At 52.4% G+C, this 57,671-nt stretch carries 48 protein-coding genes, 3 tRNA genes and 1 riboswitch; of the genes, 18 read left to right on the top strand and 33 right to left on the bottom strand.

All coding sequences use genetic code 11. The annotated features are described in order from the left end of the window. On the top strand, positions 1 to 219 hold a 219-nt coding region (locus F457_RS14115), incomplete at its 5' end, for a hypothetical protein (RefSeq protein WP_211209043.1). Between the two features lie 213 nt (positions 220 to 432). On the opposite strand, the gene atpC is transcribed toward F457_RS14115, so the two are convergent. Genes atpC through atpH form a run of 5 tightly spaced genes read right to left on the bottom strand, consistent with a single transcriptional unit; the run spans position 433 to position 5,359 of the window. Further along, complete coding sequence (gene atpC / locus F457_RS0108315) at positions 433 to 855, bottom strand: ATP synthase F1 subunit epsilon (protein ID WP_018980677.1); 423 nt, start codon at positions 853 to 855, stop codon at positions 433 to 435. Positions 856 to 859: 4 nt separating this feature from the next. Then, entirely contained in the window at positions 860 to 2,323 is a 1,464-nt protein-coding gene (gene atpD / locus F457_RS0108320; RefSeq protein WP_018980678.1) for a F0F1 ATP synthase subunit beta, read from the bottom strand. Positions 2,324 to 2,345: 22 nt separating this feature from the next. After that, complete coding sequence (locus F457_RS0108325) at positions 2,346 to 3,236, bottom strand: F0F1 ATP synthase subunit gamma (protein WP_018980679.1); 891 nt, start codon at positions 3,234 to 3,236, stop codon at positions 2,346 to 2,348. A gap of 12 nt (positions 3,237 to 3,248) precedes the next feature. Beyond that, positions 3,249 to 4,787 carry a F0F1 ATP synthase subunit alpha gene (gene atpA / locus F457_RS0108330; protein WP_018980680.1) on the bottom strand — a complete coding sequence of 513 codons (1,539 nt, stop codon included), beginning with the start codon at positions 4,785 to 4,787 and terminating at the stop codon, positions 3,249 to 3,251. Next, positions 4,787 to 5,359 (bottom strand): ATP synthase F1 subunit delta, encoded by a 573-nt coding sequence (atpH, locus tag F457_RS0108335; RefSeq protein WP_018980681.1) that lies wholly within the window; start codon positions 5,357 to 5,359, stop codon positions 4,787 to 4,789. Before atpH ends, atpA begins: the two co-directional genes overlap by 1 nt. 295 nt (positions 5,360 to 5,654) lie before the next feature. Here atpH and F457_RS12650 point away from each other — a divergent pair, with 295 nt between their 5' ends. Continuing rightward, positions 5,655 to 6,278, top strand: coding sequence for a cupin domain-containing protein (locus F457_RS12650; RefSeq protein ID WP_018980682.1), 624 nt, complete (start codon positions 5,655 to 5,657; stop codon positions 6,276 to 6,278). 25 nt (positions 6,279 to 6,303) lie between these two features. Here the strand turns inward: F457_RS12650 and F457_RS0108345 are convergent. Next, positions 6,304 to 6,378 (bottom strand) — tRNA-Gly (locus tag F457_RS0108345). A 194-nt stretch (positions 6,379 to 6,572) separates the two neighbouring features. On the opposite strand from F457_RS0108345, the gene F457_RS0108350 reads away from it, so the two are divergent. From F457_RS0108350 to nusG, 3 genes are all read left to right on the top strand, one after another. Beyond that, positions 6,573 to 6,649 (top strand) — tRNA-Trp (locus tag F457_RS0108350). A 152-nt stretch (positions 6,650 to 6,801) separates the two neighbouring features. Continuing rightward, positions 6,802 to 6,969, top strand: a complete 168-nt coding sequence (gene secE / locus F457_RS0108355) for a preprotein translocase subunit SecE (RefSeq protein WP_026294301.1) — start codon at positions 6,802 to 6,804, stop codon at positions 6,967 to 6,969. Positions 6,970 to 6,979: 10 nt separating this feature from the next. Further along, positions 6,980 to 7,510: a transcription termination/antitermination protein NusG gene (nusG, locus tag F457_RS0108360; protein ID WP_018980684.1), complete on the top strand. Its 531-nt coding sequence runs from the start codon at positions 6,980 to 6,982 to the stop codon at positions 7,508 to 7,510. 300 nt (positions 7,511 to 7,810) lie between these two features. Here nusG and F457_RS12655 read toward each other — a convergent pair whose 3' ends face one another. From F457_RS12655 to F457_RS0108375, 3 genes are read right to left on the bottom strand one after another with little or no spacing between them, the layout of a single operon-like run. After that, positions 7,811 to 8,458 (bottom strand): PqiC family protein, encoded by a 648-nt coding sequence (locus F457_RS12655; protein WP_018980685.1) that lies wholly within the window; start codon positions 8,456 to 8,458, stop codon positions 7,811 to 7,813. Positions 8,459 to 8,460: 2 nt separating this feature from the next. Continuing rightward, complete coding sequence (locus F457_RS0108370) at positions 8,461 to 10,128, bottom strand: PqiB family protein (protein WP_018980686.1); 1,668 nt, start codon at positions 10,126 to 10,128, stop codon at positions 8,461 to 8,463. Then, complete coding sequence (locus tag F457_RS0108375) at positions 10,125 to 11,507, bottom strand: paraquat-inducible protein A (protein ID WP_245539133.1); 1,383 nt, start codon at positions 11,505 to 11,507, stop codon at positions 10,125 to 10,127. The genes F457_RS0108370 and F457_RS0108375 overlap by 4 nt, the downstream gene beginning before the upstream one ends. Positions 11,508 to 11,683: 176 nt before the next feature. Between F457_RS0108375 and F457_RS0108380 the strand changes: the two genes are divergently transcribed. The 3 genes from F457_RS0108380 (at position 11,684) to F457_RS0108390 (ending at position 13,744) form a co-directional block, all read left to right on the top strand. Continuing rightward, a tRNA-Thr gene (locus F457_RS0108380) sits at positions 11,684 to 11,758 on the top strand. A gap of 121 nt (positions 11,759 to 11,879) precedes the next feature. Then, complete coding sequence (locus tag F457_RS13350; RefSeq protein ID WP_169584120.1) at positions 11,880 to 13,001, top strand: restriction endonuclease; 1,122 nt, start codon at positions 11,880 to 11,882, stop codon at positions 12,999 to 13,001. An 80-nt stretch (positions 13,002 to 13,081) separates the two neighbouring features. Then, the gene (locus tag F457_RS0108390; protein ID WP_018980689.1) at positions 13,082 to 13,744 is read left to right on the top strand and encodes a DUF2726 domain-containing protein; all 663 of its coding nucleotides are present in this window, start codon (positions 13,082 to 13,084) and stop codon (positions 13,742 to 13,744) included. Positions 13,745 to 13,757: 13 nt separating this feature from the next. Here the strand turns inward: F457_RS0108390 and F457_RS0108395 are convergent, their stop codons facing one another. From F457_RS0108395 to ahpC, 3 genes are all read right to left on the bottom strand, one after another. Beyond that, entirely contained in the window at positions 13,758 to 14,270 is a 513-nt protein-coding gene (locus F457_RS0108395; protein ID WP_018980690.1) for a GNAT family N-acetyltransferase, read from the bottom strand. 124 nt (positions 14,271 to 14,394) lie between these two features. After that, entirely contained in the window at positions 14,395 to 15,960 is a 1,566-nt protein-coding gene (gene ahpF / locus F457_RS0108400; protein WP_018980691.1) for an alkyl hydroperoxide reductase subunit F, read from the bottom strand. 152 nt (positions 15,961 to 16,112) lie between these two features. Further along, the gene (gene ahpC, locus F457_RS0108405; RefSeq protein WP_018980692.1) at positions 16,113 to 16,688 is read right to left on the bottom strand and encodes an alkyl hydroperoxide reductase subunit C; all 576 of its coding nucleotides are present in this window, start codon (positions 16,686 to 16,688) and stop codon (positions 16,113 to 16,115) included. Positions 16,689 to 16,884: 196 nt separating this feature from the next. Here ahpC and F457_RS0108410 point away from each other — a divergent pair, with 196 nt between their 5' ends. Continuing rightward, positions 16,885 to 17,820 (top strand): hydrogen peroxide-inducible genes activator, encoded by a 936-nt coding sequence (locus F457_RS0108410; RefSeq protein ID WP_018980693.1) that lies wholly within the window; start codon positions 16,885 to 16,887, stop codon positions 17,818 to 17,820. Between the two features lie 51 nt (positions 17,821 to 17,871). Here F457_RS0108410 and F457_RS0108415 read toward each other — a convergent pair whose 3' ends face one another. From F457_RS0108415 to F457_RS0108445, 7 genes are all read right to left on the bottom strand, one after another. Then, complete coding sequence (locus F457_RS0108415) at positions 17,872 to 20,409, bottom strand: excinuclease ABC subunit UvrA (protein ID WP_018980694.1); 2,538 nt, start codon at positions 20,407 to 20,409, stop codon at positions 17,872 to 17,874. 107 nt (positions 20,410 to 20,516) lie between these two features. Then, complete coding sequence (putA, locus tag F457_RS0108420) at positions 20,517 to 24,149, bottom strand: bifunctional proline dehydrogenase/L-glutamate gamma-semialdehyde dehydrogenase PutA (protein ID WP_018980695.1); 3,633 nt, start codon at positions 24,147 to 24,149, stop codon at positions 20,517 to 20,519. Positions 24,150 to 24,368: 219 nt separating this feature from the next. After that, positions 24,369 to 25,037 carry a glutathione S-transferase family protein gene (locus tag F457_RS0108425; RefSeq protein ID WP_018980696.1) on the bottom strand — a complete coding sequence of 223 codons (669 nt, stop codon included), beginning with the start codon at positions 25,035 to 25,037 and terminating at the stop codon, positions 24,369 to 24,371. A gap of 6 nt (positions 25,038 to 25,043) precedes the next feature. Continuing rightward, positions 25,044 to 26,129 (bottom strand): tRNA 2-thiouridine(34) synthase MnmA, encoded by a 1,086-nt coding sequence (gene mnmA / locus F457_RS0108430; RefSeq protein WP_018980697.1) that lies wholly within the window; start codon positions 26,127 to 26,129, stop codon positions 25,044 to 25,046. 9 nt (positions 26,130 to 26,138) lie between these two features. Beyond that, positions 26,139 to 26,453, bottom strand: coding sequence for a ferredoxin family 2Fe-2S iron-sulfur cluster binding protein (locus F457_RS0108435; RefSeq protein ID WP_018980698.1), 315 nt, complete (start codon positions 26,451 to 26,453; stop codon positions 26,139 to 26,141). Positions 26,454 to 26,487: 34 nt separating this feature from the next. Next, positions 26,488 to 27,627 carry a cysteine desulfurase family protein gene (locus tag F457_RS12665; RefSeq protein WP_018980699.1) on the bottom strand — a complete coding sequence of 380 codons (1,140 nt, stop codon included), beginning with the start codon at positions 27,625 to 27,627 and terminating at the stop codon, positions 26,488 to 26,490. Between the two features lie 324 nt (positions 27,628 to 27,951). Continuing rightward, complete coding sequence (locus tag F457_RS0108445) at positions 27,952 to 29,058, bottom strand: cysteine desulfurase family protein (RefSeq protein ID WP_018980701.1); 1,107 nt, start codon at positions 29,056 to 29,058, stop codon at positions 27,952 to 27,954. A gap of 301 nt (positions 29,059 to 29,359) precedes the next feature. Here F457_RS0108445 and F457_RS0108450 point away from each other — a divergent pair, with 301 nt between their 5' ends. After that, positions 29,360 to 30,031, top strand: a complete 672-nt coding sequence (locus tag F457_RS0108450) for an alpha/beta hydrolase (RefSeq protein WP_018980702.1) — start codon at positions 29,360 to 29,362, stop codon at positions 30,029 to 30,031. 24 nt (positions 30,032 to 30,055) lie between these two features. Beyond that, complete coding sequence (tyrS, locus tag F457_RS0108455) at positions 30,056 to 31,312, top strand: tyrosine--tRNA ligase (protein ID WP_018980703.1); 1,257 nt, start codon at positions 30,056 to 30,058, stop codon at positions 31,310 to 31,312. A 180-nt stretch (positions 31,313 to 31,492) separates the two neighbouring features. On the opposite strand, the gene F457_RS0108460 is transcribed toward tyrS, so the two are convergent. The 3 genes from F457_RS0108460 to rpe are packed head-to-tail and all read right to left on the bottom strand — an operon-like array spanning position 31,493 to position 34,871. Next, entirely contained in the window at positions 31,493 to 32,605 is a 1,113-nt protein-coding gene (locus tag F457_RS0108460; protein ID WP_018980704.1) for a glycosyltransferase family 4 protein, read from the bottom strand. Continuing rightward, positions 32,602 to 34,212, bottom strand: a complete 1,611-nt coding sequence (locus F457_RS0108465; protein WP_018980705.1) for a heparinase II/III family protein — start codon at positions 34,210 to 34,212, stop codon at positions 32,602 to 32,604. Before F457_RS0108465 ends, F457_RS0108460 begins: the two co-directional genes overlap by 4 nt. Continuing rightward, positions 34,212 to 34,871 carry a ribulose-phosphate 3-epimerase gene (gene rpe, locus F457_RS0108470; RefSeq protein WP_018980706.1) on the bottom strand — a complete coding sequence of 220 codons (660 nt, stop codon included), beginning with the start codon at positions 34,869 to 34,871 and terminating at the stop codon, positions 34,212 to 34,214. Before rpe ends, F457_RS0108465 begins: the two co-directional genes overlap by 1 nt. Before the next feature lie 207 nt (positions 34,872 to 35,078). Next, positions 35,079 to 35,186, top strand: a riboswitch (TPP riboswitch). 88 nt (positions 35,187 to 35,274) lie between these two features. Here rpe and F457_RS0108475 point away from each other — a divergent pair. The 3 genes from F457_RS0108475 to pnuC are packed head-to-tail and all read left to right on the top strand — an operon-like array spanning position 35,275 to position 39,314. Beyond that, a complete protein-coding gene (locus tag F457_RS0108475; protein WP_018980707.1) occupies positions 35,275 to 37,617 on the top strand; it encodes a TonB-dependent receptor in 2,343 nt (780 codons plus the stop codon). Between the two features lie 4 nt (positions 37,618 to 37,621). Then, the gene (locus tag F457_RS0108480; protein WP_018980708.1) at positions 37,622 to 38,734 is read left to right on the top strand and encodes a phosphotransferase enzyme family protein; all 1,113 of its coding nucleotides are present in this window, start codon (positions 37,622 to 37,624) and stop codon (positions 38,732 to 38,734) included. Further along, positions 38,727 to 39,314, top strand: a complete 588-nt coding sequence (gene pnuC / locus F457_RS0108485) for a nicotinamide riboside transporter PnuC (protein WP_018980709.1) — start codon at positions 38,727 to 38,729, stop codon at positions 39,312 to 39,314. The genes F457_RS0108480 and pnuC overlap by 8 nt, the downstream gene beginning before the upstream one ends. 8 nt (positions 39,315 to 39,322) lie before the next feature. On the opposite strand, the gene F457_RS0108490 is transcribed toward pnuC, so the two are convergent. From F457_RS0108490 to F457_RS0108505, 4 genes are read right to left on the bottom strand one after another with little or no spacing between them, the layout of a single operon-like run. Continuing rightward, the gene (locus F457_RS0108490; protein ID WP_245539134.1) at positions 39,323 to 39,676 is read right to left on the bottom strand and encodes a hypothetical protein; all 354 of its coding nucleotides are present in this window, start codon (positions 39,674 to 39,676) and stop codon (positions 39,323 to 39,325) included. A 14-nt stretch (positions 39,677 to 39,690) separates the two neighbouring features. Further along, positions 39,691 to 41,154 (bottom strand): efflux transporter outer membrane subunit, encoded by a 1,464-nt coding sequence (locus tag F457_RS0108495; protein WP_018980711.1) that lies wholly within the window; start codon positions 41,152 to 41,154, stop codon positions 39,691 to 39,693. Then, positions 41,154 to 44,324, bottom strand: a complete 3,171-nt coding sequence (locus F457_RS0108500) for an efflux RND transporter permease subunit (RefSeq protein WP_018980712.1) — start codon at positions 44,322 to 44,324, stop codon at positions 41,154 to 41,156. The genes F457_RS0108495 and F457_RS0108500 overlap by 1 nt, the downstream gene beginning before the upstream one ends. Before the next feature lie 6 nt (positions 44,325 to 44,330). Next, complete coding sequence (locus tag F457_RS0108505; protein ID WP_051081322.1) at positions 44,331 to 45,491, bottom strand: efflux RND transporter periplasmic adaptor subunit; 1,161 nt, start codon at positions 45,489 to 45,491, stop codon at positions 44,331 to 44,333. Positions 45,492 to 45,654: 163 nt separating this feature from the next. Here F457_RS0108505 and F457_RS12670 point away from each other — a divergent pair, with 163 nt between their 5' ends. Together F457_RS12670 and F457_RS0108515 are read left to right on the top strand one after the other, a co-directional pair. Then, positions 45,655 to 46,338, top strand: coding sequence for a TetR/AcrR family transcriptional regulator (locus F457_RS12670; protein WP_156809411.1), 684 nt, complete (start codon positions 45,655 to 45,657; stop codon positions 46,336 to 46,338). A 203-nt stretch (positions 46,339 to 46,541) separates the two neighbouring features. Continuing rightward, positions 46,542 to 47,996, top strand: a complete 1,455-nt coding sequence (locus F457_RS0108515) for an amino acid permease (RefSeq protein WP_018980715.1) — start codon at positions 46,542 to 46,544, stop codon at positions 47,994 to 47,996. Between the two features lie 74 nt (positions 47,997 to 48,070). On the opposite strand, the gene phoU is transcribed toward F457_RS0108515, so the two are convergent. From phoU to pstC, 4 genes are read right to left on the bottom strand one after another with little or no spacing between them, the layout of a single operon-like run. Further along, positions 48,071 to 48,790 carry a phosphate signaling complex protein PhoU gene (phoU, locus tag F457_RS0108520; RefSeq protein WP_018980716.1) on the bottom strand — a complete coding sequence of 240 codons (720 nt, stop codon included), beginning with the start codon at positions 48,788 to 48,790 and terminating at the stop codon, positions 48,071 to 48,073. Positions 48,791 to 48,795: 5 nt separating this feature from the next. Continuing rightward, positions 48,796 to 49,599, bottom strand: a complete 804-nt coding sequence (pstB, locus tag F457_RS0108525) for a phosphate ABC transporter ATP-binding protein PstB (protein WP_018980717.1) — start codon at positions 49,597 to 49,599, stop codon at positions 48,796 to 48,798. A gap of 18 nt (positions 49,600 to 49,617) precedes the next feature. Continuing rightward, complete coding sequence (gene pstA, locus F457_RS0108530; RefSeq protein WP_026294304.1) at positions 49,618 to 50,481, bottom strand: phosphate ABC transporter permease PstA; 864 nt, start codon at positions 50,479 to 50,481, stop codon at positions 49,618 to 49,620. Between the two features lie 17 nt (positions 50,482 to 50,498). After that, entirely contained in the window at positions 50,499 to 51,443 is a 945-nt protein-coding gene (gene pstC / locus F457_RS0108535) for a phosphate ABC transporter permease subunit PstC (protein WP_018980719.1), read from the bottom strand. Between the two features lie 247 nt (positions 51,444 to 51,690). Here pstC and F457_RS0108540 point away from each other — a divergent pair, with 247 nt between their 5' ends. Together F457_RS0108540 and dps are read left to right on the top strand one after the other, a co-directional pair. Then, positions 51,691 to 54,207 carry a glycosyltransferase family 2 protein gene (locus F457_RS0108540; protein ID WP_018980720.1) on the top strand — a complete coding sequence of 839 codons (2,517 nt, stop codon included), beginning with the start codon at positions 51,691 to 51,693 and terminating at the stop codon, positions 54,205 to 54,207. Positions 54,208 to 54,260: 53 nt separating this feature from the next. Next, on the top strand, positions 54,261 to 54,770 hold the full coding sequence (gene dps / locus F457_RS0108545) for a DNA starvation/stationary phase protection protein Dps (protein WP_018980721.1): 510 nt from the start codon (positions 54,261 to 54,263) through the stop codon (positions 54,768 to 54,770). A 78-nt stretch (positions 54,771 to 54,848) separates the two neighbouring features. Here the strand turns inward: dps and F457_RS0108550 are convergent, their stop codons facing one another. The 3 genes from F457_RS0108550 to F457_RS0108560 are packed head-to-tail and all read right to left on the bottom strand — an operon-like array spanning position 54,849 to position 57,524. Continuing rightward, positions 54,849 to 55,331 carry a hypothetical protein gene (locus tag F457_RS0108550; RefSeq protein ID WP_018980722.1) on the bottom strand — a complete coding sequence of 161 codons (483 nt, stop codon included), beginning with the start codon at positions 55,329 to 55,331 and terminating at the stop codon, positions 54,849 to 54,851. A gap of 31 nt (positions 55,332 to 55,362) precedes the next feature. Beyond that, the gene (locus F457_RS0108555; RefSeq protein WP_018980723.1) at positions 55,363 to 56,604 is read right to left on the bottom strand and encodes a glycosyltransferase family 4 protein; all 1,242 of its coding nucleotides are present in this window, start codon (positions 56,602 to 56,604) and stop codon (positions 55,363 to 55,365) included. Positions 56,605 to 56,609: 5 nt separating this feature from the next. Then, on the bottom strand, positions 56,610 to 57,524 hold the full coding sequence (locus tag F457_RS0108560) for a hypothetical protein (protein WP_018980724.1): 915 nt from the start codon (positions 57,522 to 57,524) through the stop codon (positions 56,610 to 56,612). Positions 57,525 to 57,671: the final 147 nt, after the last annotated feature.

A 57,671-nucleotide genomic window follows, 5' to 3' on the forward strand; every position in this document is an offset into this window, starting at 1 on the left:
AACACTAAAACGCCGCCAATATATCCCTTCCAGTCTCTTCCTAATTCAACTTTCAAAGATCATCTCAACCGGCTAACTCCGCTGCGTCTCCGCTCCAGCGCCGCCGGTGAATGGGCTTATACACCATCAGAAAAACTCAACAACCCCCTAAATGCATTTTTCTTCAAAAAACTGTCATCTTTTCCATATCCAATGGGAAAGTCGCTCGCCATAGCCTGAAAAATCCTAGATTTCAGCCAATTAACCACCACCCCCAACATCACACCTTAAAAAGACATCACACAAACTCATAGGAGAATCGCATCATCAGGACGAATCTGCACATTATCTCGTAGAAACGATTCCTTTGCTGCCTCACAGTTCCATAGGGCATAAAAAAAGCCAGCCCGGTTTCCCGAACTGGCTTCCTCCACACATCAAATATGCGAACTTTTAAAAAGCGTTCTGTTGAAACTGCTCAGCTGCTTCAATTTCCGCTCTTACGGCTTGCATCTCACGTGCAAGCTTTTCACGTTTTTTATCTTCGTGGGTGCCCAGACTGGTCCACTGCGCTTCAAGCTCGGCAAGACTCTCACGAGCGTCATCAACCGAAAGATCCTCCAACGCTCGTACCGAATCCGCAAGAATCGTGCAGTGATCCGCTGTCATATCCACGAAACCACCGTTGACAAAGCTACGCTGCAGCACTTTGCCATTCAGATATAGTGTAACAACACCCCCACGGAGCTGAAGCATGACTGGGGCGCGGCCTGGCATAGCCGCAATATCCCCTTCACTGCCCGGCACCACAGCCATATCGACCTCTTGATCAAGATGGCGCTTTTGCGGGCTTACAATCTCGGCACGAAGCGGCATTGGATTAGCCCTCCTGCTTCATCTTCTCTGCCTTCTCGACCGCTTCTTCGATCGAGCCGACCATGTAGAAGGCCCCTTCTGGCAAGTGGTCACATTCACCAGCCACAACAGCCTTAAAGGAACGCACTGTATCTTCCAGCGAGACCAGCTTACCTGGAGAGCCCGTAAAGACCTCTGCCACATGAAATGGCTGAGACAGGAAGCGTTGAATACGACGGGCACGCCCAACGACCAACTTATCTTCTTCAGAAAGCTCATCCATCCCCAAAATGGCGATGATATCTTGCAATTCTTTATAACTCTGCAAGGTGCTCTGAACTGTACGTGCTGTTTGATAATGATCGTCACCAACCAGCTTTGGATCCAGCGAACGAGATGTTGAGTCCAGCGGATCAACAGCTGGATAAATCCCCATTTCCGCGATGGAACGGTTCAGAACGGTCGTTGCATCCAAATGGGCAAAGGTCGCTGCTGGTGCAGGGTCGGTCAAGTCATCGGCAGGGACATACACAGCCTGAACGGAGGTAATAGATCCCTTCTTCGTGGATGTAATACGCTCCTGCAATGCACCCATTTCCGTCGCCAATGTTGGCTGATAGCCCACAGCGGAAGGAATACGGCCCAACAGAGCGGACACTTCAGAACCAGCCTGCGTAAAGCGGAAGATGTTATCAACGAAGAACAACACATCTTGCCCTTCGACATCACGGAAATATTCCGCAACAGACAGACCCGTCAGCGCCACACGTGAACGTGCGCCCGGTGGCTCATTCATCTGGCCATAAACCAGCGCCACTTTAGAGCCTTCTGTGCTGCCATTATCATTAAGCTTAATAACGCCAGCGCCCTGCATTTCGTAGTATAGGTCGTTCCCTTCACGAGTACGTTCACCCACACCAGCAAACACAGACACACCACCATGTGCCTTAGCGATGTTGTTGATCAGCTCTTGAATAATAACAGTCTTACCAACACCGGCACCACCGAAGAGACCAATCTTACCGCCCTTTAAATATGGGCAAAGCAGATCAATGACCTTAATCCCAGTAACCAGGATTTCGGAGTTAGCAGCCTGCTCTTCAAATGTTGGAGCAGGGCGGTGAATCGGGAAGCGCTCTTTCGTGGTGATTGGACCGCGATCGTCAACAGGTTCCCCCACGACGTTCAAAATACGACCAAGCGTTTCAGGCCCCACAGGAACAGTAATCTGCTCTCCTGTATCAGTAACCTCAGCACCACGAACCAGACCATCGGTCGTGTCCATAGCAATACAGCGGACTTGGCGCTCACCAATTTCCTGTGCCACTTCAAGCACGAGGGTTTGGTCACCATTCTTCACATGAAGTGCGTTCAGAATATGTGGGAGTTTCTCCCCAAATTGAACGTCCACAACAGGACCACGTATCTCAGTGATACGCCCGACAGCAGCGCCGGCTTGGTCAGCAGAGCGGTTGAGTTCCTCAGACATCAGTTTCGTCTCCTGCGTGATCTCAGACGGCTTCTGCGCCGGAAATAATTTCGATCAACTCGTTGGTAATATTAGTCTGTCGTGTACGGTTATATCTCAACGACAGATTATCAATGGCCTTACTAGCATTACGGCTGGCATTATCCATAGCCGTCATACGGGCCCCTTGCTCGCCTGCGGCACTCTCAAGAAGTGCTGCATAAATCTGCACCTCAAGATTGCGCGGTAAAAGCTGTGCCAACAACTCTTCGTCGTTAGGCTCAAACTCATACTGCGCTGTATCCGCATTAGCCTGCTGATTGTCATTTTCAGCAACTGGCAAAGGCACAAGGCCAATACGCTCTGGCGTCTGGGTCATGGCGTTTACAAACAAATTGCGCATCAATGTGCAGCAATCAATTTCGCCCTTATCCAGCATCTTACTCACGTGCTGTGCGATCGAAGCCGCCTGGCCAAATGAATCACCCTGCCCTGTATCGCTCGACAAAATGTCCACGATTGCATCCGGGTAGTAGCGTTTCAAAACATCTCCGCCCTTGCGCCCTACAGGCAACAAACGAACGGTTTTACCCTGACTGTGAAGCTCATTGATATACTGACGTGCCTGCCGTACGATGTTGGCGTTAAACCCGCCAGCCAAACCACGGTCGGACGTCATTACAATAAGCAAATGCGTCTGGTCCTTCCCTGTCCCGGCCATAAGCCGGGGCAAAGAGGATGGATCAGCCCCTTGTACGGTCGATGCCAATTCACCCATCATCCGATACATCGTATCAGCATAGGGCTTGGCAGATTCGGCCTGAACTTGGGCGCGCCTCAGCTTTGAGGCAGCGACCATTTTCATCGCGTTCGTAATTTTGCGCGTCGATTTGACGCCTCCAATACGTGCGCGGAGTTCCTTCATCGAAGCCATGTTACACCGTCCTTAGGCAGAAAAGCGTTTACCGAAGGCTTCCAGAAGCGCCTTAAGCTTTTCCTCAATCTCTGACGTTAACTGGCGTTCCTTACGGAGTGCATCTAACACACCGTTGCCTTCACCGTGACGCACTTCAGAAAGCAGGCCCTGCTCATAAGCCACGACCTTATCCACTGGAACCTTATCCAGATAGCCACGTGTCCCAGCAAACAGCACTACAACCTGCTCTTCCCAGCTCAGCGGGGATGTTTCAGGCTGTTTCAGCAGCTCAACGAGACGCGCACCACGATCCAGCTGACGACGTGTTGCTGGGTCAAGGTCAGACGCGAACTGTGCGAAGGATGCCATCTCACGATACTGTGCCAGCTCCAGCTTAATCGTCCCAGCTACCTGTTTCATAGCTTTGACCTGAGCGGAAGACCCCACACGAGACACAGAGCCACCCACGTTCACAGCAGGGCGAATACCCTTATAGAACAAGTCAGTTTCGAGGAAGATCTGACCGTCGGTAATCGAAATCACGTTTGTTGGAATATACGCAGAGGTATCACCAGCTTGTGTTTCAATCACTGGCAGAGCTGTCATTGAACCGCCACCATTGGCATCGGACATCTTTGCAGAACGTTCCAGCAAGCGAGAATGCAAATAGAACACATCCCCTGGGAACGCTTCACGGCCTGGCGGACGACGAAGCAGCAAAGACAGCTGACGATAGGCTACAGCCTGCTTGGATAAGTCATCGTAACAGAGCAAGGAATGCATGCCATTGTCACGGAAATACTCACCCATAGAGGATGCGGCATACGGTGCCAGATACTGCATTGGCGCTGATTCAGAGGCCGTTGCCGCCACAACGATGGAGTATTCCATCGCACCGGTATCAACCAGCTTGCGCACCAAGTTCGCCACTGTTGAGCGTTTCTGGCCAATAGCCACATATACGCAGTACAGAGAGGTCTTTGGGTCACCCTCAGCATTAACAGCCTTCTGAGCAACGATTGTATCCATCAGAATAGCTGTTTTGCCTGTCTGACGGTCACCAATCACGAGCTCACGTTGTCCGCGCCCAACAGGCACCAAAGCATCAATAGCTTTAATACCGGTCTGCATCGGCTCATCCACCGATTGACGTGGCATAATCCCCGGTGCCTTCATTTCGGCACGACGATATTCCACATCTTCGAGTGGGCCGCGACCATCAATCGGGTTTCCGAGGCCATCAACAACGCGCCCCAAGAGCCCCTTACCAACAGGCACTTCAACAACTTTACCAGTTCGCAACACAGTATCGCCTTCGCTGACGGTATCACCGTCACCAAAAATCACGATACCAACACTGTCACTCTCGAGGTTTAGAGCCATGCCACGTAGGCCTGTGCCCTCAAACTCAACCATTTCACCAGCAACGACATGGGTCAGACCATAGACGCGGGCGATCCCATCCCCGATGGATAAAACGGTTCCGGTTTCAGAAACCGCCTCAGGCTGATCGAAAGAAGCAATTTGCTGCTTGAGAATCTCCGAAATCTCGGCGGGACGGATGTCCATCACGCGGCTCCCTTCATAGCGTTCTGCAGGCGGGTCAGACGCCCAGCGATCGATGTATCAAAAAGAACTGAACCAACACGCACTGTCATCCCACCCACTAAGGCGGGGTTTAGGCGTTCGGTCATAGCGATTGTGTCGTAGCCAGCCTCTTTCAAGCTGGTACGAAGACGCTCACGCTGTGCGTCATTCAACGGCTGAGCGGTGGCAACGTCCACACGCACTTCACCGCGGCGGCGAGCATCCAAAAGCACGACGGCTTCTAAAATTTCGTCTAAATGGGCAAGGCGCCCCTGTTGGGCAACAACCCCAACAAAACGACGCATCTCATCGCCAAGACTAAGCCCCTGAACCAAGGCATTAGCCAACTCAGGCGCTCGGCGCACGTTTAGCCGCGGATCTGCCAACGCAGAGCGTAGCGCCTTATTTTCTGCAATAACGTGTTGTAGGGTCTTGACCTGCTGAAGCACTGCAGAAATATCCGCTCCATCAGCCAAATAGTCATAAAAAGCCCGGGCATAACGTTGCGCTGCTTCGCCTGGCGCTCTGATCCGCTTTTCCTGTGCTACCGTCACGGGCGTGTTCCGTCTTCAGAAGTTCGAGCATCAGAAACCGGTTTTCCCCGGCTTCACACAGCCGAACAAGCCCCAGTCCCCATACAATTGCACAGGTTTATTCTAGGCCCATCCGGCCAGCGTTCACGGTTATTTTCTAACACGCTCAAACAAAAAAAAGCAACCTGACCACACGCTCTATTGCGTGATCGCACATTCTCTTTACGAAAATTACCTTTTTCTTCCCTCGGTCTTCCGATAGTAAAATCGACACGTGGCACATCACTATACCCCCCTTAAAACAAGGAGCATCTCTATGTTTGCCAATGCCTCGCGCTTTCTGCGCCCTGTGCAAAAACCGTTCATTTTAATACTGGGTGCAACGCTGATCAGCATCTCCAGCATGGGTCTAGCCGCTACTGTTACCAACAAACCTAGCTTCCCCTCATTGGAATATTGGGACAACTGGACAGACGCACAAGGTGTCAGCCATCTCACAAAATGTCGGATTACCTCCTTCAACCCCGTTGATGAAAAACACCCCACATCGCTCAAGGCTGTCTCGCCTAAAGAAGCGAACGCGGACAAGAAAAGCACGGCTCCACTCGCCATGGTCTGGACAGGGGCCAACCGCACAGGCAGCGCCACCGTAACCACAACCGTGCAACCTCCAGGTTGGAAGAGCCCATGGCATGCCACTAAGCATGTTGAATGGATTGTACCAGTCGCCGGGATTTACACGACGCAAACGATGGACGGCACACGAATCGAACTGAACCCGGGTGACATCCTGCTCAACGAAGATGGTGGCAGCATTCGCGATTCAGAAGGCCACCAAGGCCACCTATCTACCAATGAAGGGAAAGATGCCTCAGCCCTCATGGTCACACAATTTAATGCACCAGCGAACCACACGCACAAAGCCTGCGTGCAAAAATAATATTTTCTAAATTGTCAGGAGAGAATGGAGCGGGCGAAGGGAATCGAACCCTCATCGGTAGCTTGGAAGGCTACTGCATTAGCCATTATGCTACGCCCGCTCATCTGAGGATGAGTTTTTAAACCATTCCTTCTTTTAAGAGCAAGGGGTTTTAGGAAAGAAAAAGAGAATATCATCTTTTTTTCTCTCATTGCTCACAGAGGGCTTGACTTTAGGGCTCAATCATACTTTTTATCGCGACCACCGCTGGTGATCACCACGCATCAACAGCGCCGGTTCGACTTAAGTTCCGGAAGGGGTGTAGCTCAATTGGCTAGAGCGCCGGTCTCCAAAACCGGAGGTTGCGGGTTCGAGACCCTCCACCCCTGCCACTTCATTCCCTGTTTGGCGGGGAGTTCCCCCCATGTAAATCAGGGCTGCTTTAGATTTGAGGATGATGGTGTCGGTCAGTAAGCCGAAAGGCGATTCCCGTAAGAAGCCTCCGGCCACAAAAGGCTCCGGATTCAATCCCCGCAGATATTTTATGGATGTCCGCGCTGAGGCGCGACGTGTCACATGGCCGACGCGACGGGGCACCCTTACAACAACGGCAGCAGTGCTTGTCATGGTTGTCATTACCTGTATTTTCTTCCTGATCGTGGACCAGGCAATCGGCCTGGGCATTCGCGGACTTTTTGGCGTCGGAGGCTAAGGCAGAACCCATGGCAAAACGCTGGTACGTTGTGCATGTCTACTCAGGATTTGAAAAAAAGATCTCTGAGCATATTCGTGAACAAGCCGCAAAAAAGGGCTTGGATGATCATTTTGAAGAGATTCTTGTTCCTGCAGAGGAAGTAACCGAGGTCCGCCGTGGCCGTAAGGTGAATACCGAACGGAAGTTCTTCCCAGGTTATGTTCTGGTGAAGATGGAGCTAAGCGATCAAGCGTGGCATTTGGTGAAAGACACACCAAAAGTGACGGGCTTTTTGGGCACACGCAATAAGCCTACACCCATCACAAATGCTGAAGCGCAACGTATCGTTAAGCAGGCTCAAGAAGGGTTTGAGAGCCCTCGCTCTAACCTGTCTTTCGAGATTGGAGAGCAAGTGCGCGTTTCCGATGGGCCGTTTACCTCTTTCAACGGAAGTGTGGAAGAAGTGGATACAGAGCATCAGCGTCTGAAGGTCAGCGTCTCTATCTTTGGTCGCTCCACACCGGTTGATCTTGATTACCATCAGGTTGAGAAGCTCTAAACGCTTTTCTCTGAAGAGAGATATTAAAAGGCCCGCCTTCTTATCTAAGAAGAGCGGGTTTTTTTAATAAGCTTCTTCTAATCTCTTTCCTATAAGAAAGCAGACCGCTCATCTAAGCGGCTTATATAAGGGGGGGGGTGACGCGTTTGACCCGTCTAGCCCCATCTCTACCGCTTCTACAGGGCTAAACGAGAGGAAAGAGGAACACTACGTCCACCTCATCATCCCCCCTCGGCAGTTCATAACCCTCTCTAAGCTTTCACAGCCCTAAAACTCACTCGAAGAGGGAAACAACCTTTCTTAAGCAGGCACATGCATGCCAGAGAGCACTTGAGCGGCTTGGTCAGCTACAGAACCAACCCCCTCACTAAGCGCCTCAGCAAGCGCTTGTGGGCGCTGTGACACACTCTGCGGGGAAACCCAATGCACAGGGAAGCTCTGCGCCGTCCCTGTCGCCTCTCCACCAGGCTTGATCGACAAGATGCCGTCAATCACAGCGTGCCGTCCTTCGCCGAGATCAAAGCGCGTTATGCTCAACGAAACATAAGCCTGCGGAGATGCCGCAACAGCATCATTTTGAGAGAAAACAATCCGCCCCGGCAAGCGCTGCCCAAGATTAGCAGACAAAGTGTGACCAATCAGCGTGCTCAGCGGTTCGCTCCACGTCGCACCATCATCCATCACCATACGGTATGATTGCCCTGACAGCACCATCGTATCACGATCAAGCTGCTCAGGAACGGAAGGAAGCAACACCTTAACCGTCTGCACGGCTCCGAGTGACGCCGGATAAGACGGGCCCTTCTGATGCATGAGCGTATAATAGGTAGGAGAATTATTCGAGCATCCCACCAGAGCGAGGCATCCCATCACCACGCTACATCCAAGCGCGAAGCGTCCTTGGTTATAACAGCGTTTTAATGATGAGAACTTAAGAGAAAAAACCATAATCAGTGCCTACGCCCTGTAATCAATGCAGAAGGATGATGATCCAGATACTGGGTCAGCTGATGAATTGACCGCGATGCTTGTGTAAGTTGCTGAACAAGCGTTCCAAGATTCCGGTGGAAATCAGTATCGCCACTATAAGCGGCCATCAGCGTGCGTGCTTGTTCAATCGTCGTATTCATATTGTTCAACAACGCGGGAAGATGCTCATCCGCGTGATCCATCAAGCGGTTTAGCGCTGATAAAGACCCCTGCAACGCGATCATAGACTGAGTAAGCTGAGGGCTGCGCACCCGTTCATCCGTATCAGCTAAGAGAGCGTTAATATGATCTCCAATCTGTTCCAGCGGCATATTGGAGACTTTATCAGCCACAGTGGAAACAGATTGTAAAATCCCATCCATACCACCGGGTTCGTTCGGCAGAATAGCCACCCCGCCTTCATAATGAAGCTCGCCAGGCTTTCCACTATGGGTAAAGCCCAGAGCCACCATCGATTCCCCTGTCAGGAAGCTAACATTCTGCACCGAAGCATGAAGACCACGCGCTACAAAATCTGACAAAACTTTCTGGCTATAACCCGGATGAACGTTATCATCCTCAGCCACACGACCAGGTTCAATTTGCATATCAACACGCACACGCGGCCCTGTTCGTGGCGTATTCAGTTCAAGATGCACGCCTGTGACGATACCAATCTGCATCCCAAACATCGTTACTTTACTGCCTTCAGTCAGTCCACCAATGGAGCTATCCACGTAAGTTGCGACACGCACACGCTGGCGATAACGCGTATTGTCTGCTTCCTCAGGACTATCATAAAGACGGAAAACAGCGTTCGCCTCAGCTTCGGGGGCATCAATCCCACGACTATAGGACGAGCGCCCAAAGGCCAGCCCACCGGTAAACAGGGTTTGTAAAGATTGCAGACGCACCTGAAGCCCACCGGCACCAAAACCAACCTGCATTCCCGACACATTCCAAAAGCGGCTATCAACCTTCAGATAATGATCGTACGGGGCACGAACAAAAACCTGCAGCAAGATAGGCCCCTCTCCGCCTTGGGGCATTGTGTATCCTAACACTTCACCCACTTGAAGATCTCGAAAGAAAATCGGCGCCCCTGAACCCAGTGACTCCAACCGAGGAGCGACCAACCAATAGGTAGACCCCGGTTGGTCAGACCGTACACCTGGTGGATTCTCCAACCCTTTGAAAAGACGCTGATGAGGGCCTCCAGCGGCGCCTGGGTCTAGAGCAATATAAGCCCCTGAAAGAAGCGTATCGAGACCCGTAATGCTCGTCCCATTAACACGTGGGCGCACAACCCAGAACCGCGCATTATGAGTCAGAAGATTTTCACTTCCACCATTCATCTGAACCGTGACATCGGCATGGCTCATGTCGGAGCTAAGATCAACAGTTTGCACGACCCCGAGGGTAACGGCCTTGTTCTTAACCTGCGTTTGCCCCGGCACCAGCCCATCAGCCGTGTCGAATGAAATCGTAATCAACGGCCCTTGCGTGCTAAAATGTTCCCAAACAAGCCAGCCCGAAATCGCCACGGCAAGAACAGGAATAATCCACAGAATGGAAAATCGTGTCGGCCGCAACGAAGCATGAGCTTCTTGAGGGGAGGAGCGTTCTGTTTTTGGACTCTTATCACTCACGCGCGTTTAGGCTCCATCTCATCAGATCCGGAAAGAGGCTCCACCTTTTCATCTCGAGAAAAGGACGAAGCATGATCATCATTTAGCCCTGCAGCATCCCACATCTCACGGGGATCATACAAATCGGCAGCAAAAATCGTTAAAATAACAACAGCAGCAAAGAATATAACGCCCGTTTCCGCCATAACACGGGCAAAAAATGGAAAACGCACCACGGCGACAAGAATCGAGATCATAAATACGTCAATCATAGACCATCGCCCAATAAACACGACTATACGGTAGAGTTTACTAAGCCATGGCAAAATCCATCGTCGCGGATGACGCTGATAGTACAGCATCACATTCAAAGACACAATTTTCAGCACTGGAACGGTGATACTCGCAAAGAGTACCAAGAGGGATAGAAAATAGAGCTTAGACTGCCAAAGCTCTATCACACCGCCAATAATTGTATGGGGGCCACTATGGCCAAGCTTAGTAAGCGACATGACAGGGAAAAGATTGGCCGGAACGTAACAACTCAGAGAGGCAATAAGGAACGCTATTGTCGCACTAAAGCTATTCCGTTTACGGCGGCGTAAAATCTGCCCACAACGCGGGCAATCACCCATATCATGTTCCGCCGCCACGGCATCCTCAGCAACAAAAACGAGATGACACGCATGACAAGACAGCATCTTCTCAGGATGAGGGAGTGGATGAACGTCGCTTGGATATAAACCGAGCCCATGCCGCTTATCAACTGATTGGTGCCTCCAAATAATGCTCGCATCAAAGGTAGAGTCCATCACGGCCATCATCAACATCAACCCGCCCAGCAGGAAGGCCCCTGGCTCTAGGGTTACGACCGCCATATCCACCAATTTTGTATAGGCAACAATCAACCCGATGACATAAACTTCAACCATCGACCACGGTCGTAAACGCTCATACCACGCCATACAGGGCCTAATCCAAAGTGGTACCTGCGCACGGAAACTTCCCCCCAAGATCGCGAGCATGAGTGCTAACACCACCCCGGGCATCACCACGGTTGTAAAACCGACTAGGATACCAATTTCTCCAAACCCCTGATGGATAAGCTCAATCGGGCCGCTTATAAGATTAACAGCGTTACGCCGTCCATGCACATCCAATACCAGGAGCGGGCTGAGCAATAACGCCCAGTACAAAGCTAAAGAGGCAACACAAAAGCCAAGGGGCGCCAAAATGGCTGAGGTGCGCCGGCGCCGTTCCAACTTGCCCCCACAGCGCGGACAGGCAGCCGTCAGTCCGGGCTCTAGGGAAGGGACGCGCTGAAACAGCCCACATGTTGGGCATTCATGCACACCTTCTACAACGCGAAGATTTGGCTGTGGTGTATCGCGGTGGTGCACAGAGCACGCGCCTCCCTTACTCCAAAGCCCTTTATGAAAATAATCATTCCTGAGCATAGCACCCCCCAATGTGACAGAGCACACTGCTCCTGCAACCCCTTCTTATACACTGTCAGGAATTATTTTTACGCAACCCGTTGCGAAAGCGCTCTATTTTCTTTATAGGCACTGCGAGCGCCGACGTAGCTCAGGGGTAGAGCAACTGATTCGTAATCAGTAGGTCCTCGGTTCAATTCCGAGCGTCGGCACCATCTCCTCCACCTTTGATAATATTATTTAAAGCGCAGGACTCATTGCCTGGGGGTCCAAACATTGCTGTACCGACGAGGGGCTTACACCCTCTTTTCCACGATCATGACGATGGCACTTTTTTTGAGTCCTATCGTTGCACCCGCTTATAGTCGTCAGCAGCCCCTTTTTTACGCACCAACACCCAGCCTCGCCTGTGAAAGTGCGGCGCTCACGGAGCGCCTTTATTCAGCAGAAAGAATACATTTATCTGCGGAAGCAGCTCACCGTTTACACGAGCACCAAAAAGCCCACTGCCATACACTAACAATAGATCAATTATGGGAGCCGCTCCATGTTCGTGGGTCTTTAGTCGAGATTAAAGGTGTCTCACCCAATAACGTTGATGGGCTACGCCTGTATGTCCCTCAAACACGACTAACGCCTTTAGAACCAGAAACATCACCCAGCTTTACGTTCTCTCCCATTGTACATCAGCCAACATTACCACCTGACCTCCCCTTTGTCGGGTTTGGTCTCTACTTTATATGGCGTGGAATACGCTTCTTACGCCGCCGTCGGCGCACATGGCGTGTTATCCGCACCCTTATCACAAGCCACTCACACACCCTCTTTGAACGACGCCGGCAGCTCCTAACCCCTAATCCATATGGAAGCACCAACCCGAATCGTTGGCATAAAGAGAAAGAAACCTTCTGCCAAAGCGTCTTACTCCCAGCCCTTCGGCAAAAAAAACTAATCCAATTTTGGCCCATATGGGAAAAACGCACGGATCGCTTTATTGAAAGCTGCACGCGCCGCACCGCGCCCAAACATCCTCCTAGCCCAACCTTTGAACCGCCAGAGACCCTTTCCCCATCGCATGATCGGGCTTTAACATCACGTATGGAGCCACTTGATTACGAACGATATTGCGCACAAATTTTGCAGCGTGCTGGTTGGCAGACTTACGTTACTCCCACAGGGAGCGACCAAGGAGCTGATATTATTGCCACCCGTCGTCAGGTTCGACTCGTTGTACAGTGTAAGCTCTATAGCCGTCCTGTAGGCAATAAGGCAGTGCAGGAAGTCTTTACGGCATGCAAATATCAGCGCGCCCAACTTGCTGCTGTTGTCTCTAATGCAGGCTATACGCGTCACGCACGACAGCTTGCTGCCAGCACAGGCGTGTATCTTCTCCATCACCGGCAGCTTGCAAGCCTTGATGAAAGCACCCCTCAACCTGGCCAAGCTTCTTTTTTATAATCTATTCCTCTAAAGAAATGAGTGGTCGGCCATTTATCAATGGATAGACTTCTTATGTTCCCTTTTAGAGACTACCGTTTATGACCTTCTTTCTCTTCTCGGTTTCTTTAGGTTTTGCTTTGGGATTTTTCGTCAAAACCTATCGTGTTAAAAAAGAGACCCAACCTTTGCTGCACACCATTCGCTCTCTTGAGAGCACGATAACCGCTCTTAAAAAACAAGAGAATGATCGGCAAAAAAATGCAGCTCAATGGCGTTTAAAGCGTGAGAAAAAACAAAAAGAAGAGTCCCAAAACGACCTCTCCAACCCCCAAAACCAACTCCGCTTCGTCTCCCAATGCGGCTTATATGCCAAAGCTCCCATTAATCGCGAATGTGCAACAGTCCTTCTTTATCGTCTTGAAAAATGGGTAAGACAGCAGCATCCAGAATGGCGTATTGGTTTTGAAGTCGGCATGGGCTCTTTTGTTAAAACATTCGAAACACCCCACGACTCTCTCTCAAACCAAGCTTTCCATTCCTACAACAGCAAACGCGTTGACTTCCTGCTGATTGATAAAAGCGGCCAACCAAAACTCGCGGTTGAATATAATGGATCAGGCCATGACCTTGATGACATGGCTGAAGCACGGATGACCGTCAAAAAGCGTGCTCTTCGCAAGGCCGGTATTCCACTCTTGGAAATAGAAAAAGACACCCCAGAAGAAAGAATCTACGCTCTTCTAACTGCCCACTGCCCTTGATAACGCCCCGCTTTTACGCAGAGTGGTCACGCCATACGAACACATGACGACCTGGGCGCAGGCCGTATTCACCCGTGGCCACAAAGCCTAGTTTTTCTAACAGTTGCCATGATGGGCGGTTTTCAGCACGGCATTCTGCAATAATCTGTCGTTGGGGAACATTGTGTGTAAGAGCTTCAAGCGCAGCAGAAACCGCCTCATAAGCAATACCACGTCGATATTGAGCAGGATGCACCCAATAGCCGATCTCTACTTGATCATCTCCTCTAGGATGCACACCGATGACTGCGACCAATGACACGTTCCCATGAAAGCAAACACCAAGGAACTGCCCTCCTTCTTCCCTTGTGACATCTAAGAGAGCATCAGCATCTGCACGCGTAAAAGGGGTCGGCAAGAAATGAACGACTTCTGTAATGTCTTTGTGATTCGTGAGCTCCGTTAATACCGTAGCATCCTGCTTTGTTAACGGACGCAACGTAAAGCGCTCTGTGTGCAAAGCGGGCATCTCCAATGGTGCTTTCATCACATGAATTCCCCTAACCTCTTATCCTACCCAACAAAAAGGGCCCGCCTCATCATGAAGCAGGCCCTTTCCTTCATACTCTCTTAAAAACCATCACTCTCAAGTCACGGTCTTTCAGAAGAGATTAAGACGCAACCGAGTTACGGATGAGGTAATCAAAGGCAGACAGAGCCGCCTTTGCGCCTTCGCCCTCTGCAATCACGATCTGCTTATAAGGGACAGTCGTCGCGTCACCAGCACCAAAGATGCCCGGGACTGTGCTGCGGCAACGCTCATCAATCACCACTTCACCAATGCGAGACGTCTCAACCGTGCCTTTCAACCAATCTGTGTTTGGCAGCAAGCCGATCTGAACAAAAATACCATCAACTTTCAGCTCATGATTCTCGCCGTCTTTCACACCCTGCCAAGACAGGCCGGTCATCTTCTTCCCGTCACCCTGGATCTCTGTGGTGCGCGCATTCAAAACAACATCCACATTCGGCAGACTATGCAGCTTCTCTTGCAACACTTCATCAGCCGTCAACTGAGGGTCATATTGCAGCACGGTAACGTGCGAAACGACACCAGCGAGGTCAATCGCGGCCTCAACACCACTATTACCACCGCCAGCAACAGCGACAGGACGCCCCTTAAAGAATGGGCCATCACAATGAGGGCAATAGGCGACACCGCGGCTACGATATTCTTCTTCACCCGGCACACCAAGTTGACGCCACCGCGCGCCTGTCGCCACGATGATCGTGCGGGCCTTCAAGTGAGCACCGCTCGCCAGAACGACCTCATGCAGACCGCCTTCCTTCTCAGCCGGTATCAGCTTCGCAGCGAGCTGGCCTGCAATGATACGCACATCGTAGCTACGCACGTGCTGCTCAAGATTGCGCGCCAATGTTGGGCCATCTGTCTCTGGAATAGAGATAAAGTTCTCAATCCCTGATGTATCATTGACCTGACCACCGAAGCGCTCTGCCAACAGCCCCGTACGCACACCTTTACGTGCCGTATAGATTGCCGCCGCACAACCTGCCGGGCCTGAGCCAATCACCAGCGTATCAAACGGTGCTTCATCATTGAGCTTCTCAGCAGAACGAGCGGCCCCAGCACTATCAACCTTGGCCAGAATCTGACCAAGATCCATACGCCCGCTAGAGAAGTTCTCACCGTTCAAGAAGACCTGCGGCACAGAACGCACATCACGTGCTTCCACCTCATCTTGGAACAAAGCGCCATCAATGGACGTGTGATGGATCTTGGGGTTCAAGATGCTCATCGTGTTCAGCGCTTGCACGACGTCTGGGCAGTTATGGCAAGAGAGCGAGAAATATGTCTCGAAATGATACTCGCCATCTAACGCTTTAATCTGCTCAACCTGATCAGGTTCAACCTTTGGTGGATGTCCACCCACTTGCAGCAGCGCCAAAACAAGCGACGTAAACTCATGACCAAGCGGCAGACCGGCAAAGCGAACCTTTACGTCAGAATCCTTACGGCGAATTAAAAATGACGGACGACGCTTGTCAGTACCCCCTTCTTCAAGGTATACCTTGTCAGAGAGTTCGGAAATTTCAGTAAGCAGTTCCCGCATGTCGCGGGACTTTTCGTCTTCCCCGAGGGACGACTCGAGTACGATATCATCGCGCAGATGCTGCAAATACGTACGTAGCTGTGTCTTCAGATCGTCGTTGAGCATGATATTTCCCTAGAACTTGAGACCAGAACCGATAGCATAAGGCCGGTCGATAGAGACGAAAAGAGGCGTGTCGATCCCCCCGACACGCCCCCTCTCTTTGGCCCACGCAAGGTAGGGAACCTACCTTGCTGTACCTTGTCGAAAGATCGAGATCAGATCTTGCCGATGAGGTCGAGAGACGGGTTCAGCGTAGCTGTAGAGCCATCTTCTTTCCATTTTGCAGGGCAAACCTCACCTGGGTGAGCGGCAACGTACTGAGCAGCGCGCACCTTGTCGAGAAGCTCGCTAGCACTACGGCCAACGCCACCAGAAGTGGTCTCGATGTACTGGATCGCACCTTCTGGGTCGATCAGGAACGTTGCACGCTCTGCAACATGGCTGCCGTCTTCGATCAGAGCATCGAAGTTACGAGCGATCACACCAGCAGGGTCACCAATCATGGTGTATTTCACCTTGCCGATGGCTGGTGATGTGTCGTGCCATGCTTTGTGGGTGAAGTGCTTATCTGTCGAAACAGAGAAGATTTCCACGCCCAGCTTCTGGAACGTTTCGTGGTTTTCAGCCAGATCTTCAAGCTCGGTTGGGCACACGAACGTGAAGTCAGCTGGGTAGAAGAATACAACAGACCATTTACCGCGCAGATCAGCATCAGACACTTCAAAGAAGTCGCGTCCTTCGCGGAATGCTTGCGCCGTGAATGGCTTAACTTGGGAACCGATAGCAGGCATAAAACTCTCCCATTAATGAAATATGACCGACCCCATACATAGGGGCGTCTGCCAAAAGGAACAACCGGGGGCGAAAGATGTCAAGCAGCCCTCGCCAGGACCGATGTCCTATAAATGAGAACCTTTCTCATATTCTGCAAGCCTTCTTTTTTGAATTCCTCTTCCCCCTGCTTCCAACTAACCCTATCTTAGGGACATGTCTTACGTACCTCTCTCCGGTTTATCCCTCCGGGATATTGAATATGTGGTTGCAGTTGACGACCTTCGCAACTTCTCTCGTGCAGCAGAGCGCTGCGGCGTTAGCCAAGCGGGCCTGTCTGAGCAGGTGCGAAAGCTAGAGCAGCTGCTCAATGTCACGTTATTTGAACGATCCCGACGCCATGTAGCTCCCACCCCCGAAGGAGCCCGCCTTATCGTGCTCGGGCGGGAGGTTCTTGCGTCCGCTCGAAACCTCTTAGAGGTGGCGCGTGCGCATACAGGGCCGCTGGATGGGCTACTCCATATCGGCGTTATCCCAACCTTGGGGCCTTATTATATTCCTGGCTTGTTGCAGCGTCTCCGGCAAGAATATGCCCAGCTCAGCCTCCGCCTAACAGAAAAAACGACGAGCAATCTCATCCAGTCCCTCCGGCAGGGAGAGCTGGATGTCGCTTTCCTTGCACCAACAGCTGCTACAGAAACACTTGAACAAGAGCCTCTCTTTCGAGAGCCTTTTGTAGCGGTCTTCCCTGCCCAGCATGAGCTTGCCCAAAAGCCTGATATTACCTTAGACGATTTAGGGCGACCTGACCTGCTTTTACTTGAAGATGGGCATTGCCTGCGTGACCAAGCCCTTTCAATCTGCCCCAGCAATTTCCGGCCGCAAGATCAACGTCTTGCTACCAGCTTGGAGATGCTTTGGCATATGATTGCTGCTGGTGAAGGATTCTCCCTCATTCCGCGTCTTGCTCTGAGAAATCGTACAGAATTTGAAGGGCTCGTGAAATTCCGCGAACTTAATCAGACAGAAGCGTATCGCACTATTGATCTCGTGTGGCGTAGCTCTGACCCACGAGCAGCCTCTTTCCGGGAACTCGCTCATTTCTTGCGTGCCTCAATACCGGAAGGATGCCTTCCTTATCAGGAGTCGTAGGCACACTCAGCGACCCGACCAACAATGACCAGAACCGTGCACCTATCACACTCATTCTTTCTGCTTTGATGCCTGAAGCAATGGTCTTAGATAAGGTGCCGTCTGGCTCACAGTTGACATGGCCACATCCTCAGGCCTTCCAGCAGCGACAATACAGCCCCCTTCCTGACCACTCCCCGGCCCCAGATCAATCACCCAGTCACTGGCCGCTGCGACACGCATATTATGCTCCGCAACAACCACACTATGCCCTTGAGCAATCAAGAGCTGTAACTGTCCCAAAAGGCGGTCTGTGTCTGCTGGATGCAAACCTGTTGTGGGCTCATCCAGAATATACAACATCGGCACTGTGCGCCGTTTTTGGAGCTCTGTTGCCAATTTTAATCGCTGTGCTTCACCACCCGACAACTCTGGAGCGGGTTGTCCCAAGCGTAAATATCCCAACCCCGAAGAACGTAATGTTTCAAGACCACGATATACGGTCTCTTCTGTCTTAAACCACTCACACGCCTCATCCACGGTCATGGCGAGAACGTCGGCAATCGTTTTCCCTCGAACCGTAATTGCTAAAATTTCAGGCTTATACCGCGCGCCATGGCATTCTGGGCACGGCGCTTCAACACCGGGCATAAACAACAGCTCAATAGACACACTCCCTAACCCCTGACAGTGAGGGCAACGTCCTTGAGGTACATTAAAACTAAACGCACTTTCGCGTAATTGACGCTTCTTCGCCTCGGGCGTGGCGGCAAAAAGCTTCCGAATATGGTCAAAAATCCCTGTATACGTCGCAGGGTTAGAGCGCGATGTCCGACCAATCGGCTTTTGCGTAATGACAACTAGTCGCTTCACATGCTCAAGGCCACGAGTCACCTGACCGGACGGCTCTTCTCCATCCTGCTCCTCAGCCATACCCTCATCATCTATCGACGCATGAGACCCTAGCGGCTCTTCAACAGTTTTTTGACCCAACGCGCGACGAACAAGAGAAACAAGCGCCTGACTGACCAAGCTTGACTTGCCGGAGCCGGACACGCCTGTAACCGCAACCAGCCCCCCTAAAGGCAGGGTAAGGGTCAGCTGATGCAGCGTACGCCATGTGATGCCCTCTACACAGAGCTCCCCTTTCAACGAACGCTGCACATCTTTGATCAACGGCGGAGGAGAAAAGAGATAAGGACGTGTGCGCGACTCACGCACCTCTTTCAACCCTTCTGGAGGGCCACTATAGAGCACGCGCCCCCCTTCTGTTCCCGCTCCGGGCCCAATATCGACAAGCCAATCGGCTTGTTTGATCACCTCGGGGTCATGTTCGACCAATAATAAAGAATTTCCCTCGGCAGGCAGCCGCTTCAACACCTGCATCAACGATGTAACGTCTGCTGGATGCAGTCCAGCTGCTGGCTCATCCAAGACATAAGCCACGCCAAAAAGCGCCGAATGGACTTGCGTCCCTAAACGCAAACGCTGGTACTCACCCGGTGATAAACTCTCAACCGCGCGATCTATTTGTAAATATCCCAACCCCAGCTCGAGCAAAACCTCCATTCGCTTTTGCAGAGCCGTGGCGATCTCATTGATCACACGTCCTTCCGCCGTCTCCGTATGGGGCCTCATAAGAAGCGCCACGACCTCATCATAGCATTGTTGAAGAGACAGCTGAGAGAACTCAGTGATCGTACGCCCTGCAAAAGTTACCGCGAGTGCATGAGGATTCAGTTTCTGCCCATGACACACAGGGCAACACTGCGCACGCATAAAAGAAGCGGCACGCTCCCGCGTCCGAGCACTTTTCGTGGAGGAAAAGCTCTGCAACACATAACGCCGTGCACTCATGAACGTGCCACGATAGGACGGAGCCTCTCCCCGTTCCATCGCCTCTTGGCTCTGCTGATAGGTAAGCCCCGGATAGATCGGCTCACTTGGGGTATCATCCGTATAAAGAATCCACTCCCTGACCTCTTTGGGCAACAGACGCCATGGCGCATCAACATCAATGCCCCGCATCATCAGGATATTCCGCAAGTTCTGCCCCTGCCAGGCTGTAGGCCATGCCGCAATGGCACGCTGCCGAATACTGAGCGTCTCATCTGGGACGAGCTTATCTTCCGCAACGTCATAGAGCTGCCCTGTGCCCTGACAATGAGAGCACGCCCCCTCTGGTGTGTTGGGTGAAAAACATTCCGCAGAAATGCGCGCGGTATTGGGAGGATAGGTGCCAGCACGCGAGTACAACATGCGCAGCACATTCGACAGCGTGGTCACACTACCAACAGACGAACGGCTGCTCGTGCCGGCCTGCTGTTGTAGGGCAATAATAGGCGGCAACCCCTCAATAGACGCAACCTTTGGTGGTGGAAGCTGATGAAATAACCGCCGCGCATAAGGGGCCACTGTTTCTAAATAACGGCGTTGCGCTTCAGCATAGAGCGTACCAAAGGCTAACGATGATTTTCCAGACCCTGACACCCCCGTAAACACAACAATACATCCACGCGGCACCTCTAAACTCACATTCTGTAGGTTATGTTCTTGCGCTTCATGGATGCGGATCATTCCCGCCATGTCCAAAGGGGTTGAGCCTGTCATGACATCGCCTTTTCATCTGACTAAACACAAAAGGCCCTCTCACAAGAGGGCCTTTTGTGACCACCATAGTGGCCTTCTTTCACAAGAAGTAAAGACGTTGTAACGCGTTAGCTCAGTGACAGAAGCTGGGCATTCCCCCCTACAGCAGCTGTATTGGTGCTAATCACCTGCTCTTCAAGCAGGAACTCTGGGCGAAGCGTTTCTTCATCTGCCAGATAGACTGTTGGAATCGGCTGTTTGGGATCAGACAGCAGATCACGCACAATGTCCCATAAAACGGGGCTATCCGTCTCGGCCACAATCACCGAACACCCTGCAATATCGCCCTTATGACGCACCGGCGTGATATGCTCACGCAGCACATCCGACATGGTATCCAGCGACTTCATCACATCAGGCGTGCTCAAGAACGCCACATCATTATTACAGCTCACCGCGTAACTGATGATGCGTTTCAAGCCGGCTTCCGTATCCGCTAGCGCCAAGACACGCCCGCGCGGCTTCAGAGAATAAACGTTGCTTTCACCCACAGGGGACGGCAGCTCCAACACGCGGTCCAGCAAGCCATGCTCCATCCATGGAATAATCGCTTCTGTCAGCTCGTGATCTTCCACGCCCAACCAAAGCAGCCAAGACAGCGCAATATCAGGCAGTTCCGCTCCGGGAATCGCCAAAGGTGTCATCGGAGCTTCAGCAAGCTGCCGACGCACCGCCAACGGCCCACCAGCTTTCGGCCCTGTGCCTGACAGGCCACGCCCACCAAAAGGCTGCACGCCGACAATCGCCCCAACAATGTTGCGATTCACATAAACATTGCCCACTTCAACACGCTCAACGAGCTGATTGATGGTGGAAGAAACACGGCTATGCACACCAAAGGTCAGGCCGTAACCGCTATCATTGATCTGATCAATCAAGCCATCCAGTCCGCGACGTGGATACCGCAAAACGTGCAGGACGGGGCCAAACACCTCTTGTCCCAGATCCTCAACCGTATGCACCTCAACAAGAGTCGGTGCCACAAAGCTGCCCTGCTGCGCTTCGTCTGTCATAGGAGCTTCATAAACCGGGAAATGCTTCTCCCGGAGCGCCTCCACATGGGCACCAATACCCGCTTTAGCGTGTTCGCTAATCACAGGGCCGACATCTGTTTCCAGACGCGCTGGCGCGCCAACCCGTAGCTCCGCCATGGCCCCTTTCAGCAGGGAAATCACACGATCAGCCGCTTCCTCTTGCACACACAGCAAACGCAGAGCCGAACAACGCTGACCTGCACTGTCAAAAGCAGAGGTTACGATGTCCGTCACCACCTGCTCTGGCAGTGCTGACGAATCCACGATCATGGCATTCAAGCCACCCGTTTCTGCCACCAACGGCACTGGCTGCCCATTACGCCCCAACCGTCCAGCCAGCTGACGCGCAATAGCCTGCGCCACCGCTGTTGACCCGGTGAACATAACACCGGCAACACGCTCGTCAGCCACCAAGGCCGCCCCAACATCTCCTTCTCCAGGAAGATATTGCAGCACGTCTTTAGGCACGCCAGCCTCATGCATCGCTTCTACAGCCATCATCGCAATTAGTGGCGTTTCTTCAGCAGGTTTAGCCAAAACGGTATTACCCGCTGCAAGCGCTGCAGAAATCTGGCCCAAGAAAATCGCCAGCGGGAAGTTCCATGGGCTAATACACACAACCGGCCCTAATGGACGATGGGTTTCATTATCAAACTCGCGACGAATCTGTGCCGCATAATACCGCAGAAAATCCACCGCCTCACGCAGCTCAGCAACGGCATTCGGGTAGGATTTACCCGCTTCACGCACAGCCATCCCTAAGAAGGCAATGTCTTTCTTCTCTAAAAGGTCGGAAGCCCGTTCTAAAATGCTCGCACGTTCTTCTGGTGCTTTAGCAGCCCATGTAGGGAAGGCCGCTTCCGCATTTTCTACCGCATGCGGCACATCGCTGATGGTTGCATTCTGCACCGTACCAACCTGATCTTGGTGGTTGGCTGGATTGAGAACAGGCTGAATCTCAGATTGCGGCTTACGCCCTGGGATCATCGCCTCAGCATAGATCTGCTCTGGCAATTTGAGCAGCGATTCCCGGAAGCTCGTCAGAACATTTTCATCAGAGAAATCCATCCCGGTAGAATTACGGCGCTCTTCACCAAACATATCTTTTGGTTGCGCAATTTCAGAATGCCCAACCCCAACAGGGCTAAAGGTACGCGTGATCGCTACAGGGTCTTCCACAAGCTTCTCAAGCTCAACAGACGAATCCCCCAGCAGGTTGATGAAGGACGAGTTCGCCCCATTTTCCAACAAGCGACGCACCAAATAAGCCAACAACGTGTCATACGTGCCCACAGGCGCATAAATACGGCATGGACGGTTAAGCTTATGAGGGCCAACGACCTCTTCATACAGCCCTTCTCCCATGCCATGCAGACACTGGAATTCATACTGCCCGGGGAAGAAGTCGTCCCCCTGCATCGCGTAAATGGACGCCACCGTACGCGCATTATGCGTTGCAAATTGTGGGAAGACAGCATCCGTCGCATTCATCAATTTACGGGCACAGGCGATATAGCTGACATCTGTATGGCTTTTACGCGTGAAGAGTGTGAAGTCACTCACCCCGTCAATTTGTGCTTTTTTAAGTTCGCTATCCCAATAAGCGCCTTTAACAAGACGAACCATGATGCGATGATTGGTTTCACGCGCCAGATCAATCACATAATCCAGCACCGCTGGGGCACGACGGCTATAAGCCTGCACCACAAGGCCAATCCCATCCCAATTCGCTAGGTCAGGATCGCGGCATAGAGCGTCCAAAATATCCAACGACAGCTCAAGCCGTTCGCTTTCCTCAGCATCAATATTCAGACCGATATTGTAATGCTTCGCCCGCACCGCCAGCTGCTTAACTGTTGGCAGCAGCTCTGTCATCACCCGTTTATATTGGGAACGGTAATAGCGTGGATGCAGTGCCGACAGCTTAATTGATAGGCCGGGGCGTTCATGCATGCCCTCACCCGTAGCCCTTCGGCCAATTTCTTCCAGCGCATGATGATACGCAGCCTGATACGCTTCGCAGTCCGGCTTATCGAGGGCGGCTTCACCCAACATATCGTAGGAATAGGTAAAACCTTCAGCCTCACGCGTGCGCGCGCCTTTAAGGGCTTTCTCGATGGTTTCACCCAGAACAAACTGGCCACCCATCATCTGCATCGCCACTTGCATGGCTTGACGCACAACAGGCTCACCATGACGTTTCATCATGGACTGCACCACGCCCATACGATGGTCTGGCGCAATGATCTTCCCGGTAAGAGCGAGCCCCCAAGAAGCCGCATTAATCACCACACCTTGCCCACGTCCTGCGTGAGAAAGCCAATCACCAACACTAATTTGGTCGCTAATCAGCGCATCACGTGTCGCTTTATCAGGTGTACGCAACAAAGCCTCAGCCATGCTCATCAACGCCACACCTTCATCAGAGGCAAGGCTAAATTCTTGAACCAGGCTTTCCACAAGACCGGGACGACGATTTTCACGCAATGCATGTGCCAACTCGAGCGAAACTGAAGAGGCAATAGCTTCTTCTTTCTCGTTTAGTTCCGCATCAGGAAGGAGGGCTGTGACGCACTCCTCTTCTAAACATCGCGTCTTATGAGTAATGGCTTGGCGCAACGTTGAACGCTGCGGAACGAGCTCAAAATGTTCTGAAAAATACGCCATAACCACTACCTCAGAAATTTCGTAACAAAAAAGTCCCGATCTATTTCGGAAAATTACTCCAACACCCAATCCACCACGGATTCGCAGAGCTGTCCATTGCCTTTCGTTAAAAATGGGTGCCCATTTTTATGTCGAAATATGAGGCTTAGCTTTGCTCTCTATGTCCGATGAAATTGAGACAAGAAAACCGTTTCTAAAACGGTCAAAAAAGAAAACCCGTTACCCAGTGCCAAGACGCCAAGAAGCGGGTTCTTGCGCACTGAGCTCCTGCCATCGTCGCATCAAGGCATGCTCGCGCCATTGCTGGCACCATGCGATCACGTCGGGGGAGAAAAAGGGTTCAAGCCCATATTGGGCAATACGCAGTGCTATCGGGGCGTACATGCAGTCTGCCACCCCGGGATGTGCACCAAAAAGATACGGCGTTGCGTCACCATTGCGTGTCAGAGCATGTGTAAGCACGGTATTGAGAAAAGATAAATCCTTCTCAAGTGCACCCTGCTGCTCTGCTGATAGACCTGCTGGTCGTGCAGGCTCACGCTCCATATTCATCGGGCAAAGCTGCCTGATCGCCCGAAAGCCTGCTGCCATTTGCGCACTCACACTCCATGCATGAGCACGTGCCAAGCGGTCTTGCGGCCATAAAGAGGGGGTTATTTCTGCGCAATAGGCACAAATGGCCAAGCTTTCCCAAACCTGAGCGCCATCATGTTCGAGATAGGGGACAAGACGGTTAGGAGAGCGTTGATGGATCGCCACCGTACGACCTCCCCCCTTCAGAGGAATCACCTCTTCTTCAACGTCTAGCCCTGCCAGACGCACAGCAAGCCATCCCCTCAATGACCATGAGGAGTAACGACGCGACCCAAGAAGCAACAGACCGGCCATTTAATGTTAGCGTCCCTTCGCTAGAATGAACCCACCTCCTAGAACGCGTTCCCCATCGTACAACACGCAGGCCTGACCCGGAGCCGCAAGGGCTGGGTCGTCCAACAGGACTTCGGCCTGTGCCTGTCCGACAGGCTTTACACGGGCGAGCCGCAAAGATTCTCGCGCCCTAAGCTGAACCCCACAAAACACGCCTTCAGGGGGCGCGTCAATTAGCCAATTCATATCACGTAGAACTATTTTGCAATGCTCGTCACCGATCCCTAGTTGACTCCGTGGTCCAACAACGATTCGCCGGTTCTTCACATCTATGTGAGTGACAACCTGACGCTCCCCTGTTTGGGTGTGAATATCCCCTAAACGACGGCTTTGCCCCACCGTATAGCGCGCCACCCCTTCATGCCGGCCCAACACACGCCCTTCGGCATCAACAATATCGCCAGGCCCTTCAATTTCAGGGCGCATCTTTTCAACCAATGATGCGTAAGAACCATTGGTGACAAAGCAAATATCCTGACTGTCACGTTTTGACGCGACATCAAGCCCCAGCTCTTCTGCTAAAGCACGCACATGGTCTTTATCGGGCATCTCGCCCAGCGGGAAACGCAGATAGTCAAGCTGCTCACGCGTTGTCGCAAAGAGAAACCACGTCTGATCACGATCACGATCTACCGGGCGGTGCATTTCCACCCCGTCTGGCCCTTCAAGACGACGCACATAATGCCCCGTGGCCATCGCTTCGCACCCTAGGTCGCGCGCGAGCCCCAGCAAGTCTGTGAACTTCACGCCCTGGTTGCACGCAACACACGGAACAGGCGTCTCACCGCGCGCGTACGAATCCGCAAAACTATCAATCACGCTTTCACGAAAACGGCTTTCCGCATCAATAACGTAATGCGGGAAACCCATTCGATCAGCCACCGTGCGGGCATCCATAATATCACGCCCAGCACAGCAGGCCCCGGGGCGCGCTGGGCCATTATGCTCATAGAGTTGGAGCGTTGCCCCGATCACCTCGTGGCCTTGCCGTTTCAGCAGCGCCGCAACAACAGAGCTATCAACCCCACCAGACATCGCCACAAGGATACGCATAAAGCTCTCTTAGCTCCCTTTTGGTAGAGAAACGACGAGCCCATCCAGCTCATCTTTCATCACGATCTGGCAACCAAGACGTGATGTTGGCTGAAGCCCAAAAGCGAGATCCAGCATATCTTCTTCATCTTCTGTCGCGTCGCTTAACTTATCTGCCCAGGCAGGGTCCACCACAACATGGCACGTTGCGCAGGCGAGTGAGCCTTCACAGGCCCCTTCCAAATCAATGTCATGTTCATGAGCGATTTCTAGAACAGAAAGACCATTTTTGGCCTCAACCTCACGGCGTGTACCATCACGTTCGACAAAAACCATCTTTGGCATAAAACACTCTCTATGATGTCAATTACAGGCGTCGCTATGCGCGTTTTTTATCCAGCACAGCGCTAAGCTGGGCCACCACACAGTCGATATCGTCCCCCGAGGTAAAGCGTCCGACCGATAGGCGCAAGCTCCGCCGCGCTTCTGCCTCAGAAAAGCCCATGGATTCAAGTACATAGGACGGCGCTCCCGACAAAGCCGAACATGCAGACCCTGTCGAACAGGCTATATCAGGCGAAGAGTCCATCACCTCTTGCGCCCAACACCCCTCTGGAAGGCACAGATGAGCCACCCCCGGCAAACGCGGCGCGCCCTCCCCAGTGATGCGCACCTCTGGATGGCGCGCTTGTATGCCTGCTACCAGTCTATCTCGTAACATTCTGATAGAGGCAGCCTCCTGCTCACGTCCTTGCACAGCACGTTGAACCGCCTCGCCCATCCCCACAATAAGGGGCACAGGCGCTGTCCCTGACCGCAACCCACGCTCCTGCCCACCACCAGACAAGAGAGGCTGGAGGCGTACCCGTGGACGATGGCGCACGTAAAGCGCTCCAACCCCTTTGGGGCCATACAATTTATGAGCCGAAAAAGACGCAAGATCGACCTGTGTCAGGTCAACCGGAATTTTCCCCAAAGCTTGCGCCATATCCACATGCAACAACGCCCCCGCTTCTTTCACCATGGGCGCTAAGGTTGCAAGGTCATGCAGCACACCGGTTTCATTATTAGCCGCCATGATGCTGACCAGAAGCGGTGGCGTCTTTAACGCGTGGCGCAAGGTCTGTGGAGAAAGGCGCCCATCACGCTCCACCGGGAGAATAACCGGCTCGTACCCTTCATCCTCCAAAGCACGCACACTTTCCAGCACGCATTTATGTTCTGTCGCCACAGTGATAACCCTGCGGCGTTTATCACCATGCTGGCGCAAAAAACGCACCGCCCCCTTAATGGCTAAATTATTCGATTCCGTTGCCCCTGAGGTGAACACAATCTCCCGGTGTCGCACCCCTAGAGCTTCTGCGATCTGCTCACGCGCAGCTTCCACCGCCTGTTCCGCACGGCGTCCAGCCTCATGCAAACTACCCGCATTACCGTAAAAATGCCCAAACCAGGGTTCCATCACGGCAAAAACAGCCGGGTCACACGGCGTTGTCGCTAAATTATCCAGATAGATCACGACAGATAGCCCCCTTACGCGTTCATAAATCCCGAAACACACAACCCTGTGCAAAGGAATATAGGAACTCTCTACTTTCGCGCCAAAACCGCCTTACGCCCCCATCCAACAAAGGCAGCTACATGGTCTTCCTGTACAGTGCCGAAGCTCATCGCCTGTCTGGCATCCGCTTAACGGGAGCTATAAGCGTGCCTCTAAAGACCTTGTCATGAGCGCAGGGTCGCCACCAAAGAGACATATCAGCCCGCTCATTGAAAACGGATAGGCCCCATTCCCCCCATCACGGCGACGGAACGACAGGGCACAGCATAGCGCCGTCATTCCCTATTTCTTCAACCGCTGTGCCATCTTCTTATACGCCTCACCGAAGGCTTGAACATGCGCCTCTTCCACGTTCCAAGGCAATGAAATACGCAATGCCTGCCCAGCGCGTTCCCCCAGACCCATCGCCTGCAACACATGAGAGGCCGCAACCTTTCCCGAGGAGCAGGCCGACCCAGCTGACACACAAAATCCCTCAAGATCGAGCATCATAAGCTGTGTTTGTGCCGCCACATCGGGCAGAACAACACTCAGCGTATTGGGCAAACAAGGAACGTCAGCAGCAACGCAGAGCCCACCGGCCTGTTGTACCGTCTCCGCCAAAGCGTCACGCCATGCCGCTATAGGGGCCCAATCCTGCGCTTGGCTCGCTTCCAACGCAGCCGTCATGCCCATAATTGCCGGAAGAGCGGGCGTTCCACCTCGCCGCCCGCGCTCCTGCCCACCACCTGGGAGGAGAGGCGATAAAGGCGCATCTTCAGCCAACACCAACGCCCCTGCTCCTTTCGGGCCGCCCATCTTATGGCCTGACAGCGCTATACTAGCCCCCGCTAGCACCGAAACATCAAAGGGCAAACGCGCAGCACTTTGCACAGCATCCACATGCAACAGCGCGCCATGCTCTCGGCATAAAGCAGCAATATCATCCAGTGGAGCGCAGATGCCCGTTTCATTATTAGCCGCCATGACACACACTAACGCGGGGCCGCCTTCTTCCAAAAGTTGCGCCAGAACCTCCAATCGAATAAGGCCGTGCTCATCAACAGGAATAATGGTCGCTTCGGGAGCTGCTTTGCGGATGGCATCATGTTCCGTAGCCCCAATCAACACACGCCGCCCTTGGGCATGACCAAACGCGTGCACCGCCAGCGTGTCTGCTTCCGTCCCACCAGAGGTGAAAACGCAACAATCAGCGTCTCGCTGCAAAAAACGGGCGATCTGTTTGCGACAACCCTCCAATAAGGCCCGCGCTTGTCGGCCATCATGATGCACCGAGGCCGGATTGCCGACTTGGTCGAGCCCACGCAAGACCGCCTCACGCGCTTGGGGGCGAAGGGGTTCGGTCGCGTTAGCATCCAAATAAATTGCAGAAGAGAAGGACTGTGTCATGCATGAACCTCAAACGGAGAAAGCGCCTCTGCCAGTGCTAGGGGCACTCTTTAGCGCCTTTAAGCCCCCATCAAAATGTAGGGTGCGACATAAAAGCTTCATAAAAGAGTCGATTTTGCTAGAAATTGGCCCTCAAGAGTCGATATACAACGCCACTATATGTTCTGGGAGACGTTCTTAACCCTCTCCCCCCTCATTATCCTCAGACCCGACAGGTTTTCTGTGGGGTTGTTTTATCTGTCATACGCTCTGGCGCCACTCCGGCGGTGGAAGGCAGAGCGCACCATAAGACGAGAGACGCATGCCTGAAGTGATGTTTGCTGGCCCTGATGGGCGGCTCGAAGGTCATTACCATCATTCTGACAATCCGAACGCCCCGCTGGCGCTGGTGTTGCACCCTCACCCGTTGCATGGCGGCACGATGAATAATCGCATCACCTATACGATGTACCGCCGCTTCCAAGAAATGGGTTTTTCGGTCATGCGCTATAACTCGCGTGGGGTTGGCCGTTCTCAAGGACGTTACGATGGCGGGATTGGTGAAATCTCCGATGCCGCTGCAGCCCTAGACTGGATGCAGATGGTAAATCCTAACTCGACCGAGCTGTGGATTGGCGGTTATTCCTTCGGCGCTTTTGTCGGTATGCAGCTTCTGATGCGTCGTCCTGAGATCCGCGGTTGGATCAGCGTTGCTCCGCCCGCAAATGATTATGATTTCGGCTTTCTTGCTCCCTGCCCGTGCAGCGGGCTCATGATTGCTGGTGGCAAAGACACGATGGCCCCTGAAAGCGGTATTCGTAAGCTGGTTGAAAAGCTCAACACGCAGAAGAATGTAGATGTGGACTACCGCATTTTAGAGCAAGCTGATCATATCTTCTCCCAACAAGCTAATCAGATCGCTGATGCGTTGGAAGACCACGTGGTCACCCGCCAAACGTCTCTCTTCGCCGCTCCTGCTGAAGCAGCTGGCTAACCTGACAGAACGAAAGACAGCCTCATGTCCCAAAGCCCAACGCTCAAAAGCCCCTTTCTCCAAGAGGCCCAAGCGCGTGGCATGATCTTTCAGTGCACGGACCTTGAGGGGCTGGATGCACGCATGCAGGAAGGGCCTATCACGGCCTATATCGGTTTTGACCCTACAGCCGACTCCCTGCATGTGGGCAGTGCACTGCCCATTATGCTGTTGCGTCTGCTCCAAAAACACGGCCATCGCCCAATTGCTCTCGTGGGCGGGGGCACGGCGAAGATTGGTGATCCGTCCTTCCGTGATGAAGCGCGCTCTTTGATGACCGCAGACACCATCACCCGTAACCTGAAGGGAATTGAGGGGTCGCTGCGGCAGTTCCTCGATTTTTCCAACGAACAATGCCGCCTCGTTAATAATGCGGACTGGCTTGATAAACTTTCTTATATCGACCTTCTCCAAGATGTCGGTGTGCAGTTCTCTGTCAGCCGTATGCTCTCTTTTGAGAGTGTGAAACAACGGCTTGAACGTGAGCAAGGGCTGACATTCCTAGAGTTTAACTACTCCATTTTGCAGTCTTATGATTTCCGTGAGCTGTACCGTCGTCATGGGGCTGTGTTGCAAATGGGCGGATCAGACCAATGGGGCAATATTGTCTCAGGGATCGAACTCGGGCGCCGCACCGATAGCGCCCGCCTCTTTGGCCTCACCACACCACTGATTACGACGGCCTCCGGGGCAAAAATGGGGAAATCAGCCAGTGGCGCACGGTGGCTCAGTGCTGAAAAACTCCCTATCTTCGACTATTGGCAGTTCTGGCGAAATACAGAAGATGCAGATGTCGGACGGTTCCTCAAGCTCTTTACCGACTTGCCCGTCGATGAATGTGAACGCCTCGGTGCCCTTGAGGGGGCTGCCATCAACGATGCTAAGAAAATCCTCGCAACAGAGGCAACAGCAATCTGCCACGGGCGTGCCGCTGCAGAAGACGCTGCAGAAGCCGCACGAAAAGTTTTCGAGCAAGGGGCTACACAGGCGGCTCTGCCTGAAAAAGAACTCCCAGCCTCTTTGTTTCATGAAGGGCTCCCAGCCTTTAAGCTCTTTGCAGAGGCAGGATTAGCCAAAAGTGGTGGTGAAGCACGGCGTCTCATTCGCGGTGGCGGCGCTCGGCTCAATGACGTCGTTATTCAGGACGAGAACCAGATCGTCACGCAAGAAGACGCTCATGAAGGGAAAATCAAGCTCTCCTCTGGGCGTAAAAAACATCTGTTAGTTACGCTCAACTCATAAAGTTTTCCCGTAGGAGTGCAGGGTCTGACACTCTCCCTGCACTCCTACAGACTATCACGATGCTCTCTGAGGTCTCTGGTATTAAAAATGCAACAATTTCTGCCATAAGCTTACAAAAGCAGAAATTCTTTACAACGACTCTGCCATCGCCCAGTACCCTTGCCCTGATATCGACGGTGTTTAGGCCCCTGTGAGCGTCTGCACCATGCGCGTAAGGACATGCTTTTCCTCATAACAAGAGCATGCGCGTTTTCGAGAAGCCCGCCCCATCTGCTGACACTCTTGCGGATGATGGATCATCCAAGCAATCGCTCGTGCAAGAGCCAGGGAATCTCCTGCTGGGACAAGCCACCCTGTCTCCCCCGTTACAATCTGCTCTTGCGGGCCGGGAATATCACTCGCAACGACAGGAAGGCCGCACAACATAGCCTCAACAATCACCATCGGCAGCCCCTCAAAGAAACTCGGGAGCACAAAAAGATCTGCCGCCTGCATAAAGCGCACCACATCATCCCGTGCACCGAAAACACGCAATCGAGACCCCAGCGTCTGTTGCGCTGCTGCTAAAATACAGGCCATATCGTCCCCATGATCGCTCGGCAATCGCTCCCCCACGAGCCATAATTCTGCCTGAGGCACCATGGCTATGGCCTGAAGCAGCTCCGGTAACCCTTTATGGCGCACCAAACGCGCAACCATCAGCACGATAAAACGATCCTCAGGCACATTAAGCCTGTCACGGAAGGCTTTTCTGACCTGACGGTCAGGCCGGTACTGTGTCGAAGGCCGCCCATTCCCTACAGCTATAGGACGACGATGAAAGCCTAACCGCCGGGCGGCTTGAGCATCACTGTAAGAGACCGTCATGTAGCGGTCTGTCACCCTCCCTGCGCACCACTCCACCAATACCCCTAAGCAGACGCGCCATAGCGGCCCCGGTTGACGGTACAGAAAACCATGCCCTGTATAAGCAATCACCGGCACACCACATGCCCATGCAACAAGACGGGCTAATACACCGCTAATGGGCATATGCGCATGAACAAGATCGGGCTTTTCCAGACGAATCAGCCACCACAGTGCCTTCACTGCACGTATCTGTGCTCTCGGCGACAATGAACGAGCCATCGGCAGCGTATGGACGATGAACCCTTCATGCCGTACAGCCTCAATATCAGGCCCATCAGCACAAACGCCGTGCACCTCATGCCCTGCCTCCCTTAACGCTCTCATGAGAGGAAGAAGAAACTGCTTTAACGCGAAATCGACATTCGTGATTTCAAGAATCTTCACGCTGGCACACGCTCCAACATCCAAGAGACTTTTTGCTGACGTTTATGAGGCTTGCCTTCCGTCTGCACGTCACGTCCACCACGTGAGGCAATCACAATTTGACGGCTGGGCTCTGGATGTCCACGGCCTAGATAGACATCATCGCTGACCGATAACATCCCACCCGCTTGGCAAAAACGCCAAATTTCCTCGCCAGCATGGAGAATAATATCGCACTCCTCCTGCACAACACGCACGTCCGGATGCACATGGAAACGCACGATAAAACGCACATCGCGTTCCCCCTCTATGATGTCACACCCGCGCAAATCTTCACCATTTTGGCCGAGATAAAGCTGCCGAGACCAAGTTGCACCCAGTGAAGGATAATAACCATTATGGGAAATATCGAGCCAATGCGCCTCATCATTACTCCGATGCTGGCACTCGACCTGCGATGGACGACGTGACACATGCCCGTCTCGACCAAAATCGGACGATGATAGATTATCAGCGACCAACACATTATGCGCCGCACTCTCTCGCATCGCCTGTTTCCAAGCTCCACCTAAAGACGCGCCACAATTCACGAGAAGACGATGATGATGATGGGAAAACTCAAACGACAACGTGCCTGCATGCGCGTCTCGATCATGACCAAGAGACGGTGGAGGAGCAGCATCAACAAAGAGCAAGGACTGCCCCAATGTCAGGCGCATAAAACCGCCCATTGAGACAGAAGATGCAATCACTTTATATCGCTCTGCCCGCTCCAGCACGCGTGCGAGATCATCCTCTGTGCGCTCAGTCGCTCCATTAAACACCGCTAAGCGTCCATCAGCATGACAAAAAGCGCGTAATACAGGACAGATTCGTGCGAGCGTTGTTGACATCAACGGTGGAACAGGCAACTGTAACGCATTAAACATCGCAATCATGCTCGACAGCTCTTGCACAGCCTGAAACTGTGCTTCAGGACTGCGATCGGCCACAACACCATCAGCACCGATGAGGCGCTCAAGCTCGTATGGCAAATAACGCTGATAGCGTAGAAAAAAACCCTCTTGGTCTGGCACAGCCATAAACGCCGCTAAAAGCCCTCGCAGCGCCAAAAGTCCTCGCCATCCATGAGGGGAAAGCGGCAATAACGCCGCTAACACACGGCCATCACGCCGTATGACCTCCATAACCTGTTTCTGAAGCACATCTTTTGCCGTGAGTAAGCAAAACTCATACTGCCCCAGCCAACTCGCTAATCGCTGCCCCAAAACCGGGGCCTCTTGGGCAATCGGGTCATGAGGGGTATGGGCGATCCATGAAGCAATGAGCGTGCGCGCTGTGAGGCGCGCTTCGTTACTGCCCAGCGCCTGCAAGTCACGCAGCCATACAAAACTATAAACCCAACGCCTCACATCCGCAGGCCATGGCTCTTCCCACGCTGTACGGGCTGAAAGACGATAGGAACGCCCATCAAAAACAAAATGACCATTGGCAAGCCTGATGCCTTGCTCAATATCCCCCTGCCCCGTGTCTCGATAAAGAAACACAGGGTAAACCGACGCCTTCCGGCGTAACGGCACATGCGCAAAAGCGACTTTCAGGCGGCGCCAACAATCACTCCAAAGCATCAGGGCACGGCAGAAACCGAAGCTTGTTCAAGCGTTGTGATCGCAGCGGCTCGGTCTTCTTTTCCAAAAATTGAAGACCCTGCCACGAGCATCGTCGCACCGGCTTCTGTCACGCGTGGCGTTGTCGTGGCATCAATACCACCATCCACACCGAGCACGATATCCCGACCACTCTGAGCAATCATCTTTGACAGCGTACGCACCTTCGGTAACTGACTTTCGAGGAATTTCTGTCCACCAAAGCCCGGATTAACCGTCATAACCAAAATGATATCAACGAGATCCATCACATAAGACAAAGCCTCTGGTGGTGTGGCCGGGCAAATGGCAACGCCTGCTTTACAGCCCAGCGCATGAATCGTCTGCAACGTGCGATGAAGATGGGGGTTCCCCTCCACATGCACCGTAATATGGTCAACACCCGCTTTCGCTATGGCTTCTAACAACGGATCCACCGGCTCTACCATTAAATGCGCATCAAATTTTGCCGGGCTATGAGGACGTAACGCTTTAATCACCGGCATACCAAAAGAGATATTAGGGACAAAATGCCCATCCATCACATCCAGATGAAGCCACGGAGCAGAGGACACGTCATGCATTTCATGCCGTAAATTTGAGAAGTCCGCAGCAAGAAGGCTTGGGGCAATAATCGGCATGTATCCTCCGTTATAGCACAATTAGGGGTAATTACATTCTCAATATTGGCCACCATAGCCCCTCTTGCAAGAGACTTTACCATGAAGACCCTCAGCATATCGTTAAAAGAGTAAGCCTCATTTCTAAACGCGAATAGCCCCGTTCTTTTCTTAATAAGAACCATTCTCTTCAACGATAGACAGACCAAAGACTTTTCTTTATTCTCTCCCTCATCCGAGGGGCGTCCCATATCAATGGGGCTGAGACGGTACGAACCCGAACCCTTTGAACCTGATCCGGCTCATACCGGCGAAGGGACAGGAAAACAGCACACGCCTGACGAGAGTGCACAGGCCGTTTGCCCTGAACTAACGCCTTTTTTGCGCTGGGTCTTCTTTATCTTATGGTAACAAGAAGAGCTTGATGCGCACCTTCCTGACTTTATCAACCACGTTATGCCTACTTAGCCTCTGCTGGCCTGCACGTGCTGATACAAAACGGGATCATTCCCCCCATGCACAGCGCTCCGCTCCCCCACATGGGGTAGAACATCTCGTCGCTCATGGTTCACAACAAGCAGCCAGTGGTGGCGGGCTGATCCGACCTCAACATGGCAGCCAAGCACGCAGTGTGGTGGATCGCGCCTATATGGATATTCAACCCCCTGGTGCAACGGCCTTCCAGCTTGCATCCATGCTCCCCGGTGCCAATGTCGCCACCTCCGACCCATTTGGGATCTCTCCCCAAACGAATCTAAGCGTCCGTGGCCTTAATGGCGATGCGCTAGGCTATGTCCTAGAAGGCATGCCCCTTAATGATGTCGCCTATTATGGCGGCTATCCTAGCCAATTTGCCGATACAGAAAATTATAGCGAAGTCGGCCTCCAGCAAGGCTCTGCAGACTTAAACAGCCCTGTGCTTAATGCAGCAGGCGGGCTTATGTCGCTCCACTTCCTTGACCCCTCCTTCAAACCCGGCGGGATGGCCTCTTTCTCCTACGGATCCTATAATATGCGACGCGGCTTCCTCCGGCTAGAAACCGGAGAGATCGGCCATACAGGCGTGCGCGCTTTTGCGTCTTACTCCAACAGCCATACCGATAATTGGCGCGGAGCCGGCCATGATGATCGCCAACATGTGGACTTCAAATTCCTCAAAGAATGGGGACAAGGGAACCGCGTGAGCCTCTTGGGGTCATGGAACCGCGCGATCACCAGCTATTACCCCCATGCCACGTTAGATCAGTGGCACAGCTCCGGCATCCACATCAATCAAGCCAAAAGATACGACCCTAATAATGCGGCTCAAGGAACTGATTATTGGAAGCTTTGGCGCGACCCTGAAGAAACATTCTATATCGGTGCACCAATGCATTTCAGGCTATCGCATCATTTTTCCTTTGATCTAACACCTTACGCTCAAAGTGCTTATGGGAACTTCCCCTCCGGCTCCACACTGGGCACAACAGGAAATTATCTCGGCACCCAACCCGTGAATGAAACACTCAACCTCCCCGGCACCCAAAATGGAACCGCTCCCATACGGTGGGATTCCAACCAACGCAGCTATCGTTCAGGCTTTAACGCCGCACTTCATGCACGATACGGGTGGAATGATATCGTCCTCGGCTATTGGTATGACTATACAGACGATAATGAACAACAGCCTTTTACGACCGTCCAAAGCAACGGATATTCTGGTAATATTTGGGCTGACAAAAGCCGTGACCGCGTTCTTCTCCAAGATGGGCAACGGTTACTCGCGGGAAGTTTTCATACCATGTCGCAGGTTAATGCGCTCTTTCTTGGCGACCATATCTCTCTCTTCAAAGACCGCCTCACCTTTGATATCGGCTTTAAAGAAGTCATGCTCTCCCGCTGGGGCACGAATGCCCTCCCCGGCCCACAGCATAATGTAACCTCCAACAGCGCAGAACCTCTTCCTCGCTTTGGAATGCGTTGGTCCATTACCCCGCGTGATCAGCTCTTCCTCAATGCCACCACCAATTTCCGAGCACCCGCCGTAACGGCGTATTACGATACTTTTGCACTTACATCACCTGATCGAGCAGGAGTTGGAACCAGCAGTCTTAAAAACGAATATTCCATCTCAGAAGAAATTGGCTATCGCCGTACGGGAGAGTGGATCACAGGAAGTGTGACGTTCTTTAACTATAACTTTACCAACCGACAGGTAACCACCCAAAACAGTACGGGCACGATGTCCTACTCCGTCAATGCAGGCGGCCAAACCTCACGCGGGGTGGATGCCGAGATCGGCACACGCCCATGGCACCATATCAGCCCTTATGTCTCTTTTGAGTATCTCCACGCGACGATTGATAACAATCTTCCCTCCAATGGGGATGTCCTCCCCACCAAAGGCAAGACAGCCGTGCGTAGTCCGCACGTGCAAGCCGCTATGGGGTTGCGCTATGATGACGGCCGCCTCTTTGGCATGATCACGGCTCATTACACAGGTAAACAATACGCGACTTTCATGAATGACGAACGCATGCCCTCTTACACAACAGCCGATCTTTCTATGGGGTATCGTTTCTCGAATGTCAGTATTCTCAATAAACCAACAATGCGCCTGAACTTCCTCAACATCACCAATCAGCACTATCTTTCCGGGGTTAGCTCCACACAATTTAATGCCCACACGACCCGCGGCATTCATGGAAGCAGCATCGCCGGAACAAGCCCCAGTTATTATATTGGCGGTGGGTTTGCGGTGCTTTTTACGGCTTCAACAGGATTTTAACACCATGTCCATTGCGCTCGGTATTGATGAAAGCCATAAAGTCAGCGACTGGCCTCCTTTGCAAGAACAGGATATTTGTCATGTTCTCAAAGGGTTTGGCCTCTCCCCTGCTGCCCATCGTCCGATTCGCTGGCAAAGTGAACGCCCATTTTCCTCCGCAGGGATTATTCGCTTAAACGACGGCCATGAGGTCTTTATCAAACGTCATGATTACCGCCTTCGCCCTGCGGATAGTTTGACTGACGAGCACCGCTTTATCGAGCATCTTTTAGCGGAAGGCCTTCCCGTTTGCGCCCCGCTACGCGACCATCAACAGCTCAGCACCCTCATTGCTGGCAATGGCGTTTTTGAAGTCTTCCCGCTTCTAAAAGGAGACGACCTCTATCACACCACACGTTCGTGGGAGCCTTACCATAACATCCAACATGCCGCTTCTGCCGGAGCGATGCTGGCACGCCTCCACCAAGCCAGTAGCCATTACCATGCCCCATCGCGCTCGCCATGCCTTCTGACGTCCTGTATGGAGCCACTCCTGCAGGAAGACCTTGGTGAAAGCCTTCGTCACTGGGTGCTCACCCAGCCTGGTCTTTCCGCCCATCTCCCTGCAAACTGGCTGGACGAGCTGCTTCCACTCATAACGCCCTTCCATCAGCATTTCCTCTCCCTACGCGACTGCATGACACCGCTATGGGGCCATGGTGATTGGCACGGCTCCAACCTCACATGGCATCAAGACCATGTGTATGGCATTTTTGATTTCGGGATGAGCAATTTAAGCTGCGCAGAATTTGACCTTGCGGTCGCGCTTGAGCGTAGCTTTATCCGTTGGATCGCACCAAACTCTTCCCAGCCGATCGCGTATGAACAAATCGAACATTTCCTAGAAGCATATAATCACCATTGCCCACGCACAGCCGCACGCAATGCGTTGGTCGCGTCGCTCTTGCCCCTCTGCCACATCACGTTTGCACTTTCAGAGATCGCCTATTACGGGTATTTGTTGGGCGATAAAGCCCATGCTGACATTGCCTATCATGGCTACTTACTCGGCCATGCACGCTGGTTCCATAGCTCCGCCGGGCAAGGACTGCTTTACGCATTAGCCCCTTATGCCTAATGGGATCGAAATACTCTCTGCGGTTCTAAGCGCTATCGGCGTTGGCCTCACGGCCCGTCGCTCTCTCTGGAGCTGGCCGGTCTCACTCATCGCGACGCTGCTTTATAGCTGGGTCTTTTGGCGGGCTCGCCTTTATGCCGATGTCGCCCTGCAAGGCGTCTTTTGTCTTGGCATTGGGTATGGATGGTTTCTGTGGGCACGAGACCGCCGCACAGTAGCCCTAACCCCCACCAACCATACGGAATCGCTTCCAGCGCGACCTTTATCTATCCGCACGGCGCTCATTGGCGCAGGCCTCAGCATCCTACTCGCTTGGGGCTGGAGCATTGCTCTTCAACGGTGGAGCGATGACCCCACTCCGGTCTTAGATGCCTCCCTGAGCAGCGCGAGCCTACTTGCCCAACTGTGGACAGCACGACGCCACCGCGCAAGCTGGCTGCTCTGGGCTGTGATTGATCTCGTCTATACAGGGCTGTTTATAACACGCGCTCTTTACCCGACCGCGCTTCTCTATGGTTTTTTTATCGCCCTCGCCCTTTATGGCTACACGACATGGCGTCCCCGTCAGAATGCCGCCTAACCTCAGCGTTAATGCTGAATAAGGCGGTCAATTTCATCTGGCGTTAAACGTTGAACGCGGGCCGCCTTACCACGACGGTCATAATAAACGATAGCGCCCCCACGACGTTCAGCAAACCCATCAGGTTCCCCGCCTTTTGTGCGGAAAAGAAGGCGCCCATGCTCCGGCTCCTCCACCATTTTGTCTCCTCGCGGCACAAAATGAAACATGCTGAAATCTGCCGCCGCGTGGGGCAAAGAAGACGAACGATAAAGCTGATGCATACTCGGCTGTTTATGCTGATCATCATCAGCAGCCCATGCGGCTCCAATCGTGCTCAACACCGCTATGCCACCTAACAGTGCGTGCCTCATACACCGCATGGGTTCTCTCCCTCTTACTTCGTGCCAGCCGATGCTGACGGTTTAACACTGGCACGCGTCCAGCCACCACCTAACGCTCGATAAAGCGTCACGATATTCTGGAACCGTGCAGCCTGAACGACAATATGCGACTGTTGCGCCGCATAGAGCTGACGTTCCTGCTCTAAGGTCGTCAAATAACTATCAATTCCTGCATGATAGCGCATCTGGGCCAAATCGTAAGCCTGCTGTGCCTCCGCCACATAGCGCCCCATCGACGTTTCTTGATCACGATAGGTTTCACGGGCCGTTAACGCATCAGCCACTTCACGGAAGGCGCTCTGAATGGCCTTCTGATATTGCGCAGCTGCTTTCGCAAGTTGGGCATGAGCAGACCGTAAATTCCCCTGATTTTGCCCCCATGTCAGCAGCGGAATGCTAATATTGGGTGAGATGCCCCACGTCTCTGCCATGCTGGTAAAAACCTTACGGAACATCAGCGCACTCGTTCCCTCACTCGCCGTTAAGGTAATCCGGGGCATAAAGGCAGCACGCGCTGAACCAATAGAGGCATTAGCCCCTTTGAGGGTATGTTCTGCTGCCTCAATATCAGGACGTTGAGCCAGCAGATCAAACGGCAATCCTTCAGGAAGGTCTGTCATCATGGTCTGCGCCCCCATCGGAGCTGGCGGGGGCAAATCGTTCGGCAACGGTTTGCCAACGAGCAGCTGAATCCCATGGGCATCATCAGCTACAGCCCGTGTCAGCCGCGCAATATCAGCTTCCGCCTCATCACGTTGCGCACTCACCTGTGCCAAGGTCAGCGCGTCAACTTGATGATGGTCGTAAGACAGCTTCGTGAGCGCCCATGTCCGCTGCCGCGTTTCATACGTACGTTGGGCAAGCGCTAAGAGCTGACGGTCTGAAAGCCATTGAATATAGGTCTCTGCCACCTGTGACACAGTGGTAATCCACAGATTGCGAAGATTACTCACCGCATTAAGCGTCTGCTCTTTTTGCGTGCGTGACAAGTTCCGCACGCGTTGCCACAGATCGATCTCATAGGATGAGAACCCGATAGAGGTTTGGTAGAAACGCAGCGTAGAGATGTTACGCCCTGAGCCCGGCGCAAAGGAGAACCCCGCCGTTTTAGACGGCGCCATATACTGCGCACCTCCCCCTACCCCAATAGTGGGGAAGAGTGCCGCGTTTTGGACTTGATACTGCCCTCGCTGGTCAACGACCGTCGCCATTTGAGCCGCTAAATCACGGTTATTGTCTAATGTCAGCTCAATGAGCTTTTTGAGACGCGGATCGGTAAAGAAGTCCTCCCATCCGAGGTCAGACGCCGGGCGCGGTGCCGCTTTGCCACTCGCATAACTATCCTTTGGATAAGCTGCTGTAACCTCCGAAGAAGGGCGATGATAGGTTGGCGACATGTTGCACGCCGATGCGAGCAACAAAGATGACAGCCCTAATCCTGTAACGAAACGGCGCATTAGTGACCTCCCTCTTCGGCTTGCATCTGTTTAAGAGCGGCTTCTTCAGCGGCATGACGCTCGCTCAAACGCTGAACCTTGAAGAGACGCAGTACCACCACAAAGAAAAGCGGAACGAAATACACCGCAAGCAGCGTTGCCGACACCATGCCGCCAACCACACAGGTGCCGATCGCCACACGCGCTGCTGAACCCGCCCCTGTCGCCACCGCCAACGGGAACACCCCGCAGACAAAAGCGATTGAGGTCATCAAAATAGGGCGCAGTCGTTCACGCGCTGCTTTGAGAACGGAGTCTTCTAAGCTATCGCCCTCTTCGTAAAAGGCTTTCGCAAACTCCACGATCAGAATAGCGTTCTTCACTGACAGACCAACCGTCGTGAGCAACCCAACTTGGAAGTAAACGTCATTGGCCAAGTCGCGTCCCAATGTCGCCAAAATAGCGCCAAGAACACCCAAAGGCAGCACGAGAAGAACAGACATTGGGATCGCCCAGCTTTCATACAGAGCTGCCAAGCAGAAGAGGATCACGATCACCGCCAGCGCATAAAGCGGCCCGGTGGATGACCCAGAAGCCCGTTGCTCGTAGGAGATACCCGTCCATTCATGGCCAATGCCCGCAGGCAACGTCTTACTCATAAGTCGTTCCATCTCAGCCATCGCCGCACCGGAGCTCACACCAGAAGCGGGAAGCCCCTGCAACTCAAAAGAGTTCAACCCGTTATAGTTTTCCACTTTTTGAGGGCCGACGATCCAATGGCCTGAAACAAAGACGTTAAAGGGCACCATACCGCCTGTATTATTACGCACATACCACCGTTTAAGGTCTTCTGGGCGCATACGGCTTGCGCTATCACCTTGGATATACACCTGCTTTACACGATCACTCCGTGTAAATTGGTTCACATAGATTGAACCAAGAGCCCCTTGGATCGTGTTATTGATCGCATCATTGGAAATCCCCAACGCATTGGCTTTCTCCCGATCAATATCCAATACATATTGCGGCGCATCCTCAATACCCATTGGGCGCACAGCAACCAAAAGAGGGTCTTTCCCAGCCGCAGATAGCAACTTATTACGCGCTGCCAGCAAAGCCTGATGGCCAAGATGGGCATTGTCTTCAAGCTCGACGTCAAAGCCCGTTCCGTTCCCAAGCTCCATCACAGGAGGAGGGTTAACCGCAAAGATCTGTGCATCTGGGTCGCCCCAAAAATGCTTCATAATCCCATTAGCAATCGTCATAGACGATCGCGCAGAACCCGGGCGTTCATCCCACGGTTTCAAGCGGATAAAGAACGCACCAGCACTTTGTCCTTGTCCCGCAAAACTAAACCCATTGGCACTAAAGACAGATTCCACGTCCTTAGGATACGTCGCGAGAATATAATCCGAGATTTTGCGATTAACCGCAGCTGTCTGCTGTTGCGTTGCCCCTGAAGGCATCGTGATTTGTCCAAAAATAATTCCCTGATCCTCATCAGGCAAAAATCCACCAGGAACACGACCGAAAAAGAAAACCGTTACAACCGTAATAATAAGGAAAGCCACCATCCCGATCCAACGGAAATGGATCAAATGCTTAACCCCTCCCACATAACGGCTGGTTAAACGGTCAAACCAATAGTTAAACCATCGTGCCGGTTTAAACGTCACCTCACCATGAACCGGTTTCAGCATGGTCGCGCACAAAGCGGGCGTCATCACCATCGCCACCAGCACAGAGAGCCACATAGCCGCAACAACCGTGATGGAAAACTGGCGATAAATAACCCCTGTGGAGCCGTTAAACGCAGCCATCGGCAAGAACACGGCACTCAGTACCAAGACAATCCCCACCAAAGCACCTGAAATCTCATCCATAGAGACACGGGCCGCTTCTTTTGGAGGGAGTCTCTTCTCACTCATGACACGCTCGACATTTTCCACCACCACAATGGCGTCATCAACGAGCAATCCAACAGCGAGCACCATGGCCAACATCGTGAGTGTATTGACCGTATAGCCCAGCGCAGACAGCACCCCGAACGTTCCGAGCAACACCACCGGCACCGCAATCGTCGGGATCAAGGTCGCACGGAAATTCTGTAAGAAGATCAGCATCACGATGAAGACCAGCGCAATGGCCTCAACGAGTGTTTCAATCACTTCGCTAATCGAGTGCGTAATGAAAGGCTCCGTATCGAGCGGGTAGCGCACCTGCAACCCAGGCGGGAAAAACCGCTCCAAATCTGACAACCGCTCACGCACAGCCTTTTCGGTTGTCATCTGGTTTGCCCCTGGGGCGAGTTTCAGTGCCATCGCTGCTGCGGGCTTGCCATTATATTCAGCATCTAAGCTATAATTCTGTGCCCCAAGCTCCACATTGCCGATGTCGCGCATCCGCACCTGGCTGCCATCTTGCTGCACTTTAAGCAGCATGGAGGAAAATTGCTCAGGCGAATTCAGACGTGTCGGCCCAATGATGTTCGCATCAAACCCAACGCCTTTACGCGCCGGGAGACCGCCCAGCTCACCAGAAGCAACCTGAATATTTTGCGCCTGAACAGCCTGCTGAACATCCGCAACCGTCAAGCCATATTGATACAGTTTATCAGGATTCATCCAAATACGCAGCGCATATTCAGACCCGAAGATTTGATGATCCCCCACCCCGGAGACACGTGACAGCGGATCCGACACATTAGACGATACATAGTCAGCAATATCTTGCCCACTCATGCTACCATCAGTGGAGATAAAGGCCAAAACCATCATAAAGTTACGAGAAGCTTTGGTCACACTCAGCCCCTGCGCCGTCACTTCAGGAGGCAAGCGCGGCTGAGCAAGCTGCAATTTATTTTGCACCTGCACCTGAGCAATATCGGGGTTCGTGCCTTGCTCAAAGGTCAGGTCAATTTCCATATGCCCATTCCCGTAGGATTGAGCCGACAGATACTCCAGATGATCCAACCCGGACATTTGCTGCAAGATAGGCCGCACAACCGTGTTGTTGACCGTATCAGCCGATGCACCAGGATCATCCACAGAAATAGCCACCATCGGAGGGGCAATACTAGGATATTGGGCAACCGGCATGCGGAAGATGGCTAAGCCACCGATCAACATGATAATCAGCCCCACCACCCAAGCAAAAACCGGGCGGTCGATAAAGAAACGCGACAATGACATCGTGCTTTACTCCACCACGCTTTGCTCAGCACTGATCTCATGCGGAGACACCACCGCATCAGGGTGTACTTTTTGAAGGCCCTTGACGATCACACGCTCCCCTTCGCTCAACCCAGACGTCACCTGCCATGAAGAGCCAACGGTGCGACTGACCGTCACAGAACGAAGATGCACTTTATTATCTTGGTCAACGACCATCACATAGGGGTTACTCTTGGAATTACGCTGCACAGCGACTTGCGGCACAAGCAAACCATGCGGATCCACACCCTCATGAACATGAGCATGAACAAACATACCCGGCAATAACAAACGGTCTGCATTAGGCATGACCGCACGCATAACCAGCGTTCCCGTTGCAGGATCTACCGTGACTTCAGAAAGCGCTAAACGCCCTGTTTGCCCATAAGACGACCCATCAGGCAGTTCAAGCGACACAGCCGCATCATTCCCCTGGCGTTCAATGCGCCCTTGGGCGAGCTCACGACGCAACCTGATCATATCTTCAGAGGCCAAATTCACATCAACGTAAATCGGGTCCAGTCGTGTGACGACGGCAATTGGCAAGCTCTGATTAGCCGTCACCAACGTCCCTTCCGTATAAAGCGTGCGCCCAATACGCCCATCAATAGGAGCCTTTACATGAGTATAATTGAGGTTAACCGCAGCACTTTCCAACGCGGCCTTGCCCTGCATCACCTGTGCTTGTGCCTGCCGTGTTGTCGCGAGGAGATTATCGTAATCCTGCTGGCTCACCGCGCGTGCCTGCACAAGCCCGCGATAACGTTTAAGCTGCTGCTCAGCACGCTGCGCACTCGCCTGTGCTTCCATCAAGTGCCCCTTTGCCTGATCGTACGCTGCTTGGAATGGCGCGATATAGATCTGATAAAGCGATTGACCTGCCTTAACGTCCGCTCCCTCTTCAAACGACCGTGAGACAATCACACCACTGACCTGTGGGCGAATTTGCGCTTGTTCATACGCTTCCACGCGTCCCGGGAGGGACGTCTCCATCGTCACGCTTTGAGTATGCAGACGATAAACCTCTACTTTTTGAGGTGGTGCCTTCGCTGGAGGGGCCTTTTTTTGGCAACCACTCAATAAGATGGTTCCACTCAAAAAAGCAGCTGTTCCACAGCGCAAAAGCCAAGAAGAACGCGCCAACATCGGCGAAGAAGAGACAAAAACAGACATGGGGCGTGCCGCAGCTCTCTACAAAATAATTAAGGGATAGAAGGCATTCTTGTAACATTGCCCTCTTGAAGACTGGAAACTAATCAGTTTCCGCGCTAAAGGTCAATCTCGTTTTATAGCCAGTAGGGAGACTTCCGTGCCTTTGTCGCCTAAACGCAACAGAGTATCATCATCTGACAGTAAGGCGGACGCACCGTCACCAGCGTCGGACGCCCGTTGCTGTTCAGATGACGATCGCCGCACGCGCATTCTTGATACAGCCTGCAAGCTTATCCAGTCCCAGGGGTATCAACATACCACCATGGACAAAATCGCCTGTCATGCTGGCATGTCTAAGAAGACCGTCTATCTCGTCTTCCCGTCCAAACGCGTTTTAATGGAGCAACTTCTCCTTGAACGACTTTTTACACCACTTTCCATCGAACCCAACCCAGAAGAGGATATTGAAACGCAGCTTCTGGAGCTTGTTCTACAAATGTCTAAGCACCTGTTAGACGAGAAATGCCTTAGCTTGTTACGCGCAATCATTGGAGAAGCCACGCGCTCCCCGATCATTGCACACCTTATGGAAGACATGTTTCACCTCTCAGGACGTAAATTCGATACGCAACAATGGCTTATTTCTCAAAGAGAACGCGGGGTTCTACAGTTCGATGATGCACAAGACGCAGCCGACCATCTTTTTGGCCTGACATTAGGAGCCCCTATACTCTCTCGCCTCACCTATTGCTCTCCGCCTCGTACAGACGAACAGCTTCATCGTTTCCTCCGAGAAGGGGTACGAATCTTTTTGGATGGATGCCGCCCCCATAGACAATAAACGAAGAGCCATATTACTAGGGCATCTATCTTTACTCTTTTATGAAAGGACACTCGCAAAACGCTTCATTATTGGCAAAAATTGACAGCTATTGTATATATGCCATACGCTAGACACATACCTGCCAAGATAGGAGCGAAGAGGTCCTCTTTTTAAACCGTAGAAAGAGACCATACCGTGACACCTTCCCTCAGGATCGCTTTATGACCATATCACCTGATGATCAGGAAACTCTGCAAGAACGTGCCGTCGATGACGGTCATCACCGCGTGAGTAACGAAGGGTACCAAAAAGACCTTAGTCAACGTCATGTGCAGATGATTGCCATTGGTGGGGCTATCGGTACAGGGCTCTTCTTAGGGGCGGGCTCACGACTACAAATCGCGGGGCCTTCACTCGCTATTAGCTATGCTATCTGTGGTCTCTGCGCTTTTATGATCCTCCGCGCCATGGGGGAGCTCGTCATGTACCGCCCCAGCAGCGGCAGCTTCGTCACCTATGCGCGTGAGTTTTTGGGCGAAGGCGCGGCGTACGCTGCGGGCTGGTTCTTCTTCCTTAACTGGGCCATGACCGGGATTGTCGATATCACCGCCATTGCGCTGTACATCCATTATTGGCCCGTTTTTGGAGGAGTTCCGCAATGGATCCTCGCACTCGGTGCTCTTGTTGTGGTTGGCGCCGTCAATCTGACAGGGGTTCGCTATTTTGGTGAGATTGAGTTCTGGTTCTCTCTGATTAAAGTCCTAACCCTTGTCGTTTTCCTTGCCGTTGGTGGTTTTGTGCTCTTCAGCGGCACTCATGTTGGCGGCTATACGCCAGGTTTACACCTCATCACACAATCCGGTGGGCTTTTTCCTCATGGAATGGTCGCCTCACTGATGCTCATCCAAGGCGTGGTTTTCGCCTATGCTGCAACAGAGCTCATTGGTGTCGCAGCGGGTGAATGCCATGACGCCAAAAGTGTTGTGCCTCGCGCTATTAATAGCGTTATTTGGCGCATTATCCTCTTCTATGTTGGGTCTATCGTGCTGCTGGTGCTCGTGCTTCCATGGTCTTCCTACCATGAAGGGGAAAGCCCATTCGTCACCTTCTTTAGTAGGCTCGGCCTTCCTGGTGCTGATAGCATCATGAACTTTGTCGTGCTGACAGCAGCTCTCTCCAGCTTGAATTCCGGTCTGTATTCCACAGGGCGCATTCTCCGGGCCCTCTCTCTTGGGGGGTCAGCCCCTGGTGCGATGAGCAAAATGAATCGCCATGCTGTGCCCTATGTTGCCATTGGGACAACATTAGTGATCTATCTCATCGGTGTTCTGCTGAACTATTTCTATCCAACACAGGTTTTTGAAATCGTCCTCAGCATTTCCTCCCTCGGCATTCTGGGCACATGGGCCTGTATCGTCATGTGTCAGCTCAAGCTTCACAAAGCGATCCGCCTCGGCAAAGTTGCTCCAACGGGTTTTGCCATGCCATTTGCTCCTTATTCAGGCTGGCTAACGCTCGCATTTCTCGCGCTCGTCCTAGTCATGATGGCGTTTGACTATCCTTCTGGCACGATTTCGGTAGCCTGCATTCCATTGCTTGCCTTGATCTTCTTTGCCGGTTGGTTCCTCCTCAAACGCACAGGCAAACAACCTGGCACGGTATCAGACGAAAAATAACGCACAAAAAACCCCCGGAAGAATAAAGCCTCCGGGGGTTTTTTCTTACCTACCATTCTCACATAATTGCTGGCTTACTCAGATGGCGGCCCTTGCTGAGACTTACGAACACCACCGCGAGGCCGTAAAGTCGGCAGATTGTCGCCCGTTACCGCGTAAAACACACGCTCTGCAATATTGGTGGCATGGTCGCCAATACGCTCCAAATTCTTCGCGATAAACAGCAATTCTGTGCAAGAACGAATCGTACGTGGATCTTCCATCATGTACGTGATCAGCTCACGAAAAAGCGTCAGATAATGCTCATCAACACCCCGATCTGCATGCCACACTTCCATGGCCTGATGAGGGTCATGATTCACCACGGCTTCCACGGTACGATGAAGATTTTCCCGCACCAAACGGCCCATACTCCGTAACCCAGAGAGAGAGACTTTCCCCTCTTCTGACGCCACCTTCATCGCACGACGCGCGATAGAGGCTGCATAATCGCCCATACGTTCCAGATCGCCCGTAATTTTAAGAGCAGAAACAATCTCACGCAGGTCAGGCCCCATCGGGCTCCGCAGCGCCAAAAGGCGAATGCCCAACCCTTCAACCTCACGCTCAAGCTCATCAACCTCAGGGTCACGCCGCGCCGCTTCATCGGCTGCTTCTTCATCATGTTTGGCGATCGCATCCAGAGCAAGCCCCACTTGCTCTTCCACAATCTGGCCCATCTGCGCCATCATCGCACGCAGTTGGTCAAGTTCTTGTTCATAGCTTTTAACAATATGAGATCGTTCTTGTGTCATAGCGTTTATCCAAACCTACCTGTAATATAATCTTGCGTTTGTTTCTGGCGAGGATTGGTAAAGATACGATCCGCCGTATCCACCTCTATCAACCCTCCCATATAAAAGAACGCGACACGGTCCGCACAACGCGCAGCCTGCTGCATGTTATGTGTGACAATCGCAATGGTGAACTCTTCTTTAAGCTCATCCAGCAGCTCTTCAATACGCGCTGTCGAGATAGGGTCCAGCGCTGAGGTTGGCTCGTCAAGCAAGATCACTTCTGGACGTGTAGCAATACTGCGGGCAATGCACAGCCTTTGCTGCTGCCCACCCGAAAGCCCAGAAGCAGGTGCTTTCAAACGGTCTCGTACCTCGTTCCATAAAGCCACACGCGTCAACACATCTTGCACACGCTCGTCCATCTCGGCACGGCCGAGGCGCTCATGCAAACGCACGCCAAAGGCGATGTTATCATAGATAGACATGGGGAATGGTGTTGGCTTTTGAAAGACCATCCCAATCCGAGCACGAAGCACGTCCAGCCCTACCGTGTTTTCAAGGATATTCACCCCATCAAACATCACCTCACCCGTCGCGCGTTGCCCCGGGTAGAGATCATACATCCGGTTGAAAATACGCAAGAGGGTCGATTTCCCACAACCGCTTGGGCCAATCATCGCTGTGACTTGGCGAGCGGGGAAATCCATCGTAATATCATGCAGGGCATGATGATCGCCGTAATAAAAATTGAGGTCTTTGACCGCAAGAGCCGCCTCCTCCCCAGAATCGGCAACATCCTCAGCTAACGTTGTCGGACCATGGTTCATAGTCGTCTATCCTCTGGTTCAGCGGCGGGCAGAAAGCCGCACGATAATATTAATCATCAAAACGCCACATGTAATGAGGAGCGCACCTGCCCACGCAAGCTGCACCCAATCATCATAAGACGCCCCGGCATATTGGTAGATCGCAACCGGTAAACTCGCCATCGGCTTATCAAGCCGTAATGACCATGTCTGGTTACCAAGCGATGTAAAGAGCAGAGGGGCTGTCTCCCCTCCCATACGCGCGACTGCCAGCAAAATACCTGTCAGCACCCCTTGCCGTGCCGAACGCAAGCAAAGCGACAGAATAACGCGCCAACGCGGAGCCCCAAGCGCCGCCCCTGCTTCACGCATGGACGTGGGCACTAAGCGTAACATATCTTCAGTCGTGCGCACGATAACGGGCACAGCCAACACAGCCAGCGCCACCGCCCCCGCAAAACCAGAGAAATGCCCCCACGGCACCACCACGAGCTGATAGATAAACAACCCGATCAAAATCGAAGGGGCAGACATCAAAACGTCAGAGACAAAACGAACCACTGAGGCAAAATGATTATGCTTTCCGCCATATTCTGAAAGATAGATCCCGCAGAAAAGCCCAAGCGGAGCAGCCATTGCCAGAGCTAGACCTGTCTGAATGATACTGCCCAAAATCGCATTGCCAAGCCCTCCTCCTGAGCCAGGAGGCCCCATAGAATGGGTTACAGTGGCCCAAGATATTCCCGCTAAACCGCGACTAAGAAGCGTCCATAAAATGGACAAAAGGACAAGAACCAAAAAAACACCCGCCGCAATACTGGTTCCAGTCGCTATGCGATCAAGAACTTGGCGCCGGCGAGCTCGTCCACCTTGATGCCAACGCTGCTTGGTGGCCCGTGCCATCTGTTGAGCAGTCTCGCTCATTGACGTCCCCCCCGAAGGCAACGCGCTACCACAAGGCTCGCGCAAGATAAGAGCATGAGCGTAAAGCCTAATGCCATTAATGATGACAGACGTAGCGATCCAGCTGGACTCTCAGGAAATTGCAGCGCGATTAAGGAAGCCACCGTGCTTCGAGGGGCAAAAAGCGACCACCCAACAGAGGTAACATTGCCGATCACAAAGGTCACAGCCATTGTCTCTCCCAACGCGCGGCCCATTCCCAAAACAATCGCTCCGATCATTCCATTACGAGACCACGGGGCAATGATTTTCCACATGACTTCCCAACGTGTCGCCCCAAGCCCATACGCACTCTCGCGCAGCATAGGAGGTACTGCGCCAAACACATCACACATCACCGCGGTGATGAAAGGAGCAATCATAACCGCTAGGACAATGCCAGACGTCATCACCCCCGTCCCAATCGGTGGGCCTTTTAACAATGGCCCCAAAATAAATACATGACGAAAGTGATGATTAACAAAGGGTTGCACATAACGCGCAACCAACGGCACAATGGTGAAAAACCCCCACATACCGAAGATAATTGACGGCACAGCAGCCAAAAGCTGAACAGCTGTGCCAATAATGGCTGCCAAACGCGATGAAGCAATATTGGTCAACCAAAAAGCCGTTCCAAACGCTAGAGGAATAGCCAACAACAAAGCGATAACCGTGCTCAACACGGTACCGAGTAAGGGTGCTAAAGCCCCGTAACGATCTTTAACAGGGTTCCAAGCTGACTGGTCAAAGAAACTCAGACCAAATGTGGTCAGCGCTTTCCACCCACCTGTTGCCATAAGGACAATAAGCCCCCCCAAAATGAGGAGCACCAGTAAGGCGCTTGCCCAAAAGAGAGCATGAAAAAGAACATCCAGACCGAGCTGGCGTTTGGAAGATCGTGGCACAGGCGCCATACTCATGGTTCGGGACCCTGTCGTTGCAACAGCCTATAAGCACCCTCAAATGGGGCGCCGACGCTCAAGGCTTAACCTATCCCTTAAGTGAAGAACAAGCGCTGCTCATACCTTGCCACAAAAGTTTCATGATTTTACACAGTGCCGTAACGAGAAAGACACAAGAAAAGCGTCTTTATTACGCTAGACTAGTGGCTTGGTTATCGCCATACCACAGCTAAACGGGCCATCTTGTTGATTGTAGGAGTCATGCGTGTCGCAGCAGCTAGCCTCACCGTCGAGTGTCTTTCAAGGGCATGTGGATCATTTTACAAATGGGACTATTCGCGGTTGGGCCCTTAACCTGCGCGATATAGACCACCCCGTACGTGTGCATGTCCTCATTGACCAACAAGAGGTTATGCAAGTCCTATGCGACACCCCGCGTGAAGATGTGCGTGAAGCCCTCAACCTTCCCAACAACACGCTTGGCTTTGAATTTTGTCTGCCGAAAAATGTATTTGACGGCCATCCGCATTCTATCGGCTTACGCTTTCCAGATCGATCAGCTCTCCCGCTCCCCAACATTGACCATAGCGACATTCTAAGCGAGACCGTCACATTCCCCGGTTCTATCCGGCCAGAAATACGCAGCTTCGTCGATGGGGTGAAAGATGATGTCCTACAGGGATGGATTATTCATCGGCCTTCCCCTTACGACGATTGGATTGGCGGCCTCATAGTCTCAGCGACAGCCGATGGTGTTAGTCTTGGCTCTGCACGGGCCAATCAGTACCGCTCTGATGTTGCAGAAGCTCTGGGCTGTGACCCCAATTGTGGCTTTGAAATTCTTCTTCCCCGTCGCCTTTATGACCAGCATCCGCATCAGTTTTCTGTTGTTTCAGAGCCAGATAAAAAGCTCCTTGAAGGAAGCCCTTTTACCACCTCCCTCGTTCATGACACGCTTGAAAGCCGTCTCGTTGCGTTAGAAAGTACCATTGACCAACTCTACCGCGACTTAACGTCTGTCCGGCGAGAGGTGAGTAGCCTCATTCCACGACGTGCTCCTAACCTGCAGCGTTATAATAGCTGGGCCCATCGTTATTATACTCTCCTGGCCGATAAGGTCGCCACGCAACGACGTGCACACCCCCTCCCCAAGAACACGCCGCTCGTTACCGTTCTGTGCCCAACGTACCGTCCCGACAACCATGATTTCCGAGCCGCTATCGCCTCTGTCGTCGCTCAGACCTACCAAAATTGGGAACTGATCCTCATCGACGATGGCAGTAGCTGCAAACAAACAACCGCTACCATCAAAGAACTCACTACCAGCGACTCACGCATTCGCGCGGTTACGCTGAAAAAGAATCAGGGCATTTCCGAAGCAACCAATGCGGGCATTCGTGCAGCTAAAGGGGCATATATCGCCTTTTTTGACCATGACGATGTTCTCGTCCCTGTTGCCCTTGAAGTCATGATACGCGAAGCCCTCAAAAGTCAGGCTAAATTGCTCTATTGCGATGAAGATAAAATTGATGCAGCAGGCCATTTTTTAGAACCAAACTTTAAACCTGCTTTCGATTATCGTTATCTGCTCGGCTGCAATTATATCTGCCACCTGACTGTCATTGCCGCAGAAACCGTCAAAAAGGTCGGTTTCCTGAACACCAAATATGATGGCGCCCAAGATCACGACTACATGCTCCGCTGTACGGAAGTCTTAGACGCATCCGAGATTGTGCATGTCCCGGCTATTCTTTATCACTGGCGCAAAACACCGAATTCGACGGCTGCCCGCATTAGCAATAAAACCTATGCTGTCAAAGCCGGGGTTCATTGTGTTCAGGCTCATCTCACGCGGATGCAGCGCCGCGCTAAAGTCCACTCGATCAATAACCTGACTCTTTATGACATTGAGTGGTCGAATCGACGACGCCCTTCCATTAGCGTTATTATCCCCTTCCGCGATCAGGTCGAGATGACGCGACACTGTGTCGACTCTTTGTTAACTCATGCCAATTATCGCAACCTGCATATATGCTTGGTGGATAATTTCTCTGTTGAAGATGAGACACATCTCTTTCTAAAAGAAATCAGCTCTGATCCGCGCGTTTCTGTGCTGCGTATTGAGGAACCCTTTAACTTCTCCCGCCTCAACAACCTTGCAGCACAGCAATGTAAGAGTGACTTTCTCTTCTTCCTCAATAACGACGTCTTTATCTCCCAAGACGACTTCTTAACCCAGATGGTGGCAGAAGCACTCGCGATCCCCAATGTTGGGGCCGTTTCACCACGTCTTCTCTACCCAAACGAAACCATTCAACATGCCGGTGTTGCTGTTGGCCCTGACGTTATTGGTGTACATGTCCATCGTGCTCAACCCCATGATGCCTATGGATATGTTGGCCGTCTCTGCCTAAGCCACGAAGTAACGGCCGTCACCGCAGCCGCTATGCTTGTGCGACGCTCCTTGTTTGAAGAACTTGGCGGCTTCGATGAAGAATCACTAAAAATCGCCTATAATGATGTCGATTTGTGCCTCAAAATCCGTCAAGCTGGCTTTAAAATCATCTATTGTGCAAGCGCACAGGCCGAGCACCATGAAAGTTTTTCACGCGGAACAGATGACAAACCTGAGAACGAGCCTCGCTTTTTCCAGGAAACCCAGACCATGCTTGAAAGATGGAAAGAATTTCCCCTCTTTAAAAATGATCCCACATACCCACATTATTTCAGGAAAGACCACCAGACCTTCTTTGATCTTCATGATCCTGAAAAACTCTGGTAGTATCCGATTGCTAGGTAATCACCCCTCATGGAGAGGATTAAGGAGAGACCTTTATGTCTAAGATTAATCACTACGCAACGCAAAACAACACAGCAGACAATACGAAGCACGTCTCCATTGAGACCCTGAATGCACGTCTGGCTGACTTGATTGACCTTGCGCTGATCACCAAGCAAGCTCATTGGAACCTCAAAGGGGCTAGCTTTATTGGCGTTCATGAAATGCTTGATGGTTTCCGTAGCGAAATTGATGGCTATGTTGATACAGCCGCAGAGCGCGCTGTTCAGCTAGGTGGCACGGCTCTTGGCACCTCTCAGAATGTTGCAGCACAGACAACATTCCCAGCTTATCCAACCGACATCTATGAAGTGTTGGATCATGTGAAGGCTCTGGGCGAGCGCTTTGCAACGGTTGCCAACCGCGTGCGTGAAGCGATCAAGACCACAGCTGAAGCGGGCGATGACGATACAGCTGATATCTTCACCGAAATTTCCCGTGGGCTTGATAAGAACCTATGGTTCCTTGAAGCGCATACGCAGGATATTGCTGGCCCTAAAAAATAAGAGCGGCTGCCTCTATTCTATAAAAAAGGGGGATGCGACGATAAATGTCGCATCCCCCTTTTTTGTCTTCTCTTTCCTTTAAAGAGAAAGAGCGAGATGCTCACGAGCGAAATAAAACGGATCCTCACGAAGCACATCAGCAACACGCCGCCCATCAGGCAAAACATCATCTGTTTCTGGGGTATAATCCGCTAAATCGTCATCTGCTGCTTGCGCTTGCTCAGCCCCTTGATCGCCTTCCTCTCCTTGTGAAAAGGTAGGACGTGCACGTGACAATCCTTCAAGCACGAATTTTACAAACTGCCGATATTCTTCTTCCCCCAATGGGCCAGGTGTGTCCCCGCGCTGACGCTGCACCACCCAGCCACGCGTCACTTCCTCAAGACTACCCCACTCCCCATCAGCTGTGCCAAGAGCGCGTTGGGTCAATGTTTCAATGCTTGCACGCGCAAGCATATCCAACTCCTCTGAGGTTAATCTCTGCGGAGGTGTTGAGGTTGATTTTTTAACGACCCAACCATCAACCAAAGCCCGCAATGCGGGAAGAATTTCAACAGACATTAAACACCCCTCTCATCATCACCAGCCCCCCTTATACCAGAGCTTTATGAAACTGATGGACATTATCATCAATCAGCTTCTCATACTGGCTTAGATAATCTTTTAAATCGAACTGAGCACACGCCTGACGCCGCGCTTTCCGTCCAAATCTTTGTGCCAAAGCACGATCTTCCAAAAGCTCTAACACACCATCTGCAATCCGCTCAGGCTCTAAAAAAGGCACCAAACGCCCATTTTCCCCATCAGTAAGAAACTCACGCACAGGAGCCGTATCGCTCGCAACAAGCGGACAACCAGCAGCCATCGCCTCTCGCAGCGACCATGACAACACGAACGGATAGGTCAAATAAACATGTGCATTTGAACGCTGCAAGATGCGTATCAAATCCTCATGGCTCTGCCATCCCACAAAATGAATGCGCTCTAGGTCGAGCTTTCCTTTCAGCTCACGCAGCATAGCGTCGTGCCAATTGCCACCATCAGGAGGGCGTTGGCCATAGCTGATACCATTTCCACCAACGACAATAATACGCGCATCCGGACGAGCCGTTAAAATTCGTGGGAGAGCCCGCATAAAGCTATGGAATCCACGATAAGGCTCCATATCTCGTGCCGCGTATGTCACCAGCGTCTCATAAGGCTGCACACGAACATCTCCAACCTGCAGCACACGCTCTCGTGCTGTTTTATCTGGGCAACATCGCGCTAAATCAACCCCTTCATGCAAGAGAGAAAGCTTTGACTGCGCCCAGTCTGGATATGTCCCCTTCTGAAAAAGGGTCGGTGTTTGACCGACCCCAGGAAGCGTCAACGCCTGAAGATTGATGGCGTTTTTACAACGCACCAACAAAGGGGCGAGGTCTGTCAGTGGAAACTCAGGATCAAACCCAACATCCAACCCTTCGACGTGATAGTAAAATTCAAAATATCCTAAGACCGGTACATTAGGGAAAACATCCCCAATATTCAGAAGCTCACCCCACCCATGATGGCCGATGATAATATCAGGCACATAGCCAAGAGTTTTTAAAGACTGCGCCACACGCGCAACAGCTTCTGCCCGCCGCACAGCATGATCCAACTCACGCACAGCAGGATGAACCGATGGAGAAGGCAGAGAAGGCGGCGCATACAATACACGCCGCACCCCTGCTATTTCTTGAGCTTGGCTGGCTGTAATAAAGACAATCTCATGGCCACCTTGCTTCACAAGATGGTGTAACAGATGCACATATTGCGCGGGAAAACTTTGATGAACGAAAAGATACCGCACAAGCCCTACTGACGACGCGTGCGCCGCTTATCCGTCTTACGAACGGGTGAAGACGATGCCTTGCGAGACGAACTCTCTTTTTTAGAGGCTTTCTCCACGGCGGCTCCTTCCACTGGGATCAACTCCAAACGAAATCCCTCAAGAGGAGCCAAGCTTTCCGCCTCAAGAGCATCCTCAGCCCCATCCACAGGCCCCAAACGCGTTCCATCTGTAAAAGAGGCACTGACACGCAGCGACCACTGCTCTGCCTTTTCTCCTTTTAAGCGAACACGAAGCCCCAAAATAGGCAAGGACATCCCACGGGAACCGCAGAATTTTCCCCCTTCAACCCAAGGGGAGAGCCATCCACGCCCCAATACAGCCTGATACTCGACATCATCAGTTTTAAGCGGGCCTGTTGCATTGACTGAGAAGCCCTCAATCCATAGCTGGCTGCCCGGTGTCCCCACCCAGTCTCCAAGCTGACAATTCACATCGCCTTGCCGCTGGACATGAGCCGTTACGTCTCCCACAGCGGCCTTATCAGCCGGCGTACCAGAAGGAAGCTCTGTTGCTTCACCCCCTTCAGCACGACTATCAATCAACCGCATGACTTGAAGGCGTGGCCCTTCTTGCTCACTTCCAATCTCTTGGTAGGTCGTTACCATCACACCAGACGGCCCTTGATGAACACGCACTAAAGCAGCGCCATTCATGCTTCCCATCCAACCATCTGTTTCAAACGTGCTCACCTCAACCACGTCAGGAGACACTCCAGGAGCGCGGGTAATGCGCACACCAGGCAAACCAGAACGACCTGGTGGTGTTTGCCCTGGGGCATGGAACACACAATAGACCCCGGCATCAAGCATCATGACATGCGCGCCCGCCTTCAGATCTATTACGCGGTTCTCTCCCTGTTCCTGCTTTGTGTCGGGCATTGTGCCTCCCTATTTTGCAAGGTCATTTCTGCTTCCATTAGGGCCACATACCCAACTAATAGGAAACACACCTATGACCTCTTGTGAGATGATACTGTAAAGTATTCACCCGATGAAGATGATGAACTTCCTACTTAAATACACCTT

The sequence above is a fragment of the Saccharibacter floricola DSM 15669 genome (assembly GCF_000378165.1).
GTDB lineage: Bacteria > Pseudomonadota > Alphaproteobacteria > Acetobacterales > Acetobacteraceae > Saccharibacter > Saccharibacter floricola.

Excerpts from the sequence above, each read along its gene's own strand:
- atpC (WP_018980677.1), bottom strand. The coding sequence starts at position 855 with ATGCCGCTTCGTGCCGAGATTGTAAGCCCGCAAAAGCGCCATCTTGAT.
- atpD (WP_018980678.1), bottom strand. The coding sequence starts at position 2,323 with ATGTCTGAGGAACTCAACCGCTCTGCTGACCAAGCCGGCGCTGCTGTC.
- F457_RS0108325 (WP_018980679.1), bottom strand. The coding sequence starts at position 3,236 with ATGGCTTCGATGAAGGAACTCCGCGCACGTATTGGAGGCGTCAAATCG.
- atpA (WP_018980680.1), bottom strand. The coding sequence starts at position 4,787 with ATGGACATCCGTCCCGCCGAGATTTCGGAGATTCTCAAGCAGCAAATT.
- F457_RS12650 (WP_018980682.1), top strand. The coding sequence starts at position 5,655 with ATGTTTGCCAATGCCTCGCGCTTTCTGCGCCCTGTGCAAAAACCGTTC.
- secE (WP_026294301.1), top strand. The coding sequence starts at position 6,802 with ATGGATGTCCGCGCTGAGGCGCGACGTGTCACATGGCCGACGCGACGG.
- nusG (WP_018980684.1), top strand. The coding sequence starts at position 6,980 with ATGGCAAAACGCTGGTACGTTGTGCATGTCTACTCAGGATTTGAAAAA.
- F457_RS12655 (WP_018980685.1), bottom strand. The coding sequence starts at position 8,458 with ATGGTTTTTTCTCTTAAGTTCTCATCATTAAAACGCTGTTATAACCAA.
- F457_RS0108390 (WP_018980689.1), top strand. The coding sequence starts at position 13,082 with ATGACCTTCTTTCTCTTCTCGGTTTCTTTAGGTTTTGCTTTGGGATTT.
- F457_RS0108395 (WP_018980690.1), bottom strand. The coding sequence starts at position 14,270 with ATGAAAGCACCATTGGAGATGCCCGCTTTGCACACAGAGCGCTTTACG.
- ahpF (WP_018980691.1), bottom strand. The coding sequence starts at position 15,960 with ATGCTCAACGACGATCTGAAGACACAGCTACGTACGTATTTGCAGCAT.
- ahpC (WP_018980692.1), bottom strand. The coding sequence starts at position 16,688 with ATGCCTGCTATCGGTTCCCAAGTTAAGCCATTCACGGCGCAAGCATTC.
- F457_RS0108410 (WP_018980693.1), top strand. The coding sequence starts at position 16,885 with ATGTCTTACGTACCTCTCTCCGGTTTATCCCTCCGGGATATTGAATAT.
- F457_RS0108415 (WP_018980694.1), bottom strand. The coding sequence starts at position 20,409 with ATGACAGGCTCAACCCCTTTGGACATGGCGGGAATGATCCGCATCCAT.
- putA (WP_018980695.1), bottom strand. The coding sequence starts at position 24,149 with ATGGCGTATTTTTCAGAACATTTTGAGCTCGTTCCGCAGCGTTCAACG.
- F457_RS0108425 (WP_018980696.1), bottom strand. The coding sequence starts at position 25,037 with ATGGCCGGTCTGTTGCTTCTTGGGTCGCGTCGTTACTCCTCATGGTCA.
- mnmA (WP_018980697.1), bottom strand. The coding sequence starts at position 26,129 with ATGCGTATCCTTGTGGCGATGTCTGGTGGGGTTGATAGCTCTGTTGTT.
- F457_RS0108435 (WP_018980698.1), bottom strand. The coding sequence starts at position 26,453 with ATGCCAAAGATGGTTTTTGTCGAACGTGATGGTACACGCCGTGAGGTT.
- F457_RS0108445 (WP_018980701.1), bottom strand. The coding sequence starts at position 29,058 with ATGACACAGTCCTTCTCTTCTGCAATTTATTTGGATGCTAACGCGACC.
- F457_RS0108450 (WP_018980702.1), top strand. The coding sequence starts at position 29,360 with ATGCCTGAAGTGATGTTTGCTGGCCCTGATGGGCGGCTCGAAGGTCAT.
- tyrS (WP_018980703.1), top strand. The coding sequence starts at position 30,056 with ATGTCCCAAAGCCCAACGCTCAAAAGCCCCTTTCTCCAAGAGGCCCAA.
- F457_RS0108465 (WP_018980705.1), bottom strand. The coding sequence starts at position 34,212 with ATGCTTTGGAGTGATTGTTGGCGCCGCCTGAAAGTCGCTTTTGCGCAT.
- rpe (WP_018980706.1), bottom strand. The coding sequence starts at position 34,871 with ATGCCGATTATTGCCCCAAGCCTTCTTGCTGCGGACTTCTCAAATTTA.
- F457_RS0108475 (WP_018980707.1), top strand. The coding sequence starts at position 35,275 with ATGCGCACCTTCCTGACTTTATCAACCACGTTATGCCTACTTAGCCTC.
- F457_RS0108480 (WP_018980708.1), top strand. The coding sequence starts at position 37,622 with ATGTCCATTGCGCTCGGTATTGATGAAAGCCATAAAGTCAGCGACTGG.
- pnuC (WP_018980709.1), top strand. The coding sequence starts at position 38,727 with ATGCCTAATGGGATCGAAATACTCTCTGCGGTTCTAAGCGCTATCGGC.
- F457_RS0108490 (WP_245539134.1), bottom strand. The coding sequence starts at position 39,676 with ATGCGGTGTATGAGGCACGCACTGTTAGGTGGCATAGCGGTGTTGAGC.
- F457_RS0108495 (WP_018980711.1), bottom strand. The coding sequence starts at position 41,154 with ATGCGCCGTTTCGTTACAGGATTAGGGCTGTCATCTTTGTTGCTCGCA.
- F457_RS0108500 (WP_018980712.1), bottom strand. The coding sequence starts at position 44,324 with ATGTCATTGTCGCGTTTCTTTATCGACCGCCCGGTTTTTGCTTGGGTG.
- F457_RS0108505 (WP_051081322.1), bottom strand. The coding sequence starts at position 45,491 with ATGTTGGCGCGTTCTTCTTGGCTTTTGCGCTGTGGAACAGCTGCTTTT.
- F457_RS0108515 (WP_018980715.1), top strand. The coding sequence starts at position 46,542 with ATGACCATATCACCTGATGATCAGGAAACTCTGCAAGAACGTGCCGTC.
- phoU (WP_018980716.1), bottom strand. The coding sequence starts at position 48,790 with ATGACACAAGAACGATCTCATATTGTTAAAAGCTATGAACAAGAACTT.
- pstB (WP_018980717.1), bottom strand. The coding sequence starts at position 49,599 with ATGAACCATGGTCCGACAACGTTAGCTGAGGATGTTGCCGATTCTGGG.
- pstA (WP_026294304.1), bottom strand. The coding sequence starts at position 50,481 with ATGGCACGGGCCACCAAGCAGCGTTGGCATCAAGGTGGACGAGCTCGC.
- pstC (WP_018980719.1), bottom strand. The coding sequence starts at position 51,443 with ATGAGTATGGCGCCTGTGCCACGATCTTCCAAACGCCAGCTCGGTCTG.
- dps (WP_018980721.1), top strand. The coding sequence starts at position 54,261 with ATGTCTAAGATTAATCACTACGCAACGCAAAACAACACAGCAGACAAT.
- F457_RS0108550 (WP_018980722.1), bottom strand. The coding sequence starts at position 55,331 with ATGTCTGTTGAAATTCTTCCCGCATTGCGGGCTTTGGTTGATGGTTGG.
- F457_RS0108560 (WP_018980724.1), bottom strand. The coding sequence starts at position 57,524 with ATGCCCGACACAAAGCAGGAACAGGGAGAGAACCGCGTAATAGATCTG.